The sequence below is a fragment of the Acinetobacter seifertii genome (genome assembly GCF_016064815.1).
In the GTDB taxonomy this organism is placed as follows: domain Bacteria; phylum Pseudomonadota; class Gammaproteobacteria; order Pseudomonadales; family Moraxellaceae; genus Acinetobacter; species Acinetobacter seifertii.
The window spans coordinates 1,903,160-1,960,830 of the sequence record NZ_CP065820.1 but is presented as its reverse complement, the minus strand read 5'-3'; the positions used below and the strand labels follow the sequence as shown (position 1 = coordinate 1,960,830).

General features: G+C 38.2%; 52 protein-coding genes and 1 pseudogene (2 of these 53 running past the window's edge). 17 read left to right on the top strand and 36 right to left on the bottom strand.

Features of this window, described 5'->3' with window-relative positions; genetic code table 11:
- From I8T81_RS09190 to adeT1, 3 genes are all read left to right on the top strand, one after another.
- Nucleotides 1–273 carry the 3' portion of a DUF2147 domain-containing protein gene (locus I8T81_RS09190; RefSeq protein ID WP_198072694.1) on the top strand. It extends 168 nt beyond the left edge of the window, so only the last 273 of its 441 coding nucleotides appear in the window; its start codon lies off the left edge, out of view; the stop codon is at nt 271–273.
- Between the two features lie 321 nt (nt 274–594).
- Nucleotides 595–831 (top strand): VF530 family protein, encoded by a 237-nt coding sequence (locus tag I8T81_RS09185; protein ID WP_003651786.1) that lies wholly within the window; start codon nt 595–597, stop codon nt 829–831.
- An 858-nt stretch (nt 832–1,689) separates the two neighbouring features.
- Complete coding sequence (adeT1, locus tag I8T81_RS09180; protein ID WP_198072693.1) at nt 1,690–2,685, top strand: putative multidrug efflux protein AdeT1; 996 nt, start codon at nt 1,690–1,692, stop codon at nt 2,683–2,685.
- A gap of 87 nt (nt 2,686–2,772) precedes the next feature.
- On the opposite strand, the gene I8T81_RS09175 is transcribed toward adeT1, so the two are convergent.
- Nucleotides 2,773–3,672 carry a LysR family transcriptional regulator gene (locus I8T81_RS09175; RefSeq protein ID WP_033850090.1) on the bottom strand — a complete coding sequence of 300 codons (900 nt, stop codon included), beginning with the start codon at nt 3,670–3,672 and terminating at the stop codon, nt 2,773–2,775.
- A gap of 110 nt (nt 3,673–3,782) precedes the next feature.
- On the opposite strand from I8T81_RS09175, the gene I8T81_RS09170 reads away from it, so the two are divergent.
- Nucleotides 3,783–4,706, top strand: coding sequence for an alpha/beta hydrolase (locus I8T81_RS09170; RefSeq protein ID WP_198072756.1), 924 nt, complete (start codon nt 3,783–3,785; stop codon nt 4,704–4,706).
- 62 nt (nt 4,707–4,768) lie between these two features.
- On the opposite strand, the gene I8T81_RS09165 is transcribed toward I8T81_RS09170, so the two are convergent.
- The 4 genes from I8T81_RS09165 to I8T81_RS09150 form a co-directional block, all read right to left on the bottom strand.
- Nucleotides 4,769–5,287 carry a GNAT family N-acetyltransferase gene (locus tag I8T81_RS09165; RefSeq protein WP_198072692.1) on the bottom strand — a complete coding sequence of 173 codons (519 nt, stop codon included), beginning with the start codon at nt 5,285–5,287 and terminating at the stop codon, nt 4,769–4,771.
- A 117-nt stretch (nt 5,288–5,404) separates the two neighbouring features.
- Nucleotides 5,405–6,298: a lysine exporter LysO family protein gene (locus I8T81_RS09160; protein WP_198072691.1), complete on the bottom strand. Its 894-nt coding sequence runs from the start codon at nt 6,296–6,298 to the stop codon at nt 5,405–5,407.
- Complete coding sequence (locus tag I8T81_RS09155; protein WP_198072690.1) at nt 6,295–7,134, bottom strand: 2OG-Fe dioxygenase family protein; 840 nt, start codon at nt 7,132–7,134, stop codon at nt 6,295–6,297. The genes I8T81_RS09160 and I8T81_RS09155 overlap by 4 nt, the downstream gene beginning before the upstream one ends.
- A gap of 117 nt (nt 7,135–7,251) precedes the next feature.
- Nucleotides 7,252–7,833 (bottom strand): TetR/AcrR family transcriptional regulator, encoded by a 582-nt coding sequence (locus I8T81_RS09150; RefSeq protein WP_198072689.1) that lies wholly within the window; start codon nt 7,831–7,833, stop codon nt 7,252–7,254.
- 808 nt (nt 7,834–8,641) lie between these two features.
- On the opposite strand from I8T81_RS09150, the gene I8T81_RS09145 reads away from it, so the two are divergent.
- Nucleotides 8,642–9,082, top strand: coding sequence for an HD domain-containing protein (locus I8T81_RS09145; RefSeq protein ID WP_198072688.1), 441 nt, complete (start codon nt 8,642–8,644; stop codon nt 9,080–9,082).
- A gap of 199 nt (nt 9,083–9,281) precedes the next feature.
- Here I8T81_RS09145 and I8T81_RS09140 read toward each other — a convergent pair whose 3' ends face one another.
- From I8T81_RS09140 to I8T81_RS09075, 14 genes are all read right to left on the bottom strand, one after another.
- Nucleotides 9,282–10,445, bottom strand: coding sequence for a hypothetical protein (locus I8T81_RS09140; protein ID WP_198072687.1), 1,164 nt, complete (start codon nt 10,443–10,445; stop codon nt 9,282–9,284).
- Nucleotides 10,438–11,766 (bottom strand): TolC family protein, encoded by a 1,329-nt coding sequence (locus tag I8T81_RS09135; RefSeq protein WP_198072686.1) that lies wholly within the window; start codon nt 11,764–11,766, stop codon nt 10,438–10,440. Before I8T81_RS09135 ends, I8T81_RS09140 begins: the two co-directional genes overlap by 8 nt.
- Nucleotides 11,763–13,349, bottom strand: a complete 1,587-nt coding sequence (locus tag I8T81_RS09130; RefSeq protein ID WP_198072685.1) for a GH3 family domain-containing protein — start codon at nt 13,347–13,349, stop codon at nt 11,763–11,765. Before I8T81_RS09130 ends, I8T81_RS09135 begins: the two co-directional genes overlap by 4 nt.
- Nucleotides 13,346–14,137, bottom strand: a complete 792-nt coding sequence (locus I8T81_RS09125; RefSeq protein WP_198072755.1) for a hypothetical protein — start codon at nt 14,135–14,137, stop codon at nt 13,346–13,348. Before I8T81_RS09125 ends, I8T81_RS09130 begins: the two co-directional genes overlap by 4 nt.
- A gap of 188 nt (nt 14,138–14,325) precedes the next feature.
- Nucleotides 14,326–15,873 carry a DHA2 family efflux MFS transporter permease subunit gene (locus I8T81_RS09120; RefSeq protein WP_019456767.1) on the bottom strand — a complete coding sequence of 516 codons (1,548 nt, stop codon included), beginning with the start codon at nt 15,871–15,873 and terminating at the stop codon, nt 14,326–14,328.
- Nucleotides 15,874–15,898: 25 nt separating this feature from the next.
- Nucleotides 15,899–16,960, bottom strand: coding sequence for an HlyD family secretion protein (locus tag I8T81_RS09115; protein WP_198072684.1), 1,062 nt, complete (start codon nt 16,958–16,960; stop codon nt 15,899–15,901).
- A 682-nt stretch (nt 16,961–17,642) separates the two neighbouring features.
- Nucleotides 17,643–19,103, bottom strand: a complete 1,461-nt coding sequence (iaaH, locus tag I8T81_RS09110; protein ID WP_198072683.1) for an indoleacetamide hydrolase — start codon at nt 19,101–19,103, stop codon at nt 17,643–17,645.
- Nucleotides 19,104–19,195: 92 nt separating this feature from the next.
- On the bottom strand, nt 19,196–19,915 hold the full coding sequence (locus tag I8T81_RS09105) for a response regulator transcription factor (RefSeq protein ID WP_198072682.1): 720 nt from the start codon (nt 19,913–19,915) through the stop codon (nt 19,196–19,198).
- Between the two features lie 325 nt (nt 19,916–20,240).
- Nucleotides 20,241–20,816, bottom strand: a complete 576-nt coding sequence (locus I8T81_RS09100; protein WP_198072681.1) for a hypothetical protein — start codon at nt 20,814–20,816, stop codon at nt 20,241–20,243.
- 192 nt (nt 20,817–21,008) lie between these two features.
- Nucleotides 21,009–22,403 carry a methylenetetrahydrofolate reductase C-terminal domain-containing protein gene (locus I8T81_RS09095; RefSeq protein WP_198072680.1) on the bottom strand — a complete coding sequence of 465 codons (1,395 nt, stop codon included), beginning with the start codon at nt 22,401–22,403 and terminating at the stop codon, nt 21,009–21,011.
- A 72-nt stretch (nt 22,404–22,475) separates the two neighbouring features.
- A complete protein-coding gene (ntrR, locus tag I8T81_RS09090) occupies nt 22,476–23,243 on the bottom strand; it encodes an ADPR responsive transcriptional repressor NtrR (RefSeq protein WP_198072679.1) in 768 nt (255 codons plus the stop codon).
- Nucleotides 23,244–23,303: 60 nt separating this feature from the next.
- A complete protein-coding gene (locus I8T81_RS09085; protein ID WP_198072678.1) occupies nt 23,304–24,797 on the bottom strand; it encodes a nicotinate phosphoribosyltransferase in 1,494 nt (497 codons plus the stop codon).
- 11 nt (nt 24,798–24,808) lie between these two features.
- Nucleotides 24,809–25,693 (bottom strand): phosphoribosyltransferase family protein, encoded by an 885-nt coding sequence (locus I8T81_RS09080; RefSeq protein WP_198072677.1) that lies wholly within the window; start codon nt 25,691–25,693, stop codon nt 24,809–24,811.
- Nucleotides 25,694–25,873: 180 nt separating this feature from the next.
- Nucleotides 25,874–26,683: a sulfite exporter TauE/SafE family protein gene (locus tag I8T81_RS09075; RefSeq protein ID WP_198072676.1), complete on the bottom strand. Its 810-nt coding sequence runs from the start codon at nt 26,681–26,683 to the stop codon at nt 25,874–25,876.
- Between the two features lie 98 nt (nt 26,684–26,781).
- Here I8T81_RS09075 and I8T81_RS09070 point away from each other — a divergent pair, with 98 nt between their 5' ends.
- Nucleotides 26,782–27,570, top strand: coding sequence for an AraC family transcriptional regulator (locus I8T81_RS09070; protein ID WP_198072675.1), 789 nt, complete (start codon nt 26,782–26,784; stop codon nt 27,568–27,570).
- Here I8T81_RS09070 and I8T81_RS09065 read toward each other — a convergent pair.
- From I8T81_RS09065 to I8T81_RS09050, 4 genes are read right to left on the bottom strand one after another with little or no spacing between them, the layout of a single operon-like run.
- Nucleotides 27,565–28,053 carry a GNAT family N-acetyltransferase gene (locus tag I8T81_RS09065; RefSeq protein WP_004701494.1) on the bottom strand — a complete coding sequence of 163 codons (489 nt, stop codon included), beginning with the start codon at nt 28,051–28,053 and terminating at the stop codon, nt 27,565–27,567. The genes I8T81_RS09070 and I8T81_RS09065 overlap by 6 nt on opposite strands.
- A 2-nt stretch (nt 28,054–28,055) precedes the next feature.
- Nucleotides 28,056–28,820 carry an ABC transporter ATP-binding protein gene (locus I8T81_RS09060; protein ID WP_000614440.1) on the bottom strand — a complete coding sequence of 255 codons (765 nt, stop codon included), beginning with the start codon at nt 28,818–28,820 and terminating at the stop codon, nt 28,056–28,058.
- On the bottom strand, nt 28,817–29,827 hold the full coding sequence (locus I8T81_RS09055) for a FecCD family ABC transporter permease (RefSeq protein ID WP_198072674.1): 1,011 nt from the start codon (nt 29,825–29,827) through the stop codon (nt 28,817–28,819). Before I8T81_RS09055 ends, I8T81_RS09060 begins: the two co-directional genes overlap by 4 nt.
- Before the next feature lie 2 nt (nt 29,828–29,829).
- A complete protein-coding gene (locus tag I8T81_RS09050; protein WP_198072673.1) occupies nt 29,830–30,849 on the bottom strand; it encodes an ABC transporter substrate-binding protein in 1,020 nt (339 codons plus the stop codon).
- Between the two features lie 642 nt (nt 30,850–31,491).
- Here I8T81_RS09050 and I8T81_RS09045 point away from each other — a divergent pair.
- Nucleotides 31,492–33,039, top strand: coding sequence for a tyrosinase family protein (locus tag I8T81_RS09045; RefSeq protein ID WP_198072672.1), 1,548 nt, complete (start codon nt 31,492–31,494; stop codon nt 33,037–33,039).
- A 41-nt stretch (nt 33,040–33,080) separates the two neighbouring features.
- Nucleotides 33,081–35,045: pseudogene (locus tag I8T81_RS09040) on the top strand (multicopper oxidase family protein).
- Between the two features lie 62 nt (nt 35,046–35,107).
- Here I8T81_RS09040 and I8T81_RS09035 read toward each other — a convergent pair.
- Nucleotides 35,108–35,740 (bottom strand): TetR/AcrR family transcriptional regulator, encoded by a 633-nt coding sequence (locus tag I8T81_RS09035; RefSeq protein WP_191106284.1) that lies wholly within the window; start codon nt 35,738–35,740, stop codon nt 35,108–35,110.
- A gap of 167 nt (nt 35,741–35,907) precedes the next feature.
- Between I8T81_RS09035 and I8T81_RS09030 the strand changes: the two genes are divergently transcribed.
- A complete protein-coding gene (locus tag I8T81_RS09030; protein WP_198072671.1) occupies nt 35,908–37,485 on the top strand; it encodes an MFS transporter in 1,578 nt (525 codons plus the stop codon).
- Complete coding sequence (locus I8T81_RS09025; protein ID WP_198072670.1) at nt 37,482–38,570, top strand: HlyD family secretion protein; 1,089 nt, start codon at nt 37,482–37,484, stop codon at nt 38,568–38,570. Before I8T81_RS09030 ends, I8T81_RS09025 begins: the two co-directional genes overlap by 4 nt.
- Before the next feature lie 75 nt (nt 38,571–38,645).
- Here I8T81_RS09025 and I8T81_RS09020 read toward each other — a convergent pair whose 3' ends face one another.
- The 6 genes from I8T81_RS09020 to I8T81_RS08995 all read right to left on the bottom strand — a co-directional run bounded on the left by I8T81_RS09020 (nt 38,646) and on the right by I8T81_RS08995 (nt 45,088).
- Complete coding sequence (locus tag I8T81_RS09020; protein ID WP_406935404.1) at nt 38,646–39,902, bottom strand: OprD family outer membrane porin; 1,257 nt, start codon at nt 39,900–39,902, stop codon at nt 38,646–38,648.
- A gap of 76 nt (nt 39,903–39,978) precedes the next feature.
- Complete coding sequence (locus tag I8T81_RS09015) at nt 39,979–41,322, bottom strand: MFS transporter (protein ID WP_198072668.1); 1,344 nt, start codon at nt 41,320–41,322, stop codon at nt 39,979–39,981.
- A 111-nt stretch (nt 41,323–41,433) separates the two neighbouring features.
- Nucleotides 41,434–42,135, bottom strand: coding sequence for a fumarylacetoacetate hydrolase family protein (locus I8T81_RS09010; RefSeq protein WP_198072667.1), 702 nt, complete (start codon nt 42,133–42,135; stop codon nt 41,434–41,436).
- Between the two features lie 32 nt (nt 42,136–42,167).
- Nucleotides 42,168–42,806: a maleylacetoacetate isomerase gene (gene maiA / locus I8T81_RS09005; RefSeq protein WP_022574448.1), complete on the bottom strand. Its 639-nt coding sequence runs from the start codon at nt 42,804–42,806 to the stop codon at nt 42,168–42,170.
- Nucleotides 42,803–44,023, bottom strand: coding sequence for a 3-hydroxybenzoate 6-monooxygenase (locus I8T81_RS09000; RefSeq protein WP_022574447.1), 1,221 nt, complete (start codon nt 44,021–44,023; stop codon nt 42,803–42,805). The genes maiA and I8T81_RS09000 overlap by 4 nt, the downstream gene beginning before the upstream one ends.
- Before the next feature lie 27 nt (nt 44,024–44,050).
- Nucleotides 44,051–45,088, bottom strand: a complete 1,038-nt coding sequence (locus tag I8T81_RS08995; RefSeq protein ID WP_198072666.1) for a cupin domain-containing protein — start codon at nt 45,086–45,088, stop codon at nt 44,051–44,053.
- Nucleotides 45,089–45,242: 154 nt separating this feature from the next.
- Here I8T81_RS08995 and I8T81_RS08990 point away from each other — a divergent pair, with 154 nt between their 5' ends.
- Nucleotides 45,243–46,136, top strand: a complete 894-nt coding sequence (locus tag I8T81_RS08990; RefSeq protein WP_198072665.1) for a LysR family transcriptional regulator — start codon at nt 45,243–45,245, stop codon at nt 46,134–46,136.
- 127 nt (nt 46,137–46,263) lie between these two features.
- On the opposite strand, the gene I8T81_RS08985 is transcribed toward I8T81_RS08990, so the two are convergent.
- The gene (locus I8T81_RS08985; RefSeq protein ID WP_198072664.1) at nt 46,264–47,532 is read right to left on the bottom strand and encodes a DcaP family trimeric outer membrane transporter; all 1,269 of its coding nucleotides are present in this window, start codon (nt 47,530–47,532) and stop codon (nt 46,264–46,266) included.
- Nucleotides 47,533–47,688: 156 nt separating this feature from the next.
- Nucleotides 47,689–48,366 carry an RraA family protein gene (locus I8T81_RS08980; RefSeq protein ID WP_198072663.1) on the bottom strand — a complete coding sequence of 226 codons (678 nt, stop codon included), beginning with the start codon at nt 48,364–48,366 and terminating at the stop codon, nt 47,689–47,691.
- A gap of 198 nt (nt 48,367–48,564) precedes the next feature.
- On the opposite strand from I8T81_RS08980, the gene I8T81_RS08975 reads away from it, so the two are divergent.
- Both I8T81_RS08975 and I8T81_RS08970 read left to right on the top strand, forming a co-directional pair.
- Nucleotides 48,565–49,554, top strand: coding sequence for a hydroxyacid dehydrogenase (locus I8T81_RS08975; RefSeq protein ID WP_198072662.1), 990 nt, complete (start codon nt 48,565–48,567; stop codon nt 49,552–49,554).
- A gap of 75 nt (nt 49,555–49,629) precedes the next feature.
- Complete coding sequence (locus tag I8T81_RS08970) at nt 49,630–50,949, top strand: MFS transporter (RefSeq protein WP_198072661.1); 1,320 nt, start codon at nt 49,630–49,632, stop codon at nt 50,947–50,949.
- Nucleotides 50,950–51,010: 61 nt separating this feature from the next.
- Here the strand turns inward: I8T81_RS08970 and I8T81_RS08965 are convergent, their stop codons facing one another.
- The 3 genes from I8T81_RS08965 to I8T81_RS08955 form a co-directional block, all read right to left on the bottom strand.
- A complete protein-coding gene (locus I8T81_RS08965; protein WP_002050824.1) occupies nt 51,011–51,709 on the bottom strand; it encodes an IclR family transcriptional regulator in 699 nt (232 codons plus the stop codon).
- 203 nt (nt 51,710–51,912) lie between these two features.
- Entirely contained in the window at nt 51,913–52,371 is a 459-nt protein-coding gene (locus I8T81_RS08960; protein WP_198072660.1) for a DMT family transporter, read from the bottom strand.
- A gap of 9 nt (nt 52,372–52,380) precedes the next feature.
- On the bottom strand, nt 52,381–52,815 hold the full coding sequence (locus I8T81_RS08955) for a DMT family transporter (RefSeq protein WP_198072659.1): 435 nt from the start codon (nt 52,813–52,815) through the stop codon (nt 52,381–52,383).
- A 99-nt stretch (nt 52,816–52,914) separates the two neighbouring features.
- Here I8T81_RS08955 and I8T81_RS08950 point away from each other — a divergent pair, with 99 nt between their 5' ends.
- The gene (locus I8T81_RS08950) at nt 52,915–53,847 is read left to right on the top strand and encodes a LysR family transcriptional regulator (protein ID WP_198072658.1); all 933 of its coding nucleotides are present in this window, start codon (nt 52,915–52,917) and stop codon (nt 53,845–53,847) included.
- Nucleotides 53,848–53,936: 89 nt separating this feature from the next.
- Here the strand turns inward: I8T81_RS08950 and I8T81_RS08945 are convergent, their stop codons facing one another.
- Nucleotides 53,937–54,668, bottom strand: a complete 732-nt coding sequence (locus I8T81_RS08945) for a GntR family transcriptional regulator (protein WP_198072657.1) — start codon at nt 54,666–54,668, stop codon at nt 53,937–53,939.
- A gap of 111 nt (nt 54,669–54,779) precedes the next feature.
- Here I8T81_RS08945 and I8T81_RS08940 point away from each other — a divergent pair, with 111 nt between their 5' ends.
- The 3 genes in view from I8T81_RS08940 to I8T81_RS08930 are tightly spaced (at most 9 nt apart) and all read left to right on the top strand, a layout consistent with a single transcriptional unit that may run on beyond the window.
- A complete protein-coding gene (locus I8T81_RS08940) occupies nt 54,780–56,069 on the top strand; it encodes an SLC13 family permease (protein WP_198072656.1) in 1,290 nt (429 codons plus the stop codon).
- 7 nt (nt 56,070–56,076) lie between these two features.
- The gene (locus tag I8T81_RS08935; RefSeq protein WP_198072655.1) at nt 56,077–56,889 is read left to right on the top strand and encodes an amidohydrolase family protein; all 813 of its coding nucleotides are present in this window, start codon (nt 56,077–56,079) and stop codon (nt 56,887–56,889) included.
- Between the two features lie 9 nt (nt 56,890–56,898).
- Nucleotides 56,899–57,671, top strand: the 5' portion of a protein-coding gene (locus tag I8T81_RS08930; RefSeq protein ID WP_198072654.1) for an MFS transporter. The gene runs 568 nt beyond the window's last position; only the first 773 of its 1,341 coding nucleotides appear in the window; it begins with the start codon at nt 56,899–56,901; its stop codon lies beyond the right edge, outside the window.

The following is a 57,671-nucleotide window of genomic DNA, read 5'->3' as shown; positions in this document are numbered from 1 at the left end:
GAAAAAATACTTGTTTCAAGCGATGCCAATAAATGTACAAAGTGCGAAGGCGCTTATAAAAACAAGTCTTTAGTTGGTTTAACCATTGTCAGAAATTTGAAAAACTCTGGTCAAAATAACAAATATACGAATGGATCGATCCTAGATCCAAAGACAGGTAAGACATATAGCTTTAGTGCAACATTATCACCAGATGGACAAAAGCTTAGTGGCCGAGGATATATCGGTATATCTGCGCTAGGAAGAAATCAAACGTGGCTTCGAATTAAATAAACTTTAGAAAAGCTCTATTTATAAGATTACATGGTTTTTGATACGATTATTTATCTAAAGCCATGTAATTTAAATCATTATTTAGTTTGACTGATGTTAGCTTACTAGTAGTTTTCTAAATATTAAAAGATTATTACTTATTTAAAACTATCCGAGAATAATGCATATCTTTTTGCTTCATGTACTCAATTTTTTATTACTTTAATGCATCAAAAAATATTCAAGCAATCTCTCTTGCTCATTAGGATTAAATTCCAACCCTCTCATTTTTCAACTAGCTCAGGTTATAATAATGGACTCCCAAAATATTGTTGATCTATTATGAACGCCTCCAATGACCCTTTACACGGCAAAAAACTTGCTGACATTTTGGATGAATTATTGGATTACTACGGTGGATTTGAAGGCTTAAGTCGTAAAATTGAAATTAGATGTTTTTGTATAGATCCAAGTGTTAAATCATCATTGCGATTCTTACGTACCACGCCATGGGCACGTGAAAAAGTAGAAAGCTTATATTTGTATGTCTTACGCCAAAAAGCCAAACAGAAATCATAGCTATCAAAACTATAGCCTCAGCATTTTAATTAGTGGTGGACTGCCACCACTCTTCTAGACAAATTTAGTCTATTCTTTAGATCTTTTTAGTAGAAAAATATGTATTTATAGCTAGGTTCATGAACCAAATATTTTACAAGCTATCAATTTTGTGCTCTAAGTAATTAAATTTATTGTTTATTCAACATAAATTTAATTGTGAATTAGATTCTAGGTGAACATAAGTGCAGTAAGATATGTAGAAACCTACCTATATATGACTTTGGCTACTCTACGTTGCTGCTGCGCCGTTTATTGTTTGCTGCGGTCAATTATTAAGCTTGTGTCTCTGTCTGCTGAGCCTTCATGCTCTTAATTACCTTTGGGATAACCCTATTTCTAATTTTAGTCAGAATAATTCTCTAGGCAGCCTTCTACAAAATGTAATTACACTTTTATATTTGCCCTAGCGAGATGATCGACTCACTACATCCTAAATTCATGATCTGTATTTGTGGTTACTGGATACCTAGAGATTATTTTGCTAAATCGCCTTTTGGCTCCTAAAGTTTTTAATTTGCTTAGGCTAAATTGCAATACACAAAAAATTTTCTATGTTGTTGAAATTTATATAAATATTTTTAAAACCCTCTTTACATGCTCTTAAAAACTGATATAGTACGTGTGTGCAGCTATTCTTTAAATTTAACTCACTGATAGTGCTCAAATTATTTAAGCCATAGCTAAATCACAAAAAATAAGATCCAACTCAAAGCTGTCTTTTGACCTTTTCTTTTTAAATTTTTATTGAGGTGTCATATCTAATCTAAGCCAGATTCATAAAATAATTTTTATAATTTAAATAATGGATAATTAAATATGGATTGTTTTAAAACTATTTTATTGATTACAAGTGCCTGTTTAACCACAACTCTTTATGCCAAACAACAAGTAGTCTGTGTATTTGACCCAATTGGTAAATCTGGAGAAGCTTTTGCTTTAGCAAAGGATTATGCTCTTGAAGCTAAAAATTGGGGAGCTGATCTATCTTTAAAAGCATATGTTGATGAACGTGTTGCGGCTGAAGACTTAAAAGTTGGAAAATGTGATGGCGCTATTATTAGTGGTTTACGTGGCCGTCAATTTAATAAATACACAGGATCTTTAGATGCTGTTGGCGCATTAACAAATATGAAAACGGCAATTAATGCCTATAAGCTGTTGTCATCACCCATGGCCGCAAAAAACATGGTGGTAGGCCCTTACGAAATTGCAGGTTTAGGGACTATTGGCCCTGCATATTTATTTGTAAATGATAGAAGTATCAATACACTCGCTAAAGCTGCCGGTAAGAAAATTGGGGTATTTAAATATGATGAAGCTCAACCAAAGCTTGTGCAACAGGTTGGCGGTCAGGCTGTATCGGTAGACGTCACCAACGCTGGCGCAAAGTTTAATAACCATGAAATTGATATTGTACCCGCTCCTATTGTGGCATTTAAACCTTTTGAGCTATACAAAGGTTTAGGTGAAAAAGGAGCTATCGTTCGTTTTCCTTTGACTCAAATTTCAGCAAACTTCATTATTCGTAAAGACCAATTTCCAGCAGGTTTTGGGCAAAAGTCTCGGACTTGGGTAGCCAGCCAACTAAACAGAACGTTTGGCGTTATTGCTAAATATGAAAGTGATATTCCTTCAAAATACTGGATGGATATTCCTAAAAATGAACAATTAAACTATATGAAAATGATGCGTGAAGCACGTATACAGCTAACCAAAGCAGGTATTTACGACCCTAAAATGATGAATTTTTTGAAAAAGGTAAGATGTAAAGAAAACCCAATTAATTTTGAATGTGCGTTAAATGATGAATAAATTAAGCAAATTTCTTCTTTCATCATTAACTTAAACCAATTTTCTTACACGGATGTTCTGAAATACCCATGTTTATTTAATGAGCAGCTATTTTTTATTAAAATTTTCTTTTAACGCATCAATTAAGATATTTAATAAAGGTGCTTGCTCACGTCTGTGGGGATAATACAGATGATAAGGTTCATAGCTATGTCGCCAGTCCTTTAGCGTTTCTTCCAGTTCACCACTTTCAATATAAGGCTGAACCATATCAATAGGTAAATAAGCGATTCCTACACCGCTCCTTACTGCTTGAAGCACTGGAGATAAGGTTGTAAAAACGATTTTAGCATTAACAGTAATTATTTGTGTCTTACCTTGTTTGGTAAATTGCCAACGATAGAGTTCACCATGTGTGGGTAATCTTAAATTAATACAGTGGTATTCTACTAAATCTTTTGGATGCTTTGGGTGACCATAACGAGCTAAAAACTCTTTGGTTGCAACAGTGAGCATTTGTATTGGCTCACTCACCTGTAAAGCGATCATATCTTTAGAAACCAAACCGCCTCTTCTAAGTCCTGCATCAAAACGCCCTTCTACAATATCAACAAGACCATAATCAGATATGATCTCTACTGAAATTTTTGGAAATTGTTGTATGACTTTTTCAACTGCTGGCCATAAAACACTTTGTATTCCATATTCATCTGCGCTAATACGTAATGTTCCTGCTGGATCATTTTTTAAAGCACTAATTTGATTTATGCCATTTTCTATTTCTTCTATTGCAGGTTGAAGCAAATTTAATAGATATTCACCTGCTTCTGTCGGTGCGACACTTCTAGTAGTTCTTGATAATAGTTTTATGCCAATTCGGTCTTCTAAATTACGGAGTGTTTGACTAATGGCTGACTGTGACGTTCTGAGTTTTGCGGCTGCACGGGTAAAGCTACGTTCCTGAGCAACGACCATAAAAGTGTGTAAATCATTTAAATTTTCTTTCATTATTTATAAGTATTCAATATAAGTGCTATCTGATTATAGTGGATTATCATAATAAATCTCCACGGTTATATTAATTTCATCGACCTAGTTCTTCTTTCGGAGAGAAGATGATGAAAACTGTAACTTTCAAAAATAAAAACATCGATGTTTCTGCAACTATACGTTTTCCAAAAGATTTCGATGAAAACAAAACATATGCAGCCATTGTATGTGCGCATCCAATTAGTAGCTGTAAAGAACAAACTGCCGGCGCAATCTATGCTGAAAAACTCACTGAAGCTGGGTTTATTACTTTAGCATTTGATGCATCGTATCAAGGTGCTAGTGGTGGTGAACCTCGTTTTCTTGAAGACCCTGCAACACGTGTAGAAGATTTTCGCTGTGCAGCCGACTATTTAACAACGCTTACTTATGTTGATGAAAACCGTATTGGTGTATTAGGTGTGTGTGGTGGCGGTGGTTATGCTGTTAATGCTGCTATGACTGAACGCCGTTTTAAAGCAGTCGCAACTGTGGTTGCAGCAAACTATGGTCGTTTAATGCGTGAAGGCGACCAAACGCCTGAAGCTGCCATTAAAACTTTAGAAGCCATTGCAGCACAACGTACTGCGGAAGCTCGTGGTGCCGAACCGTTTATTACCCAGTACATTCCAAACTCACAACAAGAGCGTGAACAAGCTGGAATTCATGATATTGATATTAAAGAAGCTGTAGATTACTACAAAACCCCGCGCGGTCAGGCAGAAGGTTCACCAAATAAACTTCGCTTTTCAGGTTTAGCGGCTGCTGTTGGGTTTGATGCGTTTCATTTGGCAGATCACCTACTCACTCAACCCTTACAAATTGTGATTGGCGGAATTCCGGGAGGCTTCGGTTCATATCGTGACGGTTATGAGCTATATGGCAAAGCGGCTTCTAAAGATAAAAACCTCTTTGTGGTTAAAGATGCAAGCCACTATGACTTATATGATCAACCTGAACCTGTTGCTCAAGCCTTAGAAAAAATTATTCCATTTTTTCAAAAACATCTTTAATTCATAAATTGGAAAGTTTCCCAAGCGGGGAAACTTTCCAAATAGATAGGCTTTAGCGATAGTTAAACAAGCCTTTTATAATAAATCGCTGTGCCGTCATAGTTCCCGTTTGAACTTAATGCAAAACTTGGAATTACTCCCACACGAACAAATCCAATTTTGCTATATAAAAGTTCGGATACATCGCCTTCACGTGTATCTAAGACAAGTAAACGCAGACCTTTTTCTTTTGAAAAATTTTCTAGTTCATTCATTAGTAATATTGCTATTCCTTGTTTTCTTGCAGATGTAAGCACCATAAGTTTTTCAACTTCAGCTCTATGAACACCGTTCTTTTTACTCACTAAGGATAATTGAACACTACCAACAACCGTTCCTTCTTGTATGGCAATCCATAGACGGCTATTACCTTGTGTTAATTTATGGTTGACCTCACGCCAATAATTTAAGACATCGTTCTTTTCTATGGGAGCTAGAAAACCTATAGAAGCTCCACTATTGATAGAATCTTCTAACAGTAGCGATAAACCATCTTCATAATCGCCAATTTCTTTTATTTCTAAAATTTCGATATCTTTCATATTTCTTCTCAAATTTTTAGCCAGCAGAGACAATATCTATTGTCTAACCACTGGCTAAAAATTTATTTACAAACCAATTATGTTAGTAAATATCCCTTTAATTTTTATCATATTCTTTTAGACAAATACTGAAAAGAACACAATAAAAAAAGGTGCTAGTACTGTTAAGATAAATCCACTGAAAATAGCAATTTGAACATCTAATTGGGAGCAATTATTTTTTACAAATGGAAGTGTCGAATCCATAGCGGTAGCACCACACACCCCAATCACAGGATTCGGATAATTTCTTCCAAGAAGATATAATAATCCTATAGCATAAAACTCTCTGATTAAATCAGTAAGTAGAGCAAATGTACCTTGCTCTGGTCCTAAGATTTTGCCTATTAATGGTCCCGATAGAGAAAACCATCCAAAGCCACTTCCTAAAACTAGCAGTTCAAAAAAAGATTTATCTAAAATAAATTTTGCTACATAAGCCGAAACGAATAATGAAAGGATTGTAACTAAGGGTACCTTGAAGTGATTGATAGTTAGAGATTGAATCCTAATAGTTGATAAATCAATTCCCACTAAAAAAATTAAAATATAGAGTAAAATACTACTTATAACCTCACTACTCCAACCACTAGGCAGTAAGAGATATAAGATCATCCCAATAATAACCATAGAAATGGCAATCAAGCATTCTTTGATAGGTTTAAAAATCTCAGATAAAGATTTTTTATGTTCATTTACATTTTTAACCTTTTTAAATAGGAAAATAAAAGTAATTAAAGTGATTATTGTTGAATAAACAAAAGATTCTAAAATTACTTTTGTACCTAATTGCTTATCAAAAAGAATACTACCAAATTGAAATCCTATAGATATTAAAAGTAACCAAACTAGAATAGATATATAACTAACTAACTTATCTCTAGTATTACTATTTGCTGCTTGTCCGACTCCCCATCCTGAGACCAGAGCTAATAAGATAGGGAGTAATGAAAATATAAGGCTATTTATCATATGTTTTGTTTCGTTAGGGAATAATCAATTAAAATCATCCATCTTTCACCCATTAAATCATCTTGAGATGATTCAACTTTTTTAATTGGTGATACATAATGGCATACAGAAGAATCATGGACAGCAAAACTATCAGAAATATTTTTTAATGTAAAATGACTATAAATATTCTCTACATTAACTTCTTTTAAACTCTTATTCCTCTCACTTGGATGAGCTATATAATTCTCTCCTCCAACAATATTATTACTGCGATAAATTAAGTGAGCAAAAGTAAAAGGTTCTCCATCCTGATGAAAACAATCTGGTGAACTAATTCCTAAAATACAATTTGAATTAGAAGTTAATTTAACAAAATGTACCCCAATATAAATAGGAAGATAATGGTCATTTAGTCCGAATGTTAATTTATAATCATCAATAACTAATTGATTTAAATACTTAGTCTTTTTTACATCTTCACTTAAAGCATTAAAGTATCTGATAGAGCTATGTTCGGGGTTGTTATTTCCTTGGTCATATCCTGATAAATATTCACCATTATCATTTGCTACAGGCGGTAACCAAATTGGTTTTATCTCTTTTTCCCATGGCAATATTAAAGCATTTCCGTACCGACGAAAACGTTGAGTATCTGAGGGAGCAAATTGATCTTTTTCTAACATTTGAAACTCTTCAAATATTACTCTTTTTGAATCAGAATCAACCTCAGCAGCCTTATATTGTAAAAAGCCATTTTTTTCAAACGAACTTTTTAAAGCTAAAAAAGAATCTTGATAGTTAACATCCAAAAGTTCTTCTGAATTTATTGTGTTTGAATATGCAAAGTTTTTCATATTTTACCTATTTAAATATTATTGATTTATATTATGTGAAATAGCATTATACAGAACTGTCTGTACTGTTCAATATAAAAATAAGAATTCAAATGTGTATCCATGGCTTGTCCGAACTCAATCATCTACACAATTATTCAATGAATTATTTACCCCCATCCCCCTCAAAAACACCTCCAACACCCTTTCATCAACTTCATCCGAGCATAAACGCTGAATGATTGCACCATCAATCATATATAGAAATAATTTGACATCGGTAAAGGAAACATCGGAGTTAAGTGCTCTAAGCTGGCTATATATTTCATTGGTGAGCCATGTTCTATATCTCACGGCGGTTGTGTACGCGTTTGGATAGTTATTTTTCGTTTCAAAAATGGCTTTAAACAACAGGTAATACAGCCCGTCTATGTCTGAGTGTAAATCATAGAGCTTTTTGAGTTTATCGGCTGCGCTGATGTATTCGTCGTATTCGACCATAGACACCACTTTTTCTTGGAGTCGTTCTTTTTGTACGACTAGACAAATATCAATAAAGCGTTCTTTAGAGTGAAAGTAGCGATAAAACGTCATTTTGGTTATTTCGGACTCGCTCGTAAGTCTGTCGATACCGACCAAATGAAAGCCGTGGTAATGGAACAGCTCAATTGCTTTATTTACGACGTTAAAAGCACGTGTTGGGAGAGTTAAATTTTGCATATTTTTACCGTTATAAAAAATTATTGTTGTATATAAATGAGATATAAAAGCCTTCCACTTTTCTAAAGGTGAAAAAAGGCGTAGCAAAGCCGTAAAGACTGTGCCGAGCACATCTCAAGTTTTAGTTGTTGATGAAAGTTTTAAGTAATAACGAGCTAAAGCCTGAAAAAGCCTTACGGCGATCAAGCTGCGTTAAATGTTTTAAGCTGTGTTGTTATAGCTTTTGGCAAAGGTTGCCAAGAAATTATGGATGCGCAAAGCCAACTCCTTATATATGGAGTTCTGCCAGAGCATAAGATTTATGGTGGCAGAACGGAAGAGGGTTAGCAGACTGGTTTCGACTCCAGCACACCCGAGGGTGTCCCTCTCCCGTCCTACCGCTACGGGAGGGAACTGGGAGTGCGCGCACAAAACTATTCCTCAGAAGAAATAATTCCTGATGCGGTCGAAACAAACGGTCTGCTAAAACCGACTGGCAATGTAGGCCAGCCCGCAAATGGTAATCTTCAATATTTGAGGTGTCAATGTGAAATTGGCTAGAAATTATTTAAATAGTTATTATTTTTCATTTAATTAGATAATTAAGGAAACTCTTAAGTAATATTTACAATCATCTTTTATATCATTAAGTTAAAGTTTAAAATTTCAAAACTTAAGGGCTGGTTTTGTTCTTATTAAACAAGAAGGAATAAATAAAAATGAGCAATTACTCTTATGCCTAACTTAAGTATTCAGTATAAAATTATGACCTAAGCGACCATCTTACAAATTAGGCCGCGTCATATACTTAAAGTGATAAGAGTAAAAAATGACTCAAAATCAAGTTGAACTCGCAGAGACATTGTCTAAAGAATCTCATCAAGGTCAAAAGTATGGCCCTCATGATTACTTTGAGTACCATATTAAAGGTGTGGTCAATTCATTAATTAAGCATCAATTTTCAGAAATCTACATTATTACCGCCCTTCTACACGATAGTGTTGAAGACACGCCTCTTACGCTAGACAAAATCGAAAGCTTATTTGGAAAAGAAATCCGCGATGCTGTAGATGCATTAACTAAACGAGAAGATGAAACACGCGAAGAATATTTAATTCGTTGTGGTTTGAACCCGATCGCTCGAGTGGTGAAACTCCATGATGCAGCCTTTAATGCACATAACTCACATAAAGACAATAATCACTCACGTGTCGATTATTACCTTCAAACCATGTTAGCTGTTTCAACGGCGCAAGATAGGTTGGCCTAAAGGGTCAAATTTACTAGGTTTATTAAATCAAAAACGTTTTATCTTGATTTTGTAACGTAATCAAAATCACTATTAAAAAGTCTCTTGCTCTAGCGAACATTCATCATTTTGCGCATATATTTGCTCAAATTTATTTAACATTCATAAGAATTGAGCAAATTTTTGCGCATTAATGACCTACGGCGAAGCTATATAAGGGTTAAATACGCCCAACTTCTAAGTACGGAATCAGGTTTTTATCAAAATTTGGTCTTGGGTCACCCTCATAACTAATAAAACCATGCATACCCGTTAAACGCTCCCCTTTATAAAACTGATTTAACTGATAACGCGGGTCTTTATGAGAAAGCGTAAAACTCACCACACCAACGCCCTGTTGTTTTGACAGGTTATAAGCGTCTTCGAGCATTTTATGATGCAAAGCCAAATCTTCGGGATGGCACATAAGTGTATGCAATACATGGTACTGAATAGAATCACCCAGTTTAGGCAAACGCATGCCTTTGGTAATTGGGGTTAGCAAGTTATAAACGGGTCTAAGCACACCTATAGCCGAACTATAATTTAGAATCTTGGTTTGCTTAATACTATGCTGATCCCACAAGCCAAACATACCCACCAGTTTTTCACCCTTAAAGTAAAGTGAAAAGTCAGATAGTTTCATGCCTGAAAAATACTGATGACCTTGGGCGAGTTCTTCAAAGTCATAGGCAGGTATAAAGTTATAGTGTTCTGCCATGTCGGCAATAAACTGATTCATGGCTTCCACATGTTTAGCTTCGGCTATACAACTCTGAATCTCTTGAACATTACTCTGTTTAGAAGTCTGCTTTAGAAAAGCCGTGATTTTTCGTTTTGCACCTGTACTCGTCAGGCTGAGTGTCTCTATAAGCCCTTCATCATAATAATCGGGCATTCCCGTTTTACCCGTTTGTATAGCGGCGCGTGCGGCATGGTTATCATCAAAAATAATCATCTGGCTAAAGTTGGGTGCATGCATGGTCTGTTTTACATGCTTGGCTAATACCTTCACCAGTGATTTACCCCGATAACTATGATCTACCCGTAAGTCTCCAGCATATCGTAAGTTTTGAACGCTCCGATCGACATAACAAGGACGATAGCCATTGCTATAACAAGCGAGCTTCTTTTGACTCTCGGTGTCTTCAATCACAACATGTAGTTTATGCCGATAGACAATATCAGACGCTCTAAAATAACTCGGTTCACGCTGAAAGCTAATTTGTATACCTTTGGTGGTCATCGGTACGGCGATTAACTCTCGTAAAGCCTCGTCATCTGCCAAAGTTGCTTCACGGGTAATCAGGGTATTTTCTGCCAGTGGTGTATTTGTTTTATTCATTATTCACCTGTTGTGCGGTCTGCATAGGAACCAAACTATTTAAACGTCCCATTTGGTCGAGTAACTGATAGACAAATACCACTTCGTCTTGGTCATTTACGGTTTTTTGGGTTTGAGCATCGAGTAGCTTCTGCTCGGTATTAAGCAAATCAAAAGTGGTTTTGGTGCCTACATCAAACTCTTTACGTGTATAGACAAAGGCAATAGACGCTGCCTCTATGGCATTTGCCAATGCATCTTTATTTTGTCGGATGGTTTGAAGCTGCGCATAGGTGGTACGGGTACGTTTATTTAAGTCCAGTTCAAGACTTCGTATTTTCTGATGAGCCAAATCGATATCAGCCTGCGCTTTTTTGACATTGGCGCGATTTAAGCCATCGTCATAGAGCGGTACATTGAGCTGTAACCCGACCATATAGTTGTTACTTTCAGAACCAATATAACTTGCTTCATCCTGCTTTCCTGCACGACTGGTCAGCATAACCGTTGGCCAGAGTTCTCGTTTAGTTAAAGCATATTGTTTCTCGGCGGCTTGCATTTCATATTTAGCGCGCATTAAAGCCGGATGATTCTTGGTTTGCGCCAAAATCTCATCTAGCCCATTTGGTATAGCAGGCAATTGTTTAATCGCAACAAGGTTGTCAGGTGTTGTACCAGTTACTTGATAAAACTGTGCTTCACTCACGGTCAAGTTAGACTGCGCCTGTGTAATATCGGCTTGGCCTTGCGCGACTTGTGCCAAAACCTGAGCCAAGTCTGCACGGGTAATCATACCGACATCAAAACGGCGCTTTGACTCATATAAAGACCGTTGCAGGTTCGCCATAGTCTTTTGTCTAAGTTCTAAAATGGCTTTCTTTTTTAATACGTCGGTATAGACCATCACGGTATTTAAAATGGTTTCCGACCGTTGATCTGACAAGCCTTGGTGTTGGGCGGAAAGCTGACTCTCGGCAATATCTACCCCCAAGCGATGCCGCCCAGAGGTATAAATCGGATAATCAGCCTGTAACTGCAAACTTCGTCCTTTACGGTTTCCTTCGGTTGGAAACATGACTTTTGGCGGTGTATCTATTCGTTCATAGTCAAGCTGCCCAACTAAATTGACTTTGAGTCCATCGCGCTGTTTAGCTTGCTCAAGCATAGCGGTAGACTGGTTTACGCTTAAACGGCTGACTTCAAGCTGACTTTCATGTCTTAAACTGGCAGACAAAGCCTCGTCTAAAGTCATGGCATATGTATTCGACACAACCAACACACCTAAATACAAGGCGTGTCGAAGTGTTAAAAATCGAGTATTAAATGACTTCATCCCTTTCATAGTTGTTCCAAACTATTGAGGGTGACTTTTTTAAGTGGCTCAGGTTTGATATTGCCTTCGATAATGCCATCAAACATGACCAGTTGCTTATACGCATTCCAGCCGTTATTGGCTTGACGAATTTGAGGCTGGTCGAGCTGCCCCAAGTTTCGTGCAAGTTCATAATGGAAGTTTTGACGTAAGATACTATCGATATATTCATTGCTAATGCTGTGATGAATTTCACCTTCAAAAAGCACGCAATAAAATGGTTTAACTTGTTGTTGGGTATCAATCGCAAGTAAGGAAATCGCTTTAGATTCCGTTTCATTTAACTGAGACAACAACTGCTGAGCAGTTTCAGGTGCAAGTTTCTCACCAACCAGATCTACACCAAAACGGCGACCTTGGAACTCAAAACACGGGATTTGCTCTAAAAAGCCAGTCACTTTTAAGCAATCGTCTAGACAGTAACGCAGTAAGCCATTACCCGAAGTAATGAGTGGGCTGACCACGTCCCCTTGTTTAAGCTGCCATGAAGGAATGATTTGACCTTGTTTCTCACCCTCTAAATATTCAAACTCATAGAAATGACTTTGGTAGGCCAATGGGTATTGGTTGTTATAGGGAATAGTCACTACACCTTCGGTCGCCCATAGTCCTTTACCTTCAAACTGAACACTGGGTAACTTCTCTTTTAATTTTTCTGCCCAAGCTTTTGAACCAGCAGTGTCCCAACTCGACACTAAACTTAACTTTGGCCAAAGCTTTTTAAAGTCGATCTGTGCGCTGTTTGAACTTGCAATTAAGGCTTGAGCACTTTCAGCACTATGTGGTGCAGTGACTTCTTTTAAGGAAGCCTCACGATTGCCCCATTTGCCACTGTTAAGCACTTCAACCACATCTTTTTGCAATGACTCCAAACGCTCCAGCAATTGCAGCGCAAAAGTCGGACTCCATACCGAAATCATGGCTAAGTTACGGTTTGCGACCAAATAACAAATGGTGGCAAACAGTGCATCGTCAGCATTGGCTGCAAAGGCAACGTTACTTGGAACGGCTTGGGTAAACTTAGATAAAATGCGCTTACCTACACCAAGTAGCGCACTGTCATCATTTAAGTTTTTGTCTTTTAAAACTTCACGCTGACTTTCAGGCAACCATGACACCGACCAGTAATGTGTACCTGAACTCAGCTCTGGGCATTTACGGTATAGACTTGCCATCCACGGCGCAATCGCATGGTCAAGTTCATCTAAAAACAGCTTGGTGTATGGAATAAACTTAATTTGTTCACTCGAACCACTGGTCGGCTGGAAACGAACCAGCTTACTGCTAGAGAGTGAAAGCTTTTGTTCACGGTAAAGCTGAATGTCTTCTCGCCATGCGCTATAGCGAGTCGCAGGAAAGGCTTTTACAAACTGCTCATAGTTTTGAACCTTTTTATCTTTGGCAAACGTAGAAGTCTGTAATATTGAATGCAAAATTTGACGTTGTGTGGTCTCTAAAGCATTAAACTGTTTTTGGAAGTTACGATCAGATGCATCACACCATTTTTTTAAAATAAGATGTGAGCCAAGAGTCAGCCATTCATTAGATTTCATTGGATAGCCTCTCTACGTTTTGTTTTATGAGTTATACGTGCTGCTTCACATTTACCTTTACTGGTCGGCTTCGTCATGAGCTTGACGGGAAAACGGGCAATATCTTTCCAGCCCAAACGACCTATACATGGCAGTTCTGTGCCTGCTTTCCAAGTGGGATTTTTTTGTTCAAAGAAATGAATGTTTGGATTCTTTTCTCTCATTTCGGCGGTAATCGGTGCAACTTCGCCTTTTAATGGCTGGTAGTCATCACCAAAGTTGAGTAAGCCTGCTTCACGGTCGTAGTATTCACCAAAGAATTTTTCACAGTAGTGCTCAACCACTTCCAAGAGATGTTGATTTTCATCTTTAATATTTGGGTAATACACATAGTAATTATTGGCAAGTAATAGATAGGTCTTATAGCCCTTAGAAATAAGTAACCAATAAAGTTCGTTAAAAGGATATTTGATTCGAAGCTTAATCATGAGCTTGAGCATGGTACTTTGTAAGCTACGCGTGCCCCAGAACTTCTTCAAAATAACCGTATCACCGCTAAACAACACGGTGTAGTCTTTACCGTTTAAGTAGAAGTGCTGCACCATCACAGTCGAGAAACCCACAATCTCATCTGTTTCTGAGTCAAAAATTAAGATCGCACCGCTTTTATTTTTAAAATCGTCTACAAAAATAGAAAATCTGGTATTTTCATAATACTGTTCGTAAATGGAATACATCACTTTTAGTCGATCAGTATCAATTTGCTCTCTTTCAAAATATTGCCCATAAGTTGTGTTTTTCAGGTTCAATTTTGAAATCAGTTTATATGTTGTATTAATCATAATACTTTAATCTCCCACATCCAGATCTGTGAGTTCCGCTCGCTCGTACGACGATGTTAGAAACTCGTATAAATGTTCTTTTTCTAAGAAGGGATACGTTTTGATATGCCCTATTGTTTTCATTCTTTAAAAAGCTGTCTTTTACTGCTAAAACTTTACATATTCATTTTCTTCCCCCTGTCCATAAAGATGGTTAAAAAGGCGGTCACAAACATGATGATTGCGAGCATGCGTAATAGATCATTAAAGCTAGAGGTCAGTGCCTGAAAATGAATGTCGCGATAAATCACACTCAGCGCGATTTGCTGAGCATTTGCACCGACTTCTTGGTATTGCGCCGTGAGCTGATCAAGTCGCTCTGTAAATATCCAGTTTTGTGGTGTCATCGCCTGATTAATTTGGGTGACATGCATAGCCGTCAACCAGTCTAAGGATGAGTTAATCAGCGCCAGTCCAACCGCGCCGCCAATGTTACGCATCAGGTTATAAATACCGCTGGCATCGGCCACTTTACTAAGTGGCAAAGTGCTCATCGCCAAATGCGACACCACAATTAGGCAAATCATAAGACCAATACCGCGGTAAATTTGCGGCCAAAACATAAAGTCATAATCGCTGTGAATGCTGAGGTGCGAATTGAGCCATACACCAAAACCAGCCAGAACCATTCCGACAAATACGGTTTTACGGGTATCAAAGTTAGGAATAAGCCACGCAAGGAACGGCGCAAAACAGAACATGACAATGCCTGTCACCATCATGACATGACCAATTTGGCTACTGTTCATTTCACGGACTTGCCCAAGAAACACGGGAATCATGTAACCCAAGCCATACAGCGCCATACCGATCACAAACGTTGTAATGGCACTTAAGGTAAAGTTTTTGTTTTTAAATACCGATAAATCGAGCAAAGGCTTAGGCTGGGTAAAGCTTCGAGAGAAGAAAATCATGCCGCCTATCAGGCAGACCATAAAAGCAATACGAACGCCTGTGTCTGCAAGCCAGTCATGGCGCGCACCTTCATCGAGGAAATATTCAAGCCCACCCAAAAACATCGCCATACCGACCAGACTAAACCAGTCCATGCTTTTGATGAGTGAATAGTTTGCACGGTCGATATTTGGGCCTGAGTAAATGACCGTGGCAATGATAATGCCCGGAATAATATTGATCAGGAACATCCAGTGCCATGAGAAGTTATTGGTGAGCCAACCGCCAATGGTGGGGCCAATCGCAGGCCCTAAAGTACTGATCATGCCAAACATGACCAAAGGCAATGAACGTTTTGGTTCGGGAAACAGTAAGTACAACGCCGTCATGGAAGTCGGAATCATACCGCCGCCCATAAAGCCTTGAATACCACGGAACACCAGTAAACTTTCCAAGTTCCACGACAAAGCACAAAGTAAAGAACTCACCGTAAAACCGATTGCACACATGGTGTAATACACCCGTGTTGAAAGCACTCGCGAGACAATACTCGACATTGGAATTGCAATAATTTCGGCTATTAAATAAACCGTTTGTACCCAAGTGACTTCATAACGACTTGCACTCATGCCAGCTTGAACTTCGTTTAGAGAACTCGCCACAATCTGAATATCAAGAATCGCCATGAAGTTGCCAAAAATCATGGCAGCAAAAATTGCCCATGCAGTTTTTGCAGGAAACCTCCACTCGGCTTCAACATGTTTATTCATTTTCTTATTACCTAAAATTTTATTATTAAGTTCTTAGGTCAACGGTGGCACTCACCGACATTCCAGGTTTTATCAAATCAATATGCGGGCTTGAATCTATGGCAATACGTACAGGAATACGCTGTACAACCTTGTTAAAGTTACCCGTTGCATTGTCTGGTGGCATGAGTGAAAAAGTTGCGCCTGAAGCTGGTGAAAAACTCTCAATTTTTCCGGTATAGGTGAGGCTCGGATAGGCATCGAGTTTTAACTTCACCTTCTGACCAACATGCATTTTTTCAATTTGGGTTTCTTTGAAGTTGGCTTGTACATACAAACTATTTTCAGGAATGATTGCCATCAAACGAGTTTGCGGAGAAACACGTGAGCCTTTTTGAATTGCAAGGCTACCGATCTTACCCGAAACAGGACTCACCACTTTTGATGAAGCCAGATCGACCTGATAGAGATTCAAATTTGCATTAGCACTTTGAATATCTGCTAAAAGCTGCGCTCGACTGGCTTGTAAGCTCCCCAATTGAGCTTCTACTGCATTTACGGCGGCTTGTGCTTTACTGAGCTGTGCTTGAGCGGTTAAATATTGAGACTGAATACCCTCAAAGTTTTGTCGGGTAATCACGCCATCTTTTAATAAGTCTTGATAACGTTCAAACTCTTTTCTTAAGCGAGTTAAATCGGCTTGTGCTGCCACTACACCACTATTTGCTTCTGTAATTGATGACTTAGCAGACTTTTCATTTTGTTGTTGTACACCTAGTGCGGCTTCTTTTAAGCTGACCACAGAACGGGCTTGATCATAACGAGCTTGATAATCGCGGTGATCTAATACCGCTAAAGTTTCCCCTTTTTTTACCACCTGATTATCATTAATTAATAACTCCATCACTTCGCCTGAAATCTTTGGCATCACCCAAGTTACATCGGCTTGCACATAAGCATTATCAGTAGATTGATAAAATCGGTATACAAAAAAATAATATACGATACCAGCAACTAAAAATAACAACAGGACACTAAAAACACCCCATGTTATTTTCTTTCGACTTTGGAAATTAGTATCAGTTTCTAGCTGAGCTACGTTATCCATATTCATTCCGCTTATTTGTAATATTCGATTTTTTATTTAAGCCAATAAAATTATTGGTTTCTTATTTACGTAACTTTTCACTTGGTTTTATTCAATGAATCGTGACAGCGTAAAATTTGGTGCAAATTATGGTTCTGAAGTGAATTAAATATCATTGACCTCTTTGCCATATATTTTTTCTATTTATGTCAATAAATCATGTTATATAAACTATATTTAAAAAATATTTAATTCTAATTACGATAGATTTCTCTTAATAAATCGATTTAAAAATCAAACATAAATATTTGTTAATTAACAAATTACCAAAATTATTTATATTTTATTCAAACCTCCAAATTGGTTAATTTATTGCAGAAATGTTAACAACAAGTTTTATTGTGTAATATTTAAGTATTATTAATTAAAATAACATGTAATTTAAAAATGAGTTAACAATCAAAATTTTTATACTTATACATATAGAATATATATAATTTATAAATATTATATTTTTTAAAAACAACAATAAGAAATCTAACAAAATCATTAAAGATGATAAACGGTAATTTTTAATAATTAAGTCACTCTACCGAGTAAAATGACTTATATTTTTCCAAATAAAATAAAAGCAGAAAACAACCTCAAAGCCATTATTTAAAAGCAAAAACAAACCTTTAAAAATAGTAGTTTAAGTGATTTTTTATTGATTTAAACGTTTGAAAATTTTTTCTAAAGTTATTCCAATAGCAAGTATTTCACTGTCCTGATGAGCTAAGCCATCTATTTCAAGTCCAACTGGCAGTTTTGATTTCGTAGCCATTCCAATAGGTAAACTCAGTCCCGGTATTCCTATATTACTGCCGGGGTCTGTATTTCGCATGAGGGTCTGGAAAGTTTCAATTGAATAAACTTGTTCATTTGCTAGTGGTGCCACAATTGGTGATGTTGGGAATAATAAAGCATGTAAGTTATGCGCTTTAAATGTGTTTTGGTAGAGTTCAAGCAATTGTGGCCGAGCTTCGCTAATCGCTTTTTCATACAAAGGTAAAACTGGAACAAGTTGCCCCGTCGGATCTAGAGTTAGCTCAGGAAGAATATTCAGTTTAAAAATTGCCTGTACATCTGGGCTTGAGATCTGATCGACTACAGCCTCTATGGTCAAATTTACATGATGATCTTTCAAATATTGAATTAGGTCATATTTGCCTTCATAGATGGCCACAGGAAATGAAATAGCTTGATTGAGTTGTTCTAAATTTGGCATATCGACAGGAATAATTTCGACTCCAGCATTCTTTAACATTTCAAGCGAAATATGTGCCTGCTCATAAACGTCTTCATCTAAATTATTCCAAAAGTATGAATTGATACCGAGCCTAATTTGATGAGGCTGTAATGGTTCTTTCTTTGGCTCTTGAGTAATAAGCTGATCAATTAAGATAATGTCAGATACGGTGTGTGCAATAGGGCCAGCTGTATCCCGTGTATGTGAAATTGGGGTAATACTCTCTTGTGAATATCGTCCTACCGTAGGACGAAAGCCGACACAACCATTTAACGCACTTGGCAAACGAATAGAAGCACCCGTATCGGTACCCATAGCAATCGGAACCATGCCCGCTGCAACAGCCACCGCACTACCCGAAGAAGATCCACCAGCAATATGTAACGGGTTTACGGCATTTCGTGTACCCACAACGCCTTCTATATGCATGGCAGTATTATAACCTGTTACACCAAAGGCCAATTCGTGCATATTGGTTTTACCCACAATGATCGCGCCGTGGTCAATAAGCTTTTGAATAATCGGTGCGGAACTTTGAGGCCTAAAATCAGCTAAAGCTGGTGTGCCTGCACTATTAGGGAAACCTGCAACATGAATATTATCTTTAACCGCAATTAAAATACCCATCAAAGCTGGACATGGTTTTCCACTCAGTAGGTATTTATCCCAATATTGAGCTTGCTGAATTGCCGAAGCTTTATCTGTGCTAATAAATGCATTTAAAGATTGCTGTTTTTCAATATTATCGAAGTAATGATGCACAAGCTCTTCACAAGATACTTTTCTTTCATGAATGAGTTTAGTAATGATATCTACTGAAGCGTTTGATAAATCAAGTGATTCGATCCCATTATTTTTTTCATTTGTATTTAACATAGTAACTTAGAGTCCATTTAAGTTGTAATTTTAGGAACTTAGTACAAATTGATTATTGATTCGCATCCTCAAAATTGAGGATTGCTTAAACTTTAATGTCGAATGAGCAAGGCCATTTCAGTGCGATTATTGCAGCCGATTTTTCTCATAGAACTGTTCAAATGAGTTCTTAATGTAGTAAAGCTAATATCCAGTAAATTTGCCACGTGTTTATCACTTAAACCTTTAGATACCAAGCGAACCACTTCTTGTTCACGCGAAGTCAAACCGTATTGGCTTGATAAATCAGTGGGTAAGGCTTGAGTAAAATAAGGTTCAAGCAGATTTAATATTCTTTTTTCACGCTCACCAAACATGTCAGCGTCTTTTGCACGCCAAATACGTAAATCACCAATATCTATACCATTTCGGACAAAATAAATATTTATGCCGTGATACAAACCATAGGCTCTCAAAAACTCATTGTAATAGGGTGTTTTTTTCAGGTCTGCGAGAGGCATGACCTCGTTTACGAAAGTTGGTTTTTGACGTTTGCGAAGCTGTGCTGTAATCGGATCATCAAATTGCCAAACACACTCATAGTCCTTCATAGCTTTTGGGTCGATTTTCCATATCACACCTTCTTTCGATAAGTTATGGGTTGAATCCCAAATATAAGATGCCGCGAAATCAGCCCGTAATAAGATGGCAATATCTGCAAGGATACTTTCACGTAAATTGTATTGCCCTTTCCCTGAGCCAAGTTTCCATAATATTTCAGAAAACAATGTAAACTCAGATGGGCTGAAATCCTTTTCTAAAAGTGCGGTCATCATCTACCTATTTAATGAAATCCATCGAATTTTGAGAGGATCGGTTAAGTGCTTCCTTTGAGCTTAATACCAATCTCATCCTTTTCTATAACACATCTATTTTTTGATTTGGTAGTAAACATTAGCTATATTTTATTTTAAAGAGTGAATATTTCAGAAACCACATATATATTTGATTAATATTAAGCTTATTAGATTTCTTTTGATATGCTGCAAAAAAGTTAAATCTAATAATCATTTTACTCACATAAATGACAACATCTTGTTCTTCAGGCATAAAAAACCCACTTTTTAGTGTGGGTTCATATCAAAATTTAAAATGACTTTAAAATTTCAGACGTATATTTTCTTCAGATTTTTTAGCCTTAAGATATTCATCTAAATCTTCTTGGGTTACTTTAGAAATATCAACATAACTAAGCGAACCGCTTTCCAGATCAATATTATATTTTTGAGATAAAAGCTTATTGTAAAGTGATCTACTTGAACCAGTTTTAGAGTTTAAAAGCGTGCATAAACTACCAATAATCTCTAAGTCTACTTCCGATTGCTTTTCCTTTACAAAAGCTTTTAATTGCGCATCTCTAAATATATCTTGTGTTACTTCCATAACAAACTTTTTATATTTCGGACTATTTTCTTCGGCAGCTAACTGAATAGTTTCAAGAGGTACAGTTGTATGCCATAATGATTTCCTGAGTTCACAAATAAAAACCAAATCATTGGTTTTTAGATCTTTTGTTGCCTTATTTTTTATTAATTTATCTATTTTATAAGAGTTACTTTCATATTCCTTTGAATGTTCATTTCTTTGGTATTGCATATAAAGATAATTCCCAACTATATAAAGAATTGAAGAGAGAGCTAATACAAGAATTCCTATTAATATTTTATTAATCATATTTGATACCCTATAAACGTATTAACAAAGATATCAAATTGACTATTTAATGTCTCTTAAAAAATCTTATAGGGCATTAAGTGCCTTCAGGAAAACTGCTTAAAACTCAATTAACTCGTCATTATCTTCCGAATTGGATTAACCAGTTGGGTGTCTTTAGTTTCCATGAATAATTCAGAAATAATGCAAATCTTAAGCTTCCACACTTAAATACCAATTTTTCCAAGAACTAGTTCCCCTAGTTTCAAGAGACACAGTTGGAATCAGTTTTTCTTTTAATATTTCAGTTTGTTCAACCGCTTTTGCAAGTCTCGCTTTGACTGAATGAATGCATTCACGGTCACCAAATTCGCAGCGGTCTAAAGTTGTACCACCACAAGGCCCGTTGGCTAAACCTTTTGGACACGTTTCAGGGCAAATATATAAAGTATCGCTTAAGCGACACTGACCACAGCTTTCACAACCCACTAAGCTATGTTTACTCAGTACTTCTGTTTTAAGTAAGACTTTGGCGACCAAAGTATTTTCCCAAAAAGATGCTTTGAAAATAAAACGTCCGATGCCTTTAGCAATTTTTGATCCAAACATTGCTTCATGCATAACATGTAGCTGGCGATATTTAATTAATTGTTTAGACGTTGGCTGACACGAAAACCGAGCAATTTCAGGCGAAAACTCTTTGCCTGTAGTAACTTGCCAAAGTGAATTCCAAAGCTCTTCTAAAGCTTTAAGTTCCAGATGTCTGTATTGCTCGACATAGCTTTCAAGCAACATTTGCTCTTCGGGCTTATGGCAGGCAGATAAGTGAATTCCTGCATACCCTAAGTGTTTACATATCAAAATTTGCAAAGCACAGCGTAAATAAACGCGGTCTGTATGTCCTGCCTGTTTTTCATCTGCCAAGACTTTTAGCATGTGTGGAGTAATTACAATACCTGCAACTTTATGCTTCACCATAAAATTGGCACGACCTAAAGTCAGTGGCATGACGCAAGCCAGTATTTGCTGTGAATAATTGTTTTTGGTTAAAAATGCTTTGGCTTGTTTTAAAGCTTCAATGTCATAGCCCAATTGGGTAATGATAAAGTCAGCACCTGCTTTAATTTTCTTATGTAGTTTTAAATACTGTGCATCACGCTCAGCTTCAACATATTTAAATGGGTTAAAAGCAACCCCCATACGAAACCCGCCATGTTGCTTGGCAGCCATTACGGCGTTTACTGACTCTAAGTAACGACTACGAGGCTGCCCATCTCGACCATTATGGTGTTCTTTAAGTTTATCGCCTGTAAGCAATAACAAGTTTTGAATATTGGCTGCTTGAGCTTGTTCTAAAAATTGCTCGAAGTCTTGTATGTCTCGGGCCTTACCTGAAAAGTGTAAGACTTTATCGATTGAGTCAGGATAGCTTTTGCTGGCTTCAAGTGGCGCGATATCATGATCTGAATGTACACGATCTGCCAATGTCATTGCAGCCGGATATCCTGCAAACTCATGTTTCACAGGATAAATTTCATGTAGTGAAGTGAGATATTCCACCAACACAAAAAACTGGTTTTGCTGGAAGCAGGGAGAAACGTGTGACATAGGCAAAGTGCTGATCAAAACATGACATCAATCATAAGCGCGGCATTATAAATCAAAGTGCATCAAGATGCGCTAGTCAGAAAGCTCATTGTTTTGCTTATCTTCACCCTCTTTATTTCTAGGTAATTCGAGTGAGCGAGGAAACATAAAATCGAAAGAATCGAGTGCATAGCGATAAAGCTGAGCTGGTCGTTTGCCTACAATTTTACTTTGATTGGTTTCTTCAACTGCACCGGCTTCTATCATACGGCGTCTAAACGCTTTTTTATCTAAGGATTGCCCAAGAATAATTTCATAAATAGTTTGTAACTCAGTCAGCGTAAACAACTCGGGCATGAGACTGGCTGGCAATGCGGTATAGCGAGTTTTATTGGTGAGACGCTCTAATGCCAAGCTAAGTAATTCATTATGATCAAAAGCCAATGCTAAATCTTGTACTTTTGCTACAGGCACCCATTCGCTGTACTCAGCCAAAGCTTGGTGTTGATAGGCATTAAAATCAATTAATGCAAAATACAAAATGGTTACTGCCCAGCCACGCGGATCACGTTTGGCATTACCCACAGAAGCAACTTGTTCCAAGTAAGGTGAAGCAATTCCTGTTTTTTCGACCAGCTTACGATATGCAGTAGCCATCAAGTCTTGGTCATGGGTTAAATCTGCAAAACCGCCCGGTAAAGCCCATTGGTCTTTGGCTGGAAAGTTGGGGCGCTTAATAAGTAATACCTGCAACTGACCATTAAATACCGAGAAAATAGCCATATCGACCGTGAGTAAAGGTGCGTCATAATCTCGGCGATCATAACTGGCAAGGAATTCTTGTTCAGTTTGAATAGTCACGTTCAGTCTCTCAATGAAAATGATGAGCCGATGCCCATGCAACGACTCATCTAAACTCAGTTATGCGATGGATAAACGCTCACGTATTTGATCCAAAGTACACTCATATTGAAGTTTACCATTTTCAAAGACGGTTTTTAGTGCTCCACCTTGTTCTTGTTCGGCTGTTTGCTCATCAAACAAGGTAAAACGATTTTCACTTTCTTCGATCCGTAACAGACCTTTCGCAGATTTTTTCACACCTGAGTCAGTAATTGGGTCTTTAAACAGCTCGCGTCCTACACCATTTACTTGCCCCCAAGTCGCTTTCACAGCAAATCCAAAGGTATCGCGAGTTAAATAGTTATAGGTAAAGCTGCCTATACCAAACACCAAGTTATTTGAAGCAAAACCTTTGGCTTCAAGCCCTTCTAAAATACGCTGTGCACGGTCTAGGGTAATTGAGTCACCATAAATTAAACCAACACGTTCATTGAGTACTTTATAGCCTTGATCAGTTGTTGTACCGCCAAACACTTCCCATAAACATTCAACTGCGCCTTTATAAGCTGGGCTGCCAATTTCCGCGTCTGGATCACCACAAATAATTTTAACTGGGTCACCAGAGTCTGGACGGAAAACCAATTTCGCCAAACCTAAAGCATTGGGTTGTCTTGCCAGAATTTCAGATTTTAAAGCCACCGTAAATTCTGTAATCACTCGCCAAAAGTCCCAAGTATCAGACACAATACTGACAACACCCGACGGATAAAGCTCGCAAATTAAACGTTTAAATGTTTCTAGCTCACTGTCTTCAGTGCCCATACACATCACACTGTGTTCGGTCGCTGGTACAGAAACCCCAATCACACCTGCTGCATTGTAATATTCTTCTGCGTAGTCAATTGAAGCAACCGAGTCTGTTCCAATAAAACTGGTTAAGTGCCCCACACCCGATTGTGCCGCATCATAAATTCCACTCATGCCACGGCTACTAAAATCGTGTCCTTGCACAGGTACAAAATCGAGTGGTGCGCCAGTTTTTACGGCATATTGCGTTAATAAACGTTTGTACTCGTAGGCAATCGTTGCTGTAGTGCAGCTTTTCCAAAGCTCAGCACTTAAAACTGTTTCAATATAGTTGGTTAGCCAAAAGAAACGTGGGTCAGTGTTAATCACGGTGAGCACAGGTACACGCATATTGACACGGCTGCCTTCTGGCAAGGCTTTAATGCGTAATGGTAAATAGCCCAAGTCGTGTAACGCTTCAATGTGATCAACAGGTACTGCGTCTTCACCTAGTGAACTATCCATACGGCGTTTATAAGCAGCCACCACTTTTTCTTTAGGTTGTTTGAAAAAGCCTTCATTCCATGTATCGATTAAAAAGTGTTTGATAAAACCCTGAAGACCAAAGAACACAACTTTATCGTCAAAGTCAGGTAGCATTTTTGCGAGTCGAGATGAACGCGGCGTAAAGTTGGCGTATACATACTCTGTGCCTTTCGGATACTGACGTCTGTGATCAGCTTTATAAAAATCGATAGCGTTTAATGGATTAAGTTTAATAGTCATCTTTGTTCTCTTTATTTTGCTGCAAAAGCAATTACTGAAATTTTGTCTGATGGTTGTTGTGGAAAGCTGTCCGAGGTAAACATTTGGTCAAGCAGTCCATCAAAAACCTCTATTCCTTTACTGAAAATACCGTGGGTCACATATAGAACGACCTTATGGCAATTGAGGCGACGGAGTTCTTTGGCAATACCAATAAAGGTTGCACCGCCGTCACAAATATCATCGGTAATGACCGCTGTTAGACCCGATAAATCAGTCGCATGTACATGCGTACCTAAAATTTTGCCAGTCACTGGGTCGCGTTTTTTATCACACTGAACAATAGTGATGAGTTGTTTGCGCTCGCGGTTAAAAGCGTCTGCAACCATTTGTGTGCGTGCTTTTGCGCCTTTGTCTGGGCAAATCAGTACTGTTTTTTCATCTTTTAATAATGTGCTTAGCGCTTCACTCTTTGCGATAATGTCGACTGAACTCACATTTACAACTTCGTTAAAAGAAGTATTGGCAGCGAGTAATGCTGTTGTTACTTCACTATGGCAATCCCAAACAGTCACCTTGCCTTGTTTACCCGCTTTTTTGTCTGCATTGATATTAAGTAGCTTCGTCATCACATCGAGCGAGAACGCTTGGCCTACTGCACAAATACGGTCCTGACGTGCATATGGAAAATACGGAATTTCTAAGTCAACTGTTAGCCCCTGATTCAGCAATATATTTTCAAGTAACAAATAGTCCATCACATCGTGACTTGAAATCATTTTGGCGCGGACCAATACCTTGCCAGATAGTGAACCTAAGGTTGTCTCATCAATCTGAACATGACGCTCGCCACCAGAAAACTGCGTAAATTTCACTGGAATTTCATTTCTTGCCGCATCTAAAAGCTGGATAGCCATATCATCCTCTTTTTGTCTGATGACCTTCAATGAACATATAGTGGCACAAAGCCACTATATATTTCAAGTCTATTTTCAAACTTTTTTCAAAGCCATTTAAGGCATAAAATTTGCAGTTTTAGAGCATTTAGAGATTTGTTATTTAAGAAAATTTATTCTTCAAACATTTGAAATAAAAAATTAATTTACGAAAAGCATGACGAGTAGAACTATTATTAAAAGTAGCGGATATAACTTTGCCCGCCATAAATCAGGCAGTTTTGAAATAAATTTTTCTGAAAAATATAGCCCGATCCATGTTCCAGCGACCAAAAATAAAGCAGCTTCTAACCAGATTAGACCGATAAATCCACTAGGTGCCCATTTAGATTGCCAAAGTGACAACACACAATAAGTTAGCGTTGCAGTTAAAGACAAAGGCAGCGTGAGAATGTTTGCAATAGCCGCAGCCTCTGCCATAGAACTACCCCGCCGCCGTAATAACGGAACTGTCATTACACTGCCACCCACACCTAAAAGTGCTGCAACCCAACCAATAATTCCGCCTTTAATAAGTTCGCTGTTTTCACTATAGTTTTGCTTTTGCCTTGAGGTCACCATAAAGCCTGGTCGGTAATAACAATCAATAATAGTTATGAATACATAACCCATAAATATCCAGCGAAGCCAATTTCCATTAAACAATGAGGCCATTAGCGCACCGACAACTCCACCCAATGCGATGCCACTCCATAAAAAGCGGATTTTTTGCCAATCAATCTGTCCGGACCGATAGTGTCGAAAAGTTGCAAAACTTGCCGAACACAGCATCACAAAAGCTGATGTAGCTACGGCGATTTGCATCGCATGTATTCCAGCCATACTTTCGCTACTGTACTTTTGAATAATGACTGTATAAAGCAAAGGTACAGCAACAAAACCGCCGCCAAAACCAAATAACCAAGTGGTAACACCGGAAAGTAGTCCAAATAAAAATAGCTCATATAGCATCGTTATCTTCCTCACATTTATAGAGGCATGATATAAAATAGCTCTATGGCAAACTAACGTAGAAAAGCCATCTTTTTATTTATTTCAGACAAAAATATATGCGTAATATTCCAATTAACGATGTAGACCATCTACCACAAGCGGTTTTAGCGTTAGGATCGGACTATCCTGCTGATACTTTGTTAGATACGCATAGTCATCGCCGTGCTCAGTTCTTATATGCACCCGAAGGGCTTATGAAAGTTGAAACTGAAGATGGACAATGGCTCGTGTTACCGTACAGTGGTGTATGGATACCCGCAGGCAAACCACATCAGGTATGGCTATCTAAAGTCAGTACTTATAGTTTGTATATAGAAATAAGTAATGCCCCAAGACAGGCAAACTATTGCGAGGTCGTGCAAGTTTCACCGCTAATGCATCAGTTGCTGATTCAGGCAAATCAACTGCCTGTTGACTACCAACGTTCAGGCCGTGACGGCGCTGTTATCGATTTATTGTTATATGAATTAGAAGCTGCACCAGCCCTGCCTCTGTTTATTCCATTGCCTCACAACACATTACTATCTAATCAGTGTGCTGAGTTTATGGAGCATCCCGATATTCATAGCAGCCCTAAAGATTGGGCACATGTCCATAATAAAAGTGAACGAACTTTTCATCGTTGGTTTAAGGCAGAAACGGGCATGTCATTTCAGGCTTGGCGTAATCGAGTCTGCATCATCTATGCTTTAAATGCATTAAAAGCAGATATCTCGATTACTGAAATTGCCTTTAGTTTGGGCTATGAGCACTCGGCAGCATTTACTGCAATGTTCAGTAAAATAATGGGTTATCCACCTACCCATTTTCAAAAAAGATTTCATACGCATAATAAAGCGCTATAAAGATTTACTCATGTGAATGGTGTCATAGGTCTCGATCCACTCACGGTTAATGACATCAAAGCCTTGTAGACGCCAAAACTTTTCAGCCGCTGGTAAAAATGGATGAGTGTGCAAATACAAAGTCGTAATTTCATTGTTTTTTGCATGGCTAAACAACATGTCACATAGCTGAGTTGCGATACCATTACGGCGGTATTCAGGCAATACAAACAACTTAACCACTTCCACTGTATTAGATGGCAAATTTAAATCAAAACGATGGTCATACGCCCGATATGCAATAGTGCCAATAATACGGTTTTTATCTTTTACCGTAATAAAGCAACCTAATGGATCATTAACATAATATTGCCCAAAATTTTTTAAATCTTTGGGAACTTGCCCATGATAGATTTCTGGGAATAATAAATGTCTTGTATAAAGTGCAAACTCTACAGCAGATGCATAGTCTGATTTGTCAGCTAGATGATAGTGAAAAGTCATATTTATAGCCAAGAATGGTCAGGGATAACAATGGTTTTGTCTTGAATCATGGCTTCATGGAACTCAACATCATAGACACTTTTTAAAAACTTCGGATCGGTGATTCGTGTTTTAGACTCAGGCTTAACTACTTCGTGTTGGCGCATAAAAAACAAATGATCTGCAAATAAAAAAGCCAAGTTGGGATCATGCATAATTGCAATCACCGTAAAATTTTGCCGCGACAACTGACGCAATTTTTTCATTAAATAAGACTGGTAATAAACATCGAGATGATTGGTTGGCTCATCGAGCAAAATCACTTTTGGGGCTTGCACTAAAATACGGGCAATCATAACCAATTGCCTTTCACCACCCGATAGTTCTGTATAAGGACGGTCACGTAAATGCTCAATATCTAAATCAAGCAAAGCTTGGTCTACACGCTCCCAGTCTGATTTTGAAGGTCTATATCTGCTAAAAGCGGCACGTCCCGTAATTACTACATCTTTAACTAAAAATGGAAATACGGTTTTATGAAACTGTGGTAAAAAGCCAAGTAAAGCAGCCCGATCTTTGCCTTTAAAGTCTGATAATGGTTTTCCAGAGTAACGGATCAACCCATCTTTTACAGGTTCTAAGCCAGCCATCAATTTAAAAAGTGTCGATTTGCCACAGCCATTGCGCCCTAAAATGACGGAAAACTGATTTTCAGGAAACTCCAGATGAATGTTTTTGAGAACCTGTTTATGCCCATAGGCATAATTTAACTGATCAATTTGAATCATGCCCAATGAGTCCTCTGTGTTTTCATTAATAATAAGAAAAATGGCGCACCAAGTAGCATGGTAAAAATACCACTCGGTATTTCAAAGGTTAGTAAAACCCGTGAAAAGTTATCAATCATGAGTAGAAAACTACCGCCTAACACCATGTTGGCAGGAATACTGTAGCGGTGATCTGGCCCCACCAACATTCTCACAATATGCGGCATAAACAGCCCATATAAACTAATAATGCCAGCAGCAGCCACAGAAGTTGATGTACATACAGTCACTAGAACAATTAAAAGAAGCTGCTCCCAACGTGGATTGACACCCACCGCTTGCGCTTCTTCAGCACCAAGTGCCATTAAGTTTAAGCGCCAACGCATTGCAAATAATCCGACAAGGCCAATACAAATCGGTAGCACGGCGTATTGAACTTTTTGCCAAGAAGCTTGATGTAAATTGCCCATCGTCCATTGCACAATGGCTTGTAATTTAAATGGATCACTTAAGTATTGAATAACGGTAAGTCCTGCCAAAAAAAGACCAGAAACAATCATGCCGGATAAAATTACCATCACTAAAGACGTCTGGCTTTCATGTTTTTGATGTGCAAATAAATACGTTAAGGCAACAGCACAAACGCCAAAAATAAAGGCGGATAGATTTGGTGAAAGCCAACTTAGAGAAAGTGCCAAAGCTGCACCAAACGCCGCACCAGAAGAAATACCGAGTACATACGAGTCAACCAAAGGGTTACGAAACAATGCTTGCAAACCATTACCCGCGGTTGCTAATGCAGCTCCCACCATAAAGGTCAGTAAAATTCTGGGTAATCTGACATTGACCAGTATGTTCTGCATCAGTCTAAATTGTTCAGCATCAAAATATGGCGTACCAAAGACTGCTTGCACACCCCACCGCAAATAGTCCCATGCACTCAATGTTTGCGTAGGGCCAATGAGCAAAGAGATAAAAATCATGAAGAAAGGTAAAGGGTAAAACCAATAATATTTGAGCTTTTCCATATTCATGACACCAACGCTTTGGCAAGGTGCTCACCATACAACTTGGTTAAAATACGCTGTTGTAAAGCACTTACTGGTAAATCGGAATGTTCAGGGTAAATGCTGTGGTTCAAATAAATCGCCGTAATAATGATTTTGATGGTATGTGGGTTATAAATAAATGCAGGGCTCAAATTAAATACCTTACGGTTTTGTACGGCACTTAAGCCTTGTAATTCTTTGCGTTCATAAATCAGTTTTGGGTTGGTATTCCAAAGCACAATATTGTTAGGATTCCATTCAATGAGAGTCTCGGGATTTACATTGGGTTGATTGGCATTGGTCTGAACAATGTTGTAAGCACCTGCCAGCTCAATAAAGTCATTGGTAATAGACTGACGTCCCGAAGTGGAAAAAATTCGCCCACCTGACCACGCATAGTAAATCGATTGTTTATTTGGCTGACGTGCTGTTTTGGCTGCGACTTCTGCCATAATTTCATCAGAAAAACTCAAAATTTCTTGAGCTCGCTTTTGAGCTCCACTTAGAACAGCAATTTCAGATAGCTCTTCTTTCACTTGCTGGTAAGTGCCAGACTCCATTACATATACAGCGATACCAAACTGTCTTAATAATGCGATCGTTTGGGTCTGCCCGCTCCCCAAAATTACTAAATCGGGTTTTAACAACACAAGACTTTCAATATTGGTTGCATTGGCACCTTGTGAAGGTGTTGCAAGCTGTTTATTGGCAATGCGTTGATCTATTTTTGAATAGGCGTTAAATAATAAAGGTTGAATGTATACTTCGGCTGGTATGCCAATCACTTTATGACCTTGCCCTAGCATATATAAGCCATCTAAACCCGACTCAAATAGAGAAACAATTCTTTGCGCTGGCTTGGCTACACACACTTTTGTATTTGTACTATCAAAAACGCATATCGAATGAACTGCTAAGTTTTCTTTAGTTTTTCTACTTTGTTCAGATGAAGAACATCCACATAGAATGAGTAAAGTGAGTATTGAAGCCCAAAACCTCATCACACCTCTCCACGCACAAATATGGTGCAAAATAAAAAGATGTATTTATTTGGTGCAATTTTCATGTGAAAAAAACACCATAAGAGAGCAAAACGGTTTGAATCATCATTTATAAGGGGTGCAAATTAAATGTTTAATTGAAGATATGAATAATTAAGCAATAAAAATGCCAGAATTAAAAAATAAATTTATCCATCAATCGGTTGTTATAGTTGTTTCAAGTCAGAAAAAATATTTATGGGCTTTCACACTTCTCTAATAATGAGTTAACTAATACCAGTTATTTTAAAATCTAATTGAGTAAAATATTTAAAAATAATGAGACCTAAAAAACATAAAAATTAAAAAAACGAAACACAACACTCAAAAATATAGTTATTTTCTCATTTTTAATTTTATCAATTAAATAAAGAATTAATAATAAACAAAATCTTAGTTAAAATAATAAAATTAAGTTTTTCTAAAAAATTACAGCTTTAAAAAGTAAATTAATCTAAAGTTAATATTAAATATAAATCTTTAATAATGACTATTTTATGTGCTAGATTAATGTACAAGAATTATCCAATTACTTGGAAATTTCTCATACTACAAATAACTTACGAACTATAAGAATATTAAACATGACAAGGATTTTAAACCATGAAAAGAAATTATTATATATTAGGCACTCTTTTATGTGGCATGAGCTTAGCAACACATGCCGACTCACTACGAATGAGTGCCACGGAGTTTGCAAAAGACCCAGCCAAAGTAAGCGCACTGCAAAAAGGTCTGGAAAAAATGCGAGCAAATAATAATGCAAATCCATTATCTCCGGAGTTTCGTACAAGTTTTAATTATTGGGCAAATACTCACGGCTATTTTGGTACCGGTACACATGGCACTGATAAAACTACATATCTTAAAAACCGTATGGCAGGTTGCTTACAAGATAATAGTCAAGCCTTATGTGATAGTTACTATAAACATATTCAAAATTCTACAGTTCCAAACGATGGCTTTACCGATAAAGTTTGGGGTACATGCCAACATGGCAATCTAAACTTCTTACCTTGGCACCGTATGATGCTTTATTTTTACGAGCGAACAGTGCGTAAGTATGTTGGACAAGATTACTCTCTTCCTTATTGGGACTATTACCAAGAAAAAGCGGCTAATGGGAAAGGACTAGCGCTGCCTCAATTGGTTCGAGGTAAACAAGCAGGTAGTTTATATGACCAGTTCCGTACACCAGGTTTAAATGAGAATATCAGCGCTATAGATCCAGACGATGCCAGCGCTGCCCAAGCATTTAAATGGAATGACTTCACATCATTTTCCAACCAGTTACAGTCTCAGCCTCATGGTGTAATGCACTGCGCGGTAGGTAAAAACTGTGTGCTGCCAGATATGGGATTTGTACCAATTGCAGGTTTAGACCCTGTATTTTATATGCACCATGCCAATATCGACCGCTTGTGGCAATGTTGGCTAAATAAAAAAGCCAATGGACAACCCATTACACTTGAGTGGGCAAAGAAAAACTTAGGTATGCCAGATAGCTGGTATAACACTCGATACACCTTTGCAGATGAAAACGGCAATAAAGTCACCATGACCATTGCTGATGTATTTACCCCTGGTAAAATTCCGGTGCGTTATACCAATGAAAATGCATGTAAAGTTCAAGCACCAGTTATGAGTAGTCAAGCAGGAAAAGTAAATCTATTCAAAAAGGCGCATAAACCAGTCAGCAGCAATAAAACCATTAAACTGATGGGTGTAAGTCAAAAAGTAGCTTTAGCACCTCAAACCACAACGTTCTTAAAGAGTGCTAGTCAACTTTCTCAAACCACACTTTCATCAGGACAAACTTATTTAATCTTAGATAATGTACAAATGGTGGGTAATCCAAATCTGACATACAAGATTTATTTATCTCCTAAAAATAAACCTGACCAAAAAATTTATGTTGCCACAATTAACTATTTCGGTGTGTTAGATCATAGCCACGGCGGGCATGCGAGCAATGGTGCTATGGGTCAATTGGTCTATCAAGTCAGCGATCAAGTTAATCAATTAGGCGTACCTGCTGAAGACTTAGAGGTTCAGTTTGTTGCTACCGATTTAACCCTTAACCCAGTGAAGCAAAAGGTAAGTTCTCAAGGACTGAGCATTTCTCAAGTTCGCTTAGAAACTTCAAAATAATAATTAAGGGAGAGGCCTGATTTTTCAGGCCTATATTTATTATGAAAATAGCTCATTTAATATTATGTACCCCTCTAACGTTAGTGAGTGGGTATGCCTTAGCAGAGGAGTCTTCTGACCGTATATTAGAAGACCCTCCTGAAATGTCTGTTGCACGTAATCATCAAGCTTTACTTGCGGCACCAAGCCCTACTACTGCCACAACAAACGTTCCGCAAATGCAGTCTTCAAATGAAGCACTGTTTACTTGGGAGGTTAAAAAAACAATAAATAGACTCTGGAACCCAGCAACAAACAGTTATGACAAAGTCATGTTACGCAGCTATCAAGGCACAAATACACAGCCCAATACGCCTTATATTGCTCCAACCATTGAGGTGTTTCCTGGTGAAACTGTACGAGCAACTTTAGATAATCAGCTTGATATAGATCCAATTACCCATAAAAAACTTCCTAAAGACCCTAGTTGTACTGGTGATCATTTTGACGTGAATAAACCACATTGTTTTGATGGTACCAATATGCATACACATGGGTTATGGATTAACCCAGCAGGAAATAGTGATAACGTTTTAGTTTCGATTAATCCGGGTGTTCACTTTCAGTATGAATACAATATACCGCCAGATCATCCAGCCGGAACATTTTGGTATCATCCGCATCGACATGGTTCAACCGCGATTCAAGTCGCAAGTGGTATGGCGGGTGCTTTGATTATTCATGGATATCGTCAACCCACACCAAATAAAACAGGTGATTTAGATTTACTCACCTATGGTTTTAAAGAAAGAACGCTGGTTTTTCAGCAAATTCAATATGCTTGCTATGATGCTAACGGCAAAATCCAAACTGACTCAAAAGGTAATTATATTTGCCAAAATAATCAAATTGGTGAAATTAGGGATTATCAGGGCTTTGGTGTCGGCGGTTGGGGAAAATCAGGACGATATACAAGCATTAATGGTGAAGTTCAGCCTTTCATTACTCAAGCTGTAGCAGGACAAGTTGAACGTTGGCGAATGATTCATGCTGGTGTGCGCGAAAGTATTAACCTGAGCGTTCGCCAAATGCAAAACATCCCTTCTAAACTCGATTTAACACCAACGGGTGAAAAGCAATTATTAAGAGAAAGCTGTACAGGCCCGATTGTAAGTCAACACCTTATTGCAGTCGATGGCTTAACCCTCAAACAAGTCATGGACAAAACAGTCACTGTTTTTCAACCTGGTTACCGCTTCGATGCCTTAATGCAATTCCCGCAAGAAGGCCGCTATTGTCTGATTGATGAAGCTGCTTCAGCTTCTGCTAACGTGGACCGTATATCTTCTGAGAGACGCTTACTGGGGATTATTCAAGTCAATAAATCCACTTCAGCACCTCAGTCTTTAACAACAGTGTTAAGCAATAATGCAACACGTAATATTGCACCAGATATGCGTCTTGCTGTGCTTCAAGATTTACAACAAAATTTAAAGCTCAGTCATTTTGTTCCGCATCAGGATTTACCGGCAACACCAAATAAACAATTTTTAGAATTTAATATTGATACGAATGCTAATCCAACTCAATTTCAGGTCGATGGAAAACCATATAAACCAGACCGAATTGACCGTACGCTCGAGTTGGGCAAAACCGATGAATGGATACTCACCTCTAAATTAGCCAGCCATCCATTCCACATTCATGTAAATCCATTTCAGATCGTTGAGATTAGAGATCCTAGTGGAAAAGATGTCAGTGATATCAACGCCGTTGATGACTACGACAAATCCGCTCCACCCGACCCATAATACCGTGGTCTAAAAGGCACATGGAAAGACACCATTTGGGTTAAAAATGTAAAAGGAGCCAGTTATAAAGTCATTGTTAGAACCAAGTACCAACGCTACATTGGTGACTTTGTATTGCACTGCCATATTTTAGATCATGAAGATCAAGGCATGATGCAAAACATTCGCATTAGCCTTCCAGATGGCAATGGTGGTGTTTCACAGGGACATCATTAACCATAAATCTTTTTCAGACAGAATTAAAAAGGCCGCTTCTCGCGGCCTTCGTTTTATCACTTTTATATAGAACTTTTATTTCCTTGATAATTCATATTCTTTAAAAATAAATCGACTACATATTCAACCCAAATACCAATTTCACTCTCAGATATTAAATAATCAGGATGGGTCAGACATTTTAAATGAGCATCACTTCGTAAAAGCGATAAAAAGATATTTGCCGCAGCTTCAGAGGAAGAACTTAACTCAATTTCTCCTTGTTTGACCGATTTTTCAAGATAACCCGCAATAATATTTGCCAGTTTTTGTGGTCCAAGTTCAAAGAATTTTTCAGATAATTCTGGGAATCTGACTGCTTCAGCAATACAAACCCTAAAAAAAGCCAAACCTGAATGTGACAATATAAAGCAGAGATAAGTTTTACCCATCTCGGTTAAAGCTGAACGTAAATTTTTAGCTTGCGTCTCAACTAAAATAATTTGCTTTTGCATGTTGGTGCATTGACGTTCAATGACTGCAGCGAACATCGCTTCTTTATTTTTAAAACAACCATACATGGTGGCTTTTGAAACACCAGCTTCTTTTTGAATCATGTCTGTCGTTGTGCCACTAAAACCGTGGATCAGAAAAAACTTTGTTGCTGCATCTAGAATTTTTTGATCTTTTTCATTGGCTTTAATGCAATCTGACATACGAACCTACAAATATATTTAGAAATTTCATGATTAGTGTAACTCATCGAAAAGTTCAAAATCGAGAATTGACGTAATTTTAATAAGATAGTAGAGTACCGATCGGTACAGTTAAACTCAATAACTGCACTATGCAACGAGTTCATTTTTAAAATTTAAGGTAAAAGATGAATATACGACCACTCATCGGTTTGGCAGGTGCAATTTTTGCAGCAATGACTGTCGAATTTAATAACCGAATTACCAGTATTACTTTGGTCGATATTCGCGGTGCAATGGGTATTAGTGTCGACTCTGGTTATTGGGTCAGCAGTATTTATGCCAGTGCCATGATTATTGGCATGATCCTCTCTACCAGTTGGGCCGTTATTTTTTCAATGCGTAGAGTCCTTCTTTTTGCCATAGGTCTTTGTCTCGTCTCTAGCGTTTTAATTCCTTTTAGTCCCAACATTGAAATATTTTATTTATTGCGTGGCTTGCAAGGACTTGCCAATGGGTTAACCATTCCTTTACTCATGGCCTGTGCACTTAGATTTCTAGGGCCAGAAATCCGTTTATGGGGTTTGGCCTGCTATGCGCTAACAGCAACTTTCTTTCCCAACTTAAGTGCCGCACTCTCTGCGTTTTATTTAGATGTGGTTGGTTGGAAAATGATATTTTTCCAAACCATTCCTTTTTGTGCGCTAAGTGCTGCGCTAGTTTATTTTGGTATTCCCCAAGATCCATTAAATTATTCAAAAATAAAAACTTACGATTGGACAGGTGCCATTTTAGCGATTATTAGCTTAGCAAGCTTAAGTACCATGCTTTTACATGGTAATCACTTGGACTGGTTCCATTCTAAATTGATTAGTGTTTTGGCTTTAATCAGTGCCATTACCTTACCTTTATTTTTAATACATGAATGGCGCTATCCAACTCCATTAATTAAACCGCAAATGCTCGAAATACGAAATTTTGCCTATGCAGTTATTGCCCTGTTTTGTTTTGTGGTTATTGGCATGTCAACAAGCACTTTACCACTCAATTACTTAAGCGCTGTACATGATTATAAACCAACTCAAACCATGTGGATTGGTTTACAAATTGCGGCCTTACAATTTATTTATATTCCAATTGTTATTAAGCTTTTAAATCAAGCTTGGGTCGACAGCCGTTATGTACATGGCTTTGGTTTACTTCTGGTAATGGCCGGTTGTTTAGGTGCAAGTCAACTCGATACCACTTGGAATCAAGACCAATTTTACTTTTGGCATGCCATCTCATGTTTGGGCCAAACCTGTGTCGTGCTCTCACTCTTAATGATGGGTACAAACAGTGTTCATCCAACCATGGCAATTTATGCATCACCGATGATTAACACTCCGCGTGCGATTAGCGGTGTACTGGGTGTGTGCATATTGGATTGGGTCAATCGCGTACGTGGTGAATACCATTCAACACGGTTGATTGAAAATACCGCACAACATGTTTTCCAAAATATTCAAGGCCCTGTCATTAATCCGCTTACTCCCCCTGTGCTTACCACAAATGGTGCAGATCGTGTTTCAGGCGGTTTATCTGCCCTAAATTCTGCGATTCAGGCGCAACAATCTGTTTTAGTGATTAGCGATCAATATCTCATCTTAGCTGGCCTTACTGCAATTTTATTCATTGTGATGCTGATATTACCCGTTAGAACTTATCCACCACGCATTGCTCTCATTAAGTTAATGAATAGTCATAACTCAGGAAAATCTTTATGAGTACTCTAGAAGCCCAAGATCACTCTGCGACCGAGTCATCCAAATTAACAAAGGTGCAATATCTCAAAAAGCATTGGGTTATGGTTATTGCGTTCATTATTGTTTTAGTCTCTATTTTATGGGTTTTAAAACTTATATTTTTACCATCTTCGACTATTGAAACAGACGATGCACGTGTAGATGTAGAGTACTCAACCATTGCTCCTAAAGTCTCTGGAAATATCGAAGAAATTTATATTAAAGATCATCAGACCGTAAAAAAAGGCCAGCTTTTGGCACGGATTGATGCAAGAGATTATGAAGCTGCTTTAGCTGAAGCAGAATCTAATTATGCTAAAGCGGAAGCTGATTTAAATGAAGCAAAACTGGCAGTAGAAAGACAACCGACTGTTATTCGAGAAACAGAGGCTCAGCTTAGAAAAGTAGAAGCTGGAATTAAACTCACTAAAGATAATACAGCGCGTTATGAGCAACTACAGGCACTTGGTGCTGAGTCTAGATTAATTACACAACAGTCAAAAACCACATTGACTGAGCAATATGCTGACTTAGACAGCAGTAAAGAAAAAGTTACCGATGCACAGTATCAGCTCAACCAATATAAAATTCAGGTTCAAGCCAAACAAGCTGCTCTTAAACAAGCACAAGCAGCACTTGATAAAGCAAAGTTGAATTTGAGTTATACAGAAGTTCGAGCACCTATTGATGGCATGATTGGTCAAAAGTCAGCTAACGCAGGTAACTTTGTAAGCGCTGGTAATCCACTCATGGTCATTGTGCCTTTAGATCAAGTCTATGTAGAAGCAAACTTCCGTGAAATTGAGCTAAAACAAATTAAAATCGGTCAGCCCGTCACTGTCTATGTTGACGCTTACAATGTTGAGTTAAAAGGTATAGTAGACAGCTTCTCTCCATCTACTGGCGCATTTTTCTCTCCAATATCGGCGACCAATGCGACAGGTAACTTTACCAAGATTGTTCAGCGTTTACCTTTACGAATCAAGCTTATTGAAAACCAAAAAGATATTAAGTTGTTGCGCCCAGGTCTATCTGTTGTAGTTTCTGTAGATACCAATAAAAACTAAATTTGAGGTTGTGACGTAATCAAAAAAAGAGACCATTGAATGGTCTCTTTTTAAATGATGCGTTTTAAAAAGTCTTTAAAACTTTTTGGTATAGTTTACAAACAAGCGATCTTCACCAAAGTCATTGCCATGTTTAACGTTGTAATCAATCCGAATATATTGCAGGGCAAGACCTTTTAAGAAAGGTTGTTGAAATGCATAGTTTAGAATGACATTTGACTCAGTTTCATGATTTTTCTCACCATTGGCTGCTTTAAAGTCATTTCCGTAAACATATTTCACCATCGCATTTAAGCCCGGCACGTAATCTTTAAAGTCGTAGACATACATGACATGGTAAGACTTTTCATCTTTTTTAAAGAATCCCGTGGCATTCCAGTTAATGAAGTAGGTCTCTGGTAAGAAACCATCCGGTAATGGGTATGCCGATTCACCAATAATTTGTTGGTAACCCAAGCCAAAGGTATGATTTTTTACTTTGAGTGTTTCTAGTACTCCAATGTTTTGCGCATCGATATCAAAAGTATTGCCGTCATTTTTTGCATTGAAGTACTTAAACTTAGAAGTAAGCGCAAAGTTAGGTTGTTTCCAATTATGCTCAAGTCCTACATAGTGCTTATTGTAGAGGTCTTCTAAATTACCGAAGTAATATTCACCCTTCAGTGACGGCGTAAATTGATAGCGTAGGTCAATGTAGTTCAAACCATCAGATTCTTTAGTAACTCCATTTGATGTGAAAGAAAACTTTTTAAAGTCTTCTTCATTGCGTGGTGACACTTTTTCAACTCGGCCAATTTCGGCATAGAGCTGATCTGAAAGTTGCGACCTAAGATTGGTTCCCCAATAAGAGGCAAGCAATTGTCGGCTTGCATCCACAGCCGTTACAGGTAAATCTAGCCAGAGTTCACCGACACTTAAAAGTGTTTTGTCGTAGCCCAGTTTTAAAGTTGCACCGTATTTTAAGAAGTCGGATGCTTGTGACTGAGTTTCTTTATTAAAAGGTAAAACTGTGTCTGCAACGTGTTTATCTGAACTTAAGCGCACGGCGTATTGAACAGAAGCATCGGCACCAATCGTAATCGGCTTGTCTGCAATTTGCAGGGGGGTATCATGCATTTTAGATTTATAAAATAATGATGCTGCCTGAGACCAACTGCCAGTATCTTTTAAGGCATCATTATCAAAATTACGGTTGATATAGGCATTCTTTAGCGTGAACTTCCACTCATCTTCGCTTTGTTGAGTGGTATCTGCTGCCCACAACAACGAATGACCACTACAGATAAATAAAAGGGTAGAAAACTTTAAATATTCGATTTTTAAATATTTCATGAAACAAATCATCCTTTAACTATTGTCTGCGCCATCCTTTGGCACAGACATATATTTTCGGTGGAATCGTGTTATCTCAATTTGAAGCGACTAAAAGTTGAGAGCGATTTTTCTTTAAACGTTTAATGAGTAACAACGAAACCGCAGCACAAAATGCTGGTACCGCTAAAATGCTTAAAATTTCAAAACTGGAGAGATTTAATGACATTAACCAGCCGCCCATAATTGATCCCACAATCGATCCTAAGCGCCCTACTGCGTTGGCCCAACTTACACCTGTTGCTCGGCAATGTGTTGGATAAAAACTAGATGCAAAAGCGTTTGCTCCCACTTGCGAACCACTAATTCCTGCACCTACCCCAAACATGGCAAACATCAATAAAGCCGTATTTGCCTGTTCAATTCCAAACCCCAAACAAATCAGGAACAATCCGCCAAAAACATAAGCCGTACTTAAAATTTTGGTTGCATCCATCTTATCCATTAGCAGGCCTAAGACAATCGCACCAATGGTTCCACCTATTTGGAAAATTGAAGTCAGCCATGACGCGTTGGATAAATTAAAACCCTCATTGGTCAGTAAAGTAGGCATCCAACTTGAAATCATATAAATAATGAGAAGGCTCATAAAAAAGGTAAACCAAATCAAAAAAGTACCCAAAGCAAAGCCTTTATTAAACAAATCTTTCAAACTTGATTTTTCGACTTCATTGACTGTTGGAACCAAAGTTGGTGTGATATTTAAATGCGGTGCGATACGGTGAATAATCTTTTCAATTTTTTCGGTACCCTTCTTTTTAAGCACTAAAAATCGAATAGATTCAGGTAATAAAAAATATAAGAAAGGTACAGTCGCTAAAGGTAATACTCCCCCAATGAGCAAAATACCGTGCCAGCCAATATGAGGAAGTAGCTGAGCCGAAAAAATACCACCAAGCGCAGAACCCACAGTAAAGCCACAGAACATCATGGTCACTAAATTAGAGCGACGAGATGTAGGCGCATATTCAGAGGTTAAAGTAATTGCATTGGGTAAAGCCCCACCTAGACCCAAACCAGTGAGAAACCTCCAAATAATCAGTGTTTGTAAATCTACTGAAAAAGAGGCAAAAACACTGGCAATTCCAAACATAATGACAGAACCAATCAAAATCGGTTTACGGCCTAATTTATCTGATAACGGTCCGAAAATGAGTGCGCCAGCCATCAGTCCAAATAAGCCAGCGCCAAATAAAGGTGCCAAATCGGTTGCTTGCAACCCCCATTCTGCCTTTAAAGCAGGCGCAATAAATCCAACTGCTGCGGTATCAAAACCATCAATCGCAACAATCAAAAAACACAACCACATGATTAATTTTTGCAAAGACGATAGCGGTATTTCATCAATGAAACTTTGTACGTCTATAGAATTTTGAGACATGAGAGCTCCTTTCGCCAATATATTGGCGTATATGCAATCCTTAGCAAAAGTGCCCAACTATATTTTTTATTTAGGTTGAGCACCTATTTCAATAAATCAGATCAATTTGATTTATTTCACATTCACCGTAATGCCAGTCAGCCCGGTAATGTCTGCACGCATAACATCACCTTTCACTACAGCACCCACACCTTCTGGAGTTCCTGTAAAAATCAAATCACCTGCTTTTAGTTCAAATAACGTAGATAAATTCGCAATCGTTTCAGCCACAGACCAAATCAGGTGACTGACATCGCTGTGCTGTTCGGTTTTACCATTTACAGTTAAATGAATATCGGCATTATTGATTTCACCCGTTTGAGTAATCGGATGAATTGGGCCAATTGGTGCAGAAAAATCAAAAGCTTTACCGATTTCCCATGGGCGACCTTTTTCACGCATTGCCATCTGTAAGTCACGGCGTGTCATATCTAAACCAACTGCATAGCCATAGATATAGTTCGCTGCATCCTCAACCGAGACATTTTTGGCATCTTTACCTATTGCAACGACCAACTCGATTTCATAATGAAAATTTGAAGTTTCAGATGGATATGGAATATCAACCGCATCTGTATTTACCGGAATAACTGACTCAAGGTCATTTGGCTTACAAAAGAAAAAAGGTGGTTCACGATCTGGGTCAAAACCCATTTCACGTGCATGAGCAGCGTAGTTACGGCCAATACAATACACACGGCGTACTGGAAATTTATGCGCTGAGCCGTGAATAAATAGACCCGCAGTGGTCATTGGTTCAAAAATAAATGACATATCTAAATTCCTTCTATTAAGTTAATCACGACTCAAAATGCATCGGCCTGCTGTTCAGGTGCTGCCTTTTGAAATGCTTCTAAGGTCATGCAATGTTGGTAAATTTCATTAATGTTTGGATAAGCCGATAAATCGACTTTAAAACGCTCAGCAGAAACTACTTGTGGAACTAAATAAGCATCTGCAATGGTCGGTTGATTGCCATAGCAGAACTTTTCGCGATTCTGGTCTTGTTCCAAAATATGCTCTAAAGCTGCAAATCCATCCTGAATCCACTTGGCACACCATGCGTTGATTTGTGCATCATCCAGCCCTAAGTTCTGGCGTAAGTATTCAAGAACACGCTTGTTGTTTAATGGATGAACGTCACATCCAACTAAAGCAGCAATAGCACGGACTTTTTCACGACCTAATGCATCTGTAGGTAATAAAGCGGGTTCGGGATATTGTTCTTCCAGCCATTCGATAATGGCTGGACTTTGCAACAAGTTCCCCGATTCAGTTTCAAGTACCGGTACAAATCCTTGCGGATTTAAAGCTTTAAAAGCAGCTTGATGGTGTTCATTTTTAGCGAGTGAGATATAAATCGCTTCGTAAGCTAAACTCTTTAGGTTCAACACAATGCGAGTCCGATGCGATGTACCGCTGCGGAAAAAGCTATAGAGTTTCATGCCACATTCCCTTGATAGTTTTTCACTGCATCAAGGCAGTTATTGACATTCCAACCATATAACCATTCCATTGCATCATAAAAACGTTCAGTAGGACGTCCACGCCACAAATCGTTGCGAACCAAGCGTTGCACACCTTTGGCATGGTAAATTTTGCCCATTTCACGTGAAGACAAAACAATACGTGCTGTACGGGCCACACGTGCTTTTTGATAAATATCAAAAGCTTTTAAAATGTCATGGTCGGTAACACGTAACGCTTCCCCTAAAGTTACGGCATCTTCCATCGCCATACATGCACCTTGCGCCATATATTGCGTGGTTGGGTGTGCTGCATCGCCAAGTAATGTCACACGGCCAAAAGTCCATGTTTCAATCGGCTCACGGTCTGCGGTTGCCCAGCGGCGCCAACTTTTAGGTAGCTCAATCAATTGACGAGCTTTCGGGCAAATTCCTTGAAAATAAGACAGCACTTCTTCTTTAGAGCCGTCGGTTACGCCCCACTGTTCTTTCTCACGGCTATGGAACGTCACAACAACGTTATATTCCTTTCCGCCGCGTAGTGGATAATGCACAAGGTGGCAATTCGGCCCGACCCAAATACTAGCTGCATTCCATTTCAAGTCTTCAGGAAACTCGCTTTCAGGTACAACAGCACGATAAACCACATGACCTGTAACCAATGCTGGGTCACCCACATAAGTCTCACGCACAACAGATTTAACACCGTCAGCACCGATAAGTGCCTGACCATGATATTGCTTCCCGTTTTGATCGGTAATCGTTACGCCAGCATCATCCTGTTCAACTTTTTGAATTTGGCAATTAGTGATAATTTCCAAGTGGCCGTATTGTTTAGCACCTTCGACCAATGAAGCATGAATATCGGCACGGTGAATCACCGCATATGGGTTACCAAAACGTTCACGGAATTTTTCATCGGTTGGAATTTTGCCGACCTGATATTCATCAATCGCATCATGCATAACCATATAGTCGGTATAAACTGCTTTACTACGAGCAATTTCACCAATTCCTAGCGCATCAAAGGCATGAAAAGCATTCGGCCCTAATTGAATTCCTGCGCCGATCTCACCAATTTCAGGCGCTTGTTCAAAAACCTGTACTTTAAACCCTTGTTTTGCCAAAGCGAGTGCAGCTGCAAACCCGCCAATTCCACCACCAGCAATTAATATCGGTTGTTGAGTATTTGACATGATCTATATCCTTATAAAATATTCTGTTTACTGGCGCTCACGCACAGAGTACAAACCCAGCTTCCTTTGTAAGGGCGCTTCATCTGCAATAAACAAATAACATGGTTGATCTGAGGTATTGATTAAATCAATATGAGAAAAACATGGCGCACATGCCGTATCAGCTTTATTTAAATTGAAATCTTTCTGATCAATTTTGACTTGGAGCTGACCGTCAATCACATGAAAAATTTGGGCAGTAGAGCGCGGTTGGAGCTGTAAAGTTTCATTTGGTCTGAGCATTAAAGCCGAATAACCAATAATATTTTGGCAGTCATCACCAGTTTCAGGATTGATGTAAGTCACCTGAATTGGAGCTTGATGGTTGTTATCATCTGCAAGCGCATGCAAAACTTTTTTGGTTTCTTTCCAAGAGTAGCGCATGATCGGATATGAGGTATTTTCACGGGTAAAATGAGCTGTTGGTACAATGCCCGTTCCATAATGATGAGCATTTCCGGCACTGGTCACTTTTTGGATTTCACCCGGTTGTACATAAGAAGCTTCCATGTAATAAACCAAAGGTAAATCCAGCACATCTAACCAGATCACTGGCTCTTTGCCATCATGTCCATGTTCATGCCAAAGTCCAGATGGTGTAAGGATTAAATCTCCATGCTCCATCATGCATTTTTGACCTTCAACCGTCGTATAAGCCCCTTCACCTTCAACAATCAGGCGCACTGCATTTGGGGTATGTCGATGTGATGGCGCCCACTCTTTTGGCAACAAAAGCTGCATGCCAAGATACATGACCGAACTGGCTTTCATATTTTCTAGACCATGTCCGGGATTGGCTAAAACCAATACACGGCGTTCAGCTTTTTCAATCGGTGTTAACTCACCTGCTTCGAGTAATAAAGGTTTAATATTCTGAAAATACCAAGCGGTTGCTATGGTCTGCGGCATCGGTTTATGCGGGGGCAATACATTGCGTAAACTTGGCCATAAAGGGACTAAATTTGATTCTTCAAGTTGACCAAGATAACGTTTTGGCAAGTCATCTAGTGTTGCTAACTGTTCCATTTCAGATCCTCTATTTAAGGCCAATTTGTACAAGAATGCTTTGTACTTTTACGACCTATTCTTCCTTGATCATCAATGTAACAATCGAAAATTGTTGAATCTATGCACAAAAAACAATAGTCTGTATTGATAAAATCAATACAAGGAAATTAAAGTGTTTGATCTTGATACTCGGCTTTTACAAATTTTCTTTGAAATTTATAAACATAGCAGTGTATCTAAAGCTGCCGAACAGCTTGAAATTGGACAACCGACTTTAAGTATTGCATTAAATAAATTACGTGAGCATTTTCAGGACCCACTTTTTGTCCGTATTGAAAATAAAATGCAACCTACTGAGTTATCTAAACAAATATACCCACTGGTTGTAGAAATTCTGAATCGACTAAAACTGGTTCAAAACTACAATATTGAATTTGATCCACAGACTTCAAATTATCAATTTAAAATCAGCATGACTGATATTAGTCATCTGGTTTTATTACCTAAACTGATCAATTATTTACGTGCCCATGCACCGAACATTCGCTTGGAAATTATCCCAATTGATGCCAATACGCCAGTGATGATGTCAAATGGAGACATTGATTTAGCCATTGGTTTTTTGCCTCAGCTTGAAGCAGGTTTTTATCAACAAACGCTTTTCCAACAACGTTATGTTTGCATTGCTAGTAAAGAACACCCGAGACTTACAGGTACAACGCTTTCAGATCAAGAATTTCGCCAAGAGCTACATGTCGATATTTTTGCAACGGGTGGACACTACGTGCTGGAGCATGAGTTACAAAAACTAGGAGTAAACCGAAATATTTTGGTTCGTTTGCCAAGCTATTTAGGGGTTGGCTTGGTTGTACAAGACACCGATGCGATTGCGACTATTCCTCATTATTTAAGTCAGGTGCTTCTAGTAAGAGGCGGTTTAAAAGTTTTAGAACCGCCTTATCATTTTCCAACTTATAGTGTGAAGCAGCATTGGCATGCACGAGTTCATCAAACACCAAGCAACCAATGGTTAAGAAAAGTGTGTTTTGAACTTTTTTCTGAATAGAATAATTCAGTAATGTACCAAATTCGTTGCATGTTTAATTTTTCATCTGGATTTTTTAGATTCTGCCGCTACCATAAAAGAACACTCAACTAAAGCAAAGCCACTCTTTAAAGTGGCTGTGATTACATTAAAAATTGTATCGACCTAATAAGTTGATTCGAGATAGTTTTCCTTCTAAATCTGAAAATGTTTCTCTCTTACCGTAGGTGTACTCAACACCAAGATCGACTTTCTCAACAGGTGTCCAGAATAAGTTGACGCTTGCATTGATGAGCCTTTTATTTTGATTAAGGTTATTTTCTGAAAAATCTGAATCTTTGTAGACGAGGCTACCAGCGGACAAAGAAGAACGTAAATTTTCATTCCATTTGCGCATATACCCCAACTCGACAGAATCAAATTCACTTAAATACATTCGATTTTGATCAAAGTAGAACGCATCATTATCTTTTGAATAAAGCATATAACGGTTATCACCTGCTATATGGTAGTAATTGAAGACAATCGCATCATTTTCAGAAAGGTTATACTTCGTGCCTAATCCAGCTCCCCAAGCAAGTTTAGTTTGCTCCTCATTCGCATTAGAAATTGCTCGATTTTCATGAAGCATGCCATGCAATTGAACCAATAAATTTGGATTCTTAAATTCATATCGCATGGTTAATGCAGGAAGACTGCTTCCACCTTCTACATTTTTATTTTCAACATCACCGCCTTCCAAAGCAACTAATATTTTTTGTTTGGCATCAACAATATGCTGATAACGAATTTGGATATTACGCTGAGTTCCTGTGCCCATTGCACCCGTAAAATCAGCCAAACTTGGAGCTGTATCACTATTCACAAAAGGTGAAGTCGTTTGACCAATCAACCAATTTCCTAGTGAAATATAAGCGAGTCTAACCCGAACCGAACCATTACCGTTATCTCCACCACTTCCCATAAAATCGGCTTCTAGCTTTCCAACCAAATCTCCTTTCGAGGTAGGCTTGACAATATCCACCCCTACACGTGAAGTCGCAGCAGAAACATTTAATGATTTACTTGTTGAATTTGTATTGCTTAATGGTATTGCTCCTGTTTTATTCGCAATAGAACGCGTTGAAGCTTCAAAATCATATGCAGCATCAACACGTATATTTCCATAAAATTTAATTTTAGTCTGATCAGCCGAAATAGGCTTCTCAGCATCTGATGTTTTGTTTTGAATCAAATCAGGTGCTTTCTTCAATCCATTATTTTTACTTAAATTTTGCTGCTCCATCAGATAATCTATTTGCTGTTGTAATTTAATTATTTTTTCATTTAGCGCTGAGTTATCTTCGCTTTCAGCTTTGGCTTGCTGCAGAGTCATACTCATTAAGAGCGATAAATAAATAATCCCTTTATGTTTCATGTCCTTTTCCTTTAGACGAAATCACATAGACCGAATTGAAATTTCCTATTTTTCAATCAGTAAAATAATGATTATTTAATTAACTTTAGATAGGCTAACGAAGCTCAACCATTGACTTCGTTAGTTCCCTTCCTGCTCGAATGTTTTTAAGTGACCTTATTCAGGTAATTCACATCCTTTTTGTTTTAAGCTGTTGATCACCCAGCTACGGTCATTTTCACCTACGGCGATTTGCTCTAATTGCTTTTGTTCAGCGGCATGTTTAGCACTTGCCTTCAGATAAACTTCTTCTACTTCTGCATACGGCACGCTTAAAAGCCCATCTTCATCCCCTAAAATCAAGTCTCCCGGTTCAATTACCATTCCATTGATTGCGATAGGGACATTAATTTCCCCCGGTCCGTCTTTATAAGGTCCTCGATGTGAAATTCCTGCTGCAAAAAGTGGAAAATCTCCCTCTCCAATTACAACCGAATCACGAATCGCGCCATTAATAACAATGCCGGCTATACCTTTTTTAATGGCATAAGCAACCATCATTTCCCCAATTAATGCATTGGTTAGATCACCACCCGCATCAACCACAATGACATCTCCCGCTTGGGCAATATCAATAGCGTAGTGCAACATCAAGTTGTCACCCGGACGCGCCTTAACTGTAATGGCTGGCCCACAAAGATATCCCTTTTTATGCATTGGTCTTAATTGAGCCCCACCTGAAGTCATTCGATTCATTGAGTCACTGACATTAGCGACTGGTAGATCTCGATATTGTTCAATCCATTTCTGCTCAACTTTTCTGTCGTTTTTTAGCACTCTAAAACCAATTGCCATAATTTTTCCCTTACATCAATTTTCTTGTGCAAATTAATATGACAGTATTTTTTTGAAATGTCATTTCATTTTTAAATTAAATTTAATTAAAATTCGCTCAATTTTTAAATTTATTTTTTCTATTGACTAATTTTTTGAAATGTCGTTTTAATAATATAAACCACTAAGGACGTATTTTTCTCAAAATACTTAAATGGAGTGCAAGTCAAAATGAAACGTAAAGTTCTTATCACGGGGCCAACATTAACTTCAGATGCGTTACTGTATGCTCAATCCCATGATATCCAGTTGATTCCAACTGAACCCTACATGGCAAAAGATGAAATGGAAAAACTCATCCATGATGAACAACCTGATGCCATCATTGTTCGAACAGGCAAACTTTCTAGAGATATGATTTTTGCTTCTGATAATTTAAAAGTGATTGCAAAACATGGCGTTGGGTTTGACACAATCGACACTCAGGCTGCTGCTGAACGAAAAATTCCTGTCACTATTGCCGTAGGCGCAAATGCACAATCTGTTGCCGAACACGCTTTTGCCCTTATGTTTAATGTTGCTCGACAAGTCACGTGGTTAGACCAACGGATCAGAGAAGGTCATTGGGATAAAGCAAGTGCAAATGGTGTGGAGCTATATGGCAAAACGCTGGGCTTAATTGGTTTAGGGGCAATCGGCAGCATACTTATGAAGTTAGTCGCTCCCTTAAATATGAAAGTAAAAGTATATGACCCGTTTCTAGAAAATTTGCCAGAGCTCGATTATGTAGAACAAGAGCATGACTTTGAAAAACTTTTAGAAACCAGTGACATTATTAGCTTACATTGCCCCCTTACAGCAGAGAATAGACACTTATTTTCTTACCCTCAATTTGAAAAGATGAAACGCTCAAGCATCTTAATTAATACAGCACGTGGTGAATTAATTGATCAGGCTGCCTTAGTTGATGCACTTAAAAATAATAAAATTGCTGGTGCAGGTCTAGACACTTTTCCTTCAGAACCGCCAGAAAAAGATAATCCATTATGGGAATTACCTAACTTGGTTGTTACTCCTCACATAGGAGCAAACACAACAGATTCACGTAATCGCGTTGGTCTTTTAGCACTTGAACAGATCGTTAGTATTTGGAGTGGCCAATTATTAAACCCTCGAGCTATCGCTAACTGGAAGTTACTCAATAGCTAATCATGGAACTCAATTGTTTCTAAGCTTTTAGATGCAAGAACAATTAAAATATTGAATATAAAAAAGGATTTTTTTATGTCTACAGAATACTCTCAACCGAGTGCGATTGAACGTGAAACAATGCGCAAGGTAGCGTGGCGATTACTGCCTTTTTTAACGATTTGTTATGTCATCGCTATTATTGATCGTGGCAATATTGGTATGGCTTCATTACAAATGAATGAAGATCTTGGATTAACAGCTACTGCTTTTGGTTTTGCCAGTAGCTTATTTTTCTTTGCATATTTTCTATTTGAAGTACCCAGCAACCTCGCCATGCAAAAATTTGGAGCAAAAGTATGGATTGCCCGAATTATGGTGACGTGGGGGGTAATATCATCCGCAACTGCATTCGTTGAAAACTCCACATCGTTATATATTATGCGGTTCTTACTCGGCGCTGCCGAAGCAGGCTTTTTCCCTGGTGTAATTTTATATTTAACTTATTGGTTGCCTGCAAACTATAGAGCAAGAATGATTGCAATATTTATGGTGGCAATTCCGGGTGCAAACTTTCTAGGTTCACCATTATCTGGTTTTTTATTATCCCTAGATGGGTGGCTGGGCATGCGCGGATGGCATTGGCTATTTATTTTAGAAGGTATTCCTGCTGTTTTACTGGGTATCGCCTGTCTATTTGTACTGACAGATCGACCAGAACAGGCAAAATGGCTCAATAGCGAACAAAAAGCTTGGTTAGTTGAAAGACTACAATTTGAACGCCAACAAAAAACCCCAATTGGTCATATTTCACTATGGCAACTTTTAAAGAATAAATATATTTGGGCAATGATCATTATTTATTCTGGTGCTTCTGCTGCTGGTAGTACGATGAGTGTTTGGGCACCACAATTAATTAAGTCATTCGGTTTAAATAATTTAGAAATTGGCCTAGTCAATGCAATTCCTTATGGCATCGCTTCTATTGCCATGATTCTTTGGGGTCGTAGTTCAGATCGTAAAAACGAACGCCTTTGGCACACAGCAATCGCTCTATTGATGATCTCAATTGGTTTATTAATTGCTTTGTTCACGTCGTCACTTATTGGCACAATCTTTTTACTCAGTATCGTTTTAATTGGTGCTTATTCTGCAAAAGGTCCTTTCTGGGCTTTAGCATCATCATGGATGTCGCCGAGTACAACGGCGGCAGGACTAGCAGCCATTGGTGCATGTGCCAACCTCATTGGTGGCGGCATGATGGTGAATATCTATGGCGCAATTCATGATGCAACAGGAAGTCATGCTATCGCCTTACTTCCACTTGCAGCCTTAAATCTCGTGTCAGCTATCATGGTTTTCATTATGTCTAGAAAGAAAGCTGTTTTGTTTAACCAACCACAAAGTACTTCGTAAATAGCATATATAAGAAAGGGGCTAAATCATGAGCCCCTTTTTTACATTTAAAACATTAAAATTAATTACGAATACTCTTACCACCTAAACTTTTCGTTAAATCATCTGCAATTTTGAAGAAAAAATCACTTACCGATTTTGCGATTTCTAAAGTAAAACGGCTTGATGGACCTGAAACAACCAATGCTCCAACCACATCATTTTGCGCATCAAATACTGGCAATGCCATTGAAGCAGCATGTGGTTCTGTTACACCCGTTGAATAAAAAGGTTCAGTTCTAGATAAAATTTGTTCATGGGTAGATCGTAAGGCTTGAGCACCTGCAGCCCCATCCATTGGTCGAACTTCGCCCGGCTGAATATGAACGCGTAATCGATGAGTAGAATTAATACGATATTGGCAAAGGCGATATGCGCCATGCTTAACGTAAAATGAAGCCGTCTCACCAATTTCATCTACAAGTTGCTGTAAACAAGGCACGACGTGTCTTTCTAAGTCTAAAGCATCTTGATAAATTGTATTTAAACGCATAACTTCACTAGCAAGCGTATATCTACCATCAGAAAGACGGTTAACAAAACCAAAATCTTCTAGCGAAACAATTAAACGCATGATGGTCGCTTTATTTAATTCTGTTCGTTCAGCGAGCTCTGCTAGGGTTAAAGATTTATCACCTATTCTAAAAGCAGTTAACAAAGTTAAAAGGCGATCAGCCGATGCATTTCCGCTTGTTGCTGGGTGAGGTTTAATTTTAACCATGTTTTTCCTACAATAGCTTGATATCAATTTTAATGTATTGAATTAGGTTTTTAACTTTACCATATTTCTTATATTTTAATTCTATCTCTCGACAGCAACTTCATTCATTTATCAACGTACTTAAAATATAAAGTATAGCCTCATTATTAGTAGGCTTTACGACCAACAATGAGACCTATCTTAATTTTAATCTTAAGCTTGTATTACGCTTCTATCTTTTTATCTTTACTACTTGAATAGATAAAATATAAAGCAATACCTAGGCAGATTAGCGCTCCTAATCGATACGGTGAAAAATGGAGCATTTCATTACCAAACCAGCCAAAGTTATCAATCAAAATACTCATCAAAAGTTGCCCAAAAATCACAGCCACCGTAGCAACTGCAGCCCCAATTCTTTGTACAGCCAGTACCATTATGACAATATAAGGTACTCCACACATAGCCCCCAACAACTGCCATTTAGGAACATCTAATAGCGTTAAGGTATGTTTAGGTTCAAAGTAAAAAATAAGGAGAGCCGTAATTAAAGCACCGACCGAGAAAGTCAAAAAAGCACTACGAAATACACCAACTTTCGCTCCAAGTTGACCATTAATTGCGGCCTGCACACTCAGCAAAGCACCGCCAATGACGGCGAGAAGAATCATTAAAATTGTCATGGGTATCTCCTACGCTTTTGCCACAAGTACAAGTGCGACAACAATAAAGATGAGTGCTACTATCCGTTTACGGTCTACTTTCCGATGTGGAGTTCCCAGTAAACCATAGTGGTCGATAATCAGACTTTTAGATACCTGTCCCGCTAAAATGCCAATCATGGTCATTGCAATGCCAATAATTGGAGTGGTAATGGTCAAAATAATGACGTAAGCAGGGCCAAGAACACCACCCAGCAATTGCCAAGATGGAAGTGCAAAAAATGAGGGGCTATTCCGTGGGCTAAAAAACAGCATGAGTAAAAAGGTAAGTGCTGCACCCACACCAAAAATACTAAAGGTGGCCCATAACTCACCTACTTCCTTTCCTAACGGTCCTAGAAGCCCTGCTTCGACCGATAGTCCCATGCCCCCTAAAATGGTTAGGAGTAGTAATAGAATTTGCATCTACATTGTCTCATATGTATCTAGGCAACGAATACTAAGATAGCCAATTCATCAGAAAAACAGCATAATTCATGAATCACTTTTGCAGAAATTGCACAAATGGATTTAACAAATTCAATTGATATCCGCACGCTTCGCTTCTTTATTAGTGTTTACAATGCTCAAAACTTCTCAAATGTAGCACGTAAAGAAGATGTGTCTGCCTCCATGATTTCTCGCACCATTCAACAACTTGAAGATGCATTGGGGCAGCAACTTTTCTATCGAAATACGCGAGCAATCACACCGACCGAATCGGGCAAATTATTTTTTGAATATGCAAAAAAAATTACCGAACAATTTGATGAAGCTCAAAAGGCTTTACAAGATAAAACCATAGAGCCATCGGGACTCGTCCGAATCAATGCACCAGTGTTTTTTGGGCAACGACATATTGCGCCGTGGTTAGCTGGGTTATCAGAGCGTTATCCAAGACTTTTAATAGAACTGATTCAAACCGATGAATTTATAGATCCATTACGTGAAAGCACAGATTTAATATTTCGTATTGGAGCACTGACTGATTCATCATTTCATGCACGTATTTTTGGTACACAAAAATATCATTTGGCAGCATCTCCTCAATATATTGCCAAATACGGTACGCCTAATCATCCGACAGAACTTAATCAGCACAAATGCCTAGTCTATAAAGGTTTTGAAGGTCCTAACCGGTGGTTAGTAAGAAAGCCCAATGAAGAATGGGTACATTATCCAATTACTCCATTGCTGTCTTCAAACAATGCCGAAAGTTTAATGACAGCCGCGCTTCATGGCATGGGGATTGTTTTATTTCCTGATTGGCTGATTGGTGAAGCTTTAAAACAAGGTGATTTAATAAAGCTTTTACCTGAATATGAAGTCGCGATTAAATCACAACCCCAGCATATCGCGGCTATTTATCCAAATGTCCGCCATCCACCACTTAACATTAGAGCAGTGATAGACTATTTTACAGAAATCTATGGAGACACACCGTATTGGCAGAAGTAAATTTTTCTTTTAATCATCGTTTATAAAGACAAAAATACCCTGATTGCAGCAATCAAATAAACTCTGAAATCGGGGATCATCGTTAAATACTAATTAATCGCTATCTCATAATGAAAATTATCGGCCAAACCATAAGACTCACGGTATTCGACTGCCACACCTTCAAGGTTTTTTGCGATACGACATACCTTAACCAAAGGATTTTCAAGCTTATTATTTAAATGGCTATCTTTGATATTTCTCTCGAAAGTTAATCGTTCTGTTGCAGAAGAAATAAATTGACCGCAGTGCTGATAATAAAAAGGATAAAGTAGATTCCCAAACTCAGCGATTGGAATTTCTTCCAGATTTTTAAATAAGCGTTCAGGCAGCCAGATTCTTTCGCTTAACACAACGACTTCTTCATGTTTACGGACACGCTCGATATAAAGCAACTTTTCGTCAGGAGCAATCCCTAACTCTGAATTGACTTCGGGTATGGCATCACAGACTTCTACTTTTTTGATTTGCCCTTGTGGCTGAATGAACTCGCCTTTTTTATTACGCAATCTAAAAAAACGAATAAGTGAGTTTTCAAAGTTAGGTTGCTTAAGGAAAGTACCTTTGCCCTGCTGTTTAACTAACAAACCGTCTTCAACTAGTCCTTCAACCGCCTTTCTAACGGTTCCTACCGATACACTATACATTTGAGCAAGCTCTTGTTCACTTGGAATAGGCTCTTCAACTGTCCATTTTGATTGGATCAGTAGCTTTTGAAGCTCCCAACGGACCTTTTCATATCGTGGCAATTTAAAATTTTTAAATGCAGTCTCATCAAGCATTTGCGTTAAACATTATGAAATCGATTTGACAATATTAGCATAGTTATATGTAATACAAAAAACCAAACATATATATGTTTAGATGTTTATATATTTATCAAGGAAGATAATATGGCTGCATTGATGCTTATAGCTTTAGCCGTATCTATAGGTTTAGGATATAAAACCAAAATCAATATTGGATTATTTGCAATAGCATTCGCATATCTCATTGGCTGCTTTGGGATGGGTTTGAAACCTTCAGAAGTTATTGAGCTATGGCCTGTCAAAATTTTCTTTATTATTTTATCGGTCACTCTTTTTTATAACTTTGCTTTAGCAAATGGCGCTTTAGAAAAACTTGCCAGCCATCTTTTATATAAATGCCGTGAGTTTCCTCAGTTTTTACCCTTAGCGATTTTTTTTGCAGCAACTATTATCGCAAGTCTAGGCGCTGGTTTTTATACCGTACTCGCATTTATGGCACCCATTACGCTAATGCTTTGTAGAAAGACCAATATGAATATGATTATTGGTGGAATGGCTGCAAATTACGGCGCTTTAGCTGACGCAAATTTTATGACATCACAAAGTGGCATTATTTTCCGAAGCTTAATGGAAAATACTGGTATTAGCTCACAAACCGCTTTTTCATATAGCAGTGGAATTTTTATTATCACTTTGATTATTCCAATTATAGTGTTGGGAATTTATACACTGTGGAATAGAAAAAGCAGCTCTATCGTTATTGAAGATCAAAAGCCTGAGCCATTCGACAAAAAGCAGAAACAGTCCATCTTCCTTATAGTTTTAATGATGTCGATTGTTTTAATTTTTCCAATATTGCACCTTGTTTTCCCAGATACAAAAACCAACAGCTTTTTAAACTCTAAAATTGATATAGCTTTCCTTGCTATTACTTTTTCACTCATCAGTTTACTTATGAAACTTGCCGATGAGAAAAAGGTGGTTGCACTTGTGCCTTGGGGAACACTGATCATGATTTGCGGTGTCGGTATGCTCATCTCATTAGGTGTGAAACTTGGCATTATTACAACCCTTTCTGAATGGTTAGCACACAACGTTCCTGTCTGGGTCATTCCAGTGTTGTTATGCCTCATTAGCGCCATTATGTCTGTATTTTCAAGCACTCTCGGCGTAGTTGCTCCGACCTTATTCCCGATTGTTCCAGCTCTTGCTTTGAGTTCTGGCCTAAACCCACTAGTGCTGTTCATTTGTATTGTTGTGGGCGCTCAGTCTACAGCAATTTCTCCTTTCTCGTCTGGCGGTAGCCTCATTATGGCTTCGGCACCAGCAGATATCGACAAAACCAAATTCTTTAATCAACTGTTATTTAAAGCAATTCCTGTAGGAGTTATTGCCGCTTTAATCGCCATTTTCACTTTAAAAATTGTAATGTGAGATGAAAATGAACTGTATAGATACACATGCACATGTTTTTTCGGTACAGGACCACAGTATCGAAACAGCGCGCTATACACCTAATTATGAGGCAACTGTGCAAAGTTTTATCTCTCATCTTGATGAACACAAATTCACGCATGGTGTTTTAGTTCAACCTAGCTTTTTGGGCACCAATAACCAAACAATGCTAAATGCTATTCAGCAGTACCCTGAGCGCTTAAAAGGGATTGCTGTCGTTCAACATACCACTGCTTTTGACGAGTTAGTACAACTCAAAGAGCAAGGCATCGTTGGTGTTCGTTTAAATCTATTCGGTCTTAACCCTCCTACGTTAAATACTCCTGAATGGCAAATGTTTTTACGAAATGTGGAAAGTCTCAACTGGCAAGTTGAATTACATGCACCACCGAAATATTTAGTTCAGCTTTTACCTCAATTAAGTGAATACAACTTAAATGTGGTGATTGACCATTTTGGTCGAGTTGACCGTGTTAAAGGGATTAATGATCCAGATTATCAAAAGTTTTTAAGATTACTTAATGTAAAACAGCACTGGATTAAAGTGTCTGGTTTCTATCGTTTAGGTACTGCCCCAAATCATATCAATACAGCCCAACAGGCCTATCATATTTTTAAAGACAAAGGTTTTTTACACAAGCTCGTTTGGGGAAGTGACTGGCCCCATACCCAACATGAATCATATATGACCTATGAAGACGCGATTCATGCCTTTAAAAAAATTGTGTTTGATAAACATGAGCAATGTTTAATTTTAAATCAGAACCCAACCGAGCTGTTTGATTTCTCACGTACATAAGGAGTATGTATGAAAAATGATATCGCTATATCGGAAGTAGAAAAGTCAACAATCCGTAAACTTTCTTTTCGTATTCTTCCCTTCCTCATTCTTTGTTATTTCATTGCCTATATTGATCGGGTAAATATTGGTTTTGCCGCACTAACCATGAACCAAGAAATTGGTTTAACTGCTACTGCCTTTGGTTTTGGTGCTACCTTATTTTTTATTGCATATGTCATATTTGAGATTCCAAGTAACATGGCTATGGAAAAGCTGGGTGCGCGCATCTGGATTGCCAGAATCATGATTACTTGGGGTATTGTCGGTTTCTGTACCGCTTTTATTACTGGCCCTATCTCATATGCAATTTCTCGGTTTTTACTTGGTGCTGCCGAAGCCGGATTTTTTCCGGGTGTATTACTGTATTTAACACTATGGTTCCCTAAGCGATTTATGGCCCGAATTGTTGCCGTATTTATGGTTGCCATCCCTTTATCTAACTTTATTGGATCACCTTTATCTGCCTTACTATTAGGCTTACATGGTTTAGTTGGTTTAAGTGGATGGCAAGTTCTTTTAATTTTTGAGGCATTACCTGCAATTTTGCTTGGTATATTGTGTTTAGTTTGGCTTCCAAATAACCCGAATCAAGTAAAATGGTTAAGTTCCGAACAAAGAGAATGGCTATCAAGCACTTTAACTTTTGAAAAGAACCAATTATTAAATACTGAAAAACAAGACACTGCCGAGCAGAAAAAAAGTAAGTTTAAGCTTCTAATTACCAATAAATATTTATGGTT

What these genes read in the sequence shown, in the direction of transcription:
- I8T81_RS09000 (WP_022574447.1), bottom strand. Translation starts at nt 44,023, where the DNA reads ATGTCAAATACTCAACAACCGATATTAATTGCTGGTGGTGGAATTGGC.
- I8T81_RS08940 (WP_198072656.1), top strand. Translation starts at nt 54,780, where the DNA reads ATGGCTGCATTGATGCTTATAGCTTTAGCCGTATCTATAGGTTTAGGA.
- I8T81_RS09105 (WP_198072682.1), bottom strand. Translation starts at nt 19,915, where the DNA reads ATGACCGCACTTTTAGAAAAGGATTTCAGCCCATCTGAGTTTACATTG.
- maiA (WP_022574448.1), bottom strand. Translation starts at nt 42,806, where the DNA reads ATGAAACTCTATAGCTTTTTCCGCAGCGGTACATCGCATCGGACTCGC.
- I8T81_RS09115 (WP_198072684.1), bottom strand. Translation starts at nt 16,960, where the DNA reads ATGGATAACGTAGCTCAGCTAGAAACTGATACTAATTTCCAAAGTCGA.
- I8T81_RS09060 (WP_000614440.1), bottom strand. Translation starts at nt 28,820, where the DNA reads ATGATTCAAATTGATCAGTTAAATTATGCCTATGGGCATAAACAGGTT.
- I8T81_RS09160 (WP_198072691.1), bottom strand. Translation starts at nt 6,298, where the DNA reads ATGATAAATAGCCTTATATTTTCATTACTCCCTATCTTATTAGCTCTG.
- I8T81_RS09170 (WP_198072756.1), top strand. Translation starts at nt 3,783, where the DNA reads ATGAAAACTGTAACTTTCAAAAATAAAAACATCGATGTTTCTGCAACT.
- I8T81_RS09130 (WP_198072685.1), bottom strand. Translation starts at nt 13,349, where the DNA reads ATGAAATCTAATGAATGGCTGACTCTTGGCTCACATCTTATTTTAAAA.
- I8T81_RS08995 (WP_198072666.1), bottom strand. Translation starts at nt 45,088, where the DNA reads ATGGAACAGTTAGCAACACTAGATGACTTGCCAAAACGTTATCTTGGT.
- I8T81_RS08935 (WP_198072655.1), top strand. Translation starts at nt 56,077, where the DNA reads ATGAACTGTATAGATACACATGCACATGTTTTTTCGGTACAGGACCAC.
- I8T81_RS09145 (WP_198072688.1), top strand. Translation starts at nt 8,642, where the DNA reads ATGACTCAAAATCAAGTTGAACTCGCAGAGACATTGTCTAAAGAATCT.
- I8T81_RS09070 (WP_198072675.1), top strand. Translation starts at nt 26,782, where the DNA reads ATGCGTAATATTCCAATTAACGATGTAGACCATCTACCACAAGCGGTT.
- I8T81_RS09075 (WP_198072676.1), bottom strand. Translation starts at nt 26,683, where the DNA reads ATGCTATATGAGCTATTTTTATTTGGACTACTTTCCGGTGTTACCACT.
- adeT1 (WP_198072693.1), top strand. Translation starts at nt 1,690, where the DNA reads ATGGATTGTTTTAAAACTATTTTATTGATTACAAGTGCCTGTTTAACC.
- I8T81_RS09165 (WP_198072692.1), bottom strand. Translation starts at nt 5,287, where the DNA reads ATGAAAGATATCGAAATTTTAGAAATAAAAGAAATTGGCGATTATGAA.
- I8T81_RS09045 (WP_198072672.1), top strand. Translation starts at nt 31,492, where the DNA reads ATGAAAAGAAATTATTATATATTAGGCACTCTTTTATGTGGCATGAGC.
- I8T81_RS08950 (WP_198072658.1), top strand. Translation starts at nt 52,915, where the DNA reads ATGGATTTAACAAATTCAATTGATATCCGCACGCTTCGCTTCTTTATT.
- I8T81_RS08945 (WP_198072657.1), bottom strand. Translation starts at nt 54,668, where the DNA reads ATGCTTGATGAGACTGCATTTAAAAATTTTAAATTGCCACGATATGAA.
- I8T81_RS09015 (WP_198072668.1), bottom strand. Translation starts at nt 41,322, where the DNA reads ATGTCTCAAAATTCTATAGACGTACAAAGTTTCATTGATGAAATACCG.
- I8T81_RS09035 (WP_191106284.1), bottom strand. Translation starts at nt 35,740, where the DNA reads ATGTCAGATTGCATTAAAGCCAATGAAAAAGATCAAAAAATTCTAGAT.
- I8T81_RS08955 (WP_198072659.1), bottom strand. Translation starts at nt 52,815, where the DNA reads ATGCAAATTCTATTACTACTCCTAACCATTTTAGGGGGCATGGGACTA.
- I8T81_RS09140 (WP_198072687.1), bottom strand. Translation starts at nt 10,445, where the DNA reads ATGAATAAAACAAATACACCACTGGCAGAAAATACCCTGATTACCCGT.
- I8T81_RS09050 (WP_198072673.1), bottom strand. Translation starts at nt 30,849, where the DNA reads ATGAGGTTTTGGGCTTCAATACTCACTTTACTCATTCTATGTGGATGT.
- I8T81_RS09185 (WP_003651786.1), top strand. Translation starts at nt 595, where the DNA reads ATGAACGCCTCCAATGACCCTTTACACGGCAAAAAACTTGCTGACATT.
- I8T81_RS08985 (WP_198072664.1), bottom strand. Translation starts at nt 47,532, where the DNA reads ATGAAACATAAAGGGATTATTTATTTATCGCTCTTAATGAGTATGACT.
- I8T81_RS09020 (WP_406935404.1), bottom strand. Translation starts at nt 39,902, where the DNA reads ATGAAATATTTAAAAATCGAATATTTAAAGTTTTCTACCCTTTTATTT.
- I8T81_RS09135 (WP_198072686.1), bottom strand. Translation starts at nt 11,766, where the DNA reads ATGAAAGGGATGAAGTCATTTAATACTCGATTTTTAACACTTCGACAC.
- I8T81_RS08960 (WP_198072660.1), bottom strand. Translation starts at nt 52,371, where the DNA reads ATGACAATTTTAATGATTCTTCTCGCCGTCATTGGCGGTGCTTTGCTG.
- I8T81_RS09120 (WP_019456767.1), bottom strand. Translation starts at nt 15,873, where the DNA reads ATGAATAAACATGTTGAAGCCGAGTGGAGGTTTCCTGCAAAAACTGCA.
- I8T81_RS09055 (WP_198072674.1), bottom strand. Translation starts at nt 29,827, where the DNA reads ATGGAAAAGCTCAAATATTATTGGTTTTACCCTTTACCTTTCTTCATG.
- I8T81_RS09030 (WP_198072671.1), top strand. Translation starts at nt 35,908, where the DNA reads ATGAATATACGACCACTCATCGGTTTGGCAGGTGCAATTTTTGCAGCA.
- iaaH (WP_198072683.1), bottom strand. Translation starts at nt 19,103, where the DNA reads ATGTTAAATACAAATGAAAAAAATAATGGGATCGAATCACTTGATTTA.
- I8T81_RS09010 (WP_198072667.1), bottom strand. Translation starts at nt 42,135, where the DNA reads ATGTCATTTATTTTTGAACCAATGACCACTGCGGGTCTATTTATTCAC.
- I8T81_RS09095 (WP_198072680.1), bottom strand. Translation starts at nt 22,403, where the DNA reads ATGTCACACGTTTCTCCCTGCTTCCAGCAAAACCAGTTTTTTGTGTTG.
- I8T81_RS09025 (WP_198072670.1), top strand. Translation starts at nt 37,482, where the DNA reads ATGAGTACTCTAGAAGCCCAAGATCACTCTGCGACCGAGTCATCCAAA.
- I8T81_RS09175 (WP_033850090.1), bottom strand. Translation starts at nt 3,672, where the DNA reads ATGAAAGAAAATTTAAATGATTTACACACTTTTATGGTCGTTGCTCAG.
- I8T81_RS08965 (WP_002050824.1), bottom strand. Translation starts at nt 51,709, where the DNA reads ATGGTTAAAATTAAACCTCACCCAGCAACAAGCGGAAATGCATCGGCT.
- I8T81_RS09080 (WP_198072677.1), bottom strand. Translation starts at nt 25,693, where the DNA reads ATGGCTATCCAGCTTTTAGATGCGGCAAGAAATGAAATTCCAGTGAAA.
- I8T81_RS09065 (WP_004701494.1), bottom strand. Translation starts at nt 28,053, where the DNA reads ATGACTTTTCACTATCATCTAGCTGACAAATCAGACTATGCATCTGCT.
- I8T81_RS08980 (WP_198072663.1), bottom strand. Translation starts at nt 48,366, where the DNA reads ATGGCAATTGGTTTTAGAGTGCTAAAAAACGACAGAAAAGTTGAGCAG.
- I8T81_RS09155 (WP_198072690.1), bottom strand. Translation starts at nt 7,134, where the DNA reads ATGAAAAACTTTGCATATTCAAACACAATAAATTCAGAAGAACTTTTG.
- I8T81_RS09150 (WP_198072689.1), bottom strand. Translation starts at nt 7,833, where the DNA reads ATGCAAAATTTAACTCTCCCAACACGTGCTTTTAACGTCGTAAATAAA.
- I8T81_RS09085 (WP_198072678.1), bottom strand. Translation starts at nt 24,797, where the DNA reads ATGACTATTAAACTTAATCCATTAAACGCTATCGATTTTTATAAAGCT.
- I8T81_RS09100 (WP_198072681.1), bottom strand. Translation starts at nt 20,816, where the DNA reads ATGATTAATAAAATATTAATAGGAATTCTTGTATTAGCTCTCTCTTCA.
- I8T81_RS08970 (WP_198072661.1), top strand. Translation starts at nt 49,630, where the DNA reads ATGTCTACAGAATACTCTCAACCGAGTGCGATTGAACGTGAAACAATG.